At 70.0% G+C, this 57,671-nt stretch carries 44 protein-coding genes and 1 pseudogene (2 of these 45 only partly in view); 32 read left to right on the top strand and 13 right to left on the bottom strand.

The window, feature by feature from the left end; genetic code table 11:
* The 5 genes from OG819_RS02885 to OG819_RS02865 form a co-directional block, all read left to right on the top strand.
* Positions 1 to 48, top strand: the end of a protein-coding gene (locus OG819_RS02885) for a diaminobutyrate--2-oxoglutarate transaminase family protein (protein ID WP_266647858.1). Its footprint begins 1,350 nt before the window's first position; the window shows 48 of its 1,398 coding nt (coding positions 1,351–1,398); the start codon falls outside the window, past its left edge; the stop codon is at positions 46 to 48.
* Positions 49 to 353: 305 nt separating this feature from the next.
* Complete coding sequence (locus OG819_RS02880; protein WP_266629433.1) at positions 354 to 2,315, top strand: IucA/IucC family siderophore biosynthesis protein; 1,962 nt, start codon at positions 354 to 356, stop codon at positions 2,313 to 2,315.
* A gap of 86 nt (positions 2,316 to 2,401) precedes the next feature.
* The gene (locus tag OG819_RS02875) at positions 2,402 to 3,151 is read left to right on the top strand and encodes a GNAT family N-acetyltransferase (protein WP_266629435.1); all 750 of its coding nucleotides are present in this window, start codon (positions 2,402 to 2,404) and stop codon (positions 3,149 to 3,151) included.
* Between the two features lie 57 nt (positions 3,152 to 3,208).
* The gene (locus OG819_RS02870) at positions 3,209 to 5,236 is read left to right on the top strand and encodes an IucA/IucC family siderophore biosynthesis protein (RefSeq protein WP_266647857.1); all 2,028 of its coding nucleotides are present in this window, start codon (positions 3,209 to 3,211) and stop codon (positions 5,234 to 5,236) included.
* Between the two features lie 112 nt (positions 5,237 to 5,348).
* Positions 5,349 to 7,352, top strand: coding sequence for an ATP-dependent DNA helicase (locus OG819_RS02865; RefSeq protein ID WP_266629439.1), 2,004 nt, complete (start codon positions 5,349 to 5,351; stop codon positions 7,350 to 7,352).
* A 545-nt stretch (positions 7,353 to 7,897) separates the two neighbouring features.
* On the opposite strand, the gene lexA is transcribed toward OG819_RS02865, so the two are convergent.
* The gene (gene lexA / locus OG819_RS02860) at positions 7,898 to 8,674 is read right to left on the bottom strand and encodes a transcriptional repressor LexA (RefSeq protein ID WP_266430282.1); all 777 of its coding nucleotides are present in this window, start codon (positions 8,672 to 8,674) and stop codon (positions 7,898 to 7,900) included.
* A gap of 517 nt (positions 8,675 to 9,191) precedes the next feature.
* Here lexA and nrdR point away from each other — a divergent pair.
* Both nrdR and OG819_RS02850 read left to right on the top strand, forming a co-directional pair.
* Positions 9,192 to 9,776: a transcriptional regulator NrdR gene (gene nrdR / locus OG819_RS02855; protein WP_266430280.1), complete on the top strand. Its 585-nt coding sequence runs from the start codon at positions 9,192 to 9,194 to the stop codon at positions 9,774 to 9,776.
* A gap of 151 nt (positions 9,777 to 9,927) precedes the next feature.
* Positions 9,928 to 12,825 carry a vitamin B12-dependent ribonucleotide reductase gene (locus tag OG819_RS02850; RefSeq protein WP_266629442.1) on the top strand — a complete coding sequence of 966 codons (2,898 nt, stop codon included), beginning with the start codon at positions 9,928 to 9,930 and terminating at the stop codon, positions 12,823 to 12,825.
* Between the two features lie 106 nt (positions 12,826 to 12,931).
* Here the strand turns inward: OG819_RS02850 and OG819_RS02845 are convergent, their stop codons facing one another.
* A complete protein-coding gene (locus tag OG819_RS02845) occupies positions 12,932 to 13,465 on the bottom strand; it encodes a TerD family protein (RefSeq protein ID WP_266430275.1) in 534 nt (177 codons plus the stop codon).
* A gap of 156 nt (positions 13,466 to 13,621) precedes the next feature.
* On the opposite strand from OG819_RS02845, the gene OG819_RS02840 reads away from it, so the two are divergent.
* The 3 genes from OG819_RS02840 to OG819_RS02830 all read left to right on the top strand — a co-directional run bounded on the left by OG819_RS02840 (position 13,622) and on the right by OG819_RS02830 (position 15,912).
* On the top strand, positions 13,622 to 14,227 hold the full coding sequence (locus tag OG819_RS02840; RefSeq protein WP_266629444.1) for a YdbC family protein: 606 nt from the start codon (positions 13,622 to 13,624) through the stop codon (positions 14,225 to 14,227).
* Positions 14,228 to 14,333: 106 nt separating this feature from the next.
* Positions 14,334 to 15,017, top strand: a complete 684-nt coding sequence (locus OG819_RS02835; protein WP_266629446.1) for a histidine phosphatase family protein — start codon at positions 14,334 to 14,336, stop codon at positions 15,015 to 15,017.
* The gene (locus OG819_RS02830; RefSeq protein ID WP_266629448.1) at positions 15,007 to 15,912 is read left to right on the top strand and encodes an ADP-ribosylglycohydrolase family protein; all 906 of its coding nucleotides are present in this window, start codon (positions 15,007 to 15,009) and stop codon (positions 15,910 to 15,912) included. Before OG819_RS02835 ends, OG819_RS02830 begins: the two co-directional genes overlap by 11 nt.
* 556 nt (positions 15,913 to 16,468) lie before the next feature.
* On the opposite strand, the gene OG819_RS02825 is transcribed toward OG819_RS02830, so the two are convergent.
* Complete coding sequence (locus tag OG819_RS02825) at positions 16,469 to 18,016, bottom strand: MFS transporter (RefSeq protein WP_266647855.1); 1,548 nt, start codon at positions 18,014 to 18,016, stop codon at positions 16,469 to 16,471.
* A gap of 172 nt (positions 18,017 to 18,188) precedes the next feature.
* Between OG819_RS02825 and OG819_RS02820 the strand changes: the two genes are divergently transcribed.
* The 3 genes from OG819_RS02820 (at position 18,189) to OG819_RS02810 (ending at position 20,545) form a co-directional block, all read left to right on the top strand.
* Positions 18,189 to 18,833 carry a TetR/AcrR family transcriptional regulator gene (locus OG819_RS02820; RefSeq protein ID WP_266647854.1) on the top strand — a complete coding sequence of 215 codons (645 nt, stop codon included), beginning with the start codon at positions 18,189 to 18,191 and terminating at the stop codon, positions 18,831 to 18,833.
* A 315-nt stretch (positions 18,834 to 19,148) separates the two neighbouring features.
* Positions 19,149 to 19,850, top strand: a complete 702-nt coding sequence (locus OG819_RS02815) for a ribonuclease HII (protein ID WP_266629454.1) — start codon at positions 19,149 to 19,151, stop codon at positions 19,848 to 19,850.
* A gap of 68 nt (positions 19,851 to 19,918) precedes the next feature.
* Entirely contained in the window at positions 19,919 to 20,545 is a 627-nt protein-coding gene (locus tag OG819_RS02810) for a hypothetical protein (RefSeq protein WP_266629456.1), read from the top strand.
* A gap of 412 nt (positions 20,546 to 20,957) precedes the next feature.
* Here OG819_RS02810 and OG819_RS02805 read toward each other — a convergent pair whose 3' ends face one another.
* Positions 20,958 to 21,593 (bottom strand): hypothetical protein, encoded by a 636-nt coding sequence (locus OG819_RS02805; RefSeq protein WP_266629463.1) that lies wholly within the window; start codon positions 21,591 to 21,593, stop codon positions 20,958 to 20,960.
* 586 nt (positions 21,594 to 22,179) lie between these two features.
* On the opposite strand from OG819_RS02805, the gene OG819_RS02800 reads away from it, so the two are divergent.
* The 8 genes from OG819_RS02800 to OG819_RS02765 all read left to right on the top strand — a co-directional run bounded on the left by OG819_RS02800 (position 22,180) and on the right by OG819_RS02765 (position 35,706).
* Positions 22,180 to 24,339 carry a RecQ family ATP-dependent DNA helicase gene (locus tag OG819_RS02800; protein ID WP_266629465.1) on the top strand — a complete coding sequence of 720 codons (2,160 nt, stop codon included), beginning with the start codon at positions 22,180 to 22,182 and terminating at the stop codon, positions 24,337 to 24,339.
* A gap of 407 nt (positions 24,340 to 24,746) precedes the next feature.
* Entirely contained in the window at positions 24,747 to 26,273 is a 1,527-nt protein-coding gene (locus OG819_RS02795) for a DUF4192 domain-containing protein (RefSeq protein ID WP_266647853.1), read from the top strand.
* A 377-nt stretch (positions 26,274 to 26,650) separates the two neighbouring features.
* The gene (locus tag OG819_RS02790) at positions 26,651 to 28,786 is read left to right on the top strand and encodes a glycogen debranching N-terminal domain-containing protein (RefSeq protein WP_266647852.1); all 2,136 of its coding nucleotides are present in this window, start codon (positions 26,651 to 26,653) and stop codon (positions 28,784 to 28,786) included.
* A gap of 131 nt (positions 28,787 to 28,917) precedes the next feature.
* Positions 28,918 to 29,676, top strand: a complete 759-nt coding sequence (locus OG819_RS02785) for an NUDIX hydrolase (protein WP_266430237.1) — start codon at positions 28,918 to 28,920, stop codon at positions 29,674 to 29,676.
* 111 nt (positions 29,677 to 29,787) lie between these two features.
* Positions 29,788 to 31,719, top strand: coding sequence for an ABC transporter ATP-binding protein (locus OG819_RS02780; protein WP_266647850.1), 1,932 nt, complete (start codon positions 29,788 to 29,790; stop codon positions 31,717 to 31,719).
* A 162-nt stretch (positions 31,720 to 31,881) separates the two neighbouring features.
* Positions 31,882 to 32,769: a FadR/GntR family transcriptional regulator gene (locus tag OG819_RS02775; protein ID WP_266430231.1), complete on the top strand. Its 888-nt coding sequence runs from the start codon at positions 31,882 to 31,884 to the stop codon at positions 32,767 to 32,769.
* Between the two features lie 452 nt (positions 32,770 to 33,221).
* Entirely contained in the window at positions 33,222 to 34,754 is a 1,533-nt protein-coding gene (locus OG819_RS02770) for an RNA polymerase sigma factor (RefSeq protein ID WP_266586535.1), read from the top strand.
* A 133-nt stretch (positions 34,755 to 34,887) separates the two neighbouring features.
* On the top strand, positions 34,888 to 35,706 hold the full coding sequence (locus tag OG819_RS02765) for a serine protease (RefSeq protein WP_266629475.1): 819 nt from the start codon (positions 34,888 to 34,890) through the stop codon (positions 35,704 to 35,706).
* Positions 35,707 to 36,034: 328 nt separating this feature from the next.
* On the opposite strand, the gene OG819_RS02760 is transcribed toward OG819_RS02765, so the two are convergent.
* Positions 36,035 to 36,265: a hypothetical protein gene (locus OG819_RS02760; RefSeq protein WP_075030622.1), complete on the bottom strand. Its 231-nt coding sequence runs from the start codon at positions 36,263 to 36,265 to the stop codon at positions 36,035 to 36,037.
* A 440-nt stretch (positions 36,266 to 36,705) separates the two neighbouring features.
* Between OG819_RS02760 and OG819_RS02755 the strand changes: the two genes are divergently transcribed.
* From OG819_RS02755 to OG819_RS02730, 6 genes are all read left to right on the top strand, one after another.
* Positions 36,706 to 38,829 (top strand): type IIA DNA topoisomerase subunit B, encoded by a 2,124-nt coding sequence (locus tag OG819_RS02755; RefSeq protein ID WP_266629478.1) that lies wholly within the window; start codon positions 36,706 to 36,708, stop codon positions 38,827 to 38,829.
* Between the two features lie 348 nt (positions 38,830 to 39,177).
* Positions 39,178 to 39,702 (top strand): DUF1453 domain-containing protein, encoded by a 525-nt coding sequence (locus OG819_RS02750; protein ID WP_266629480.1) that lies wholly within the window; start codon positions 39,178 to 39,180, stop codon positions 39,700 to 39,702.
* Positions 39,699 to 40,850, top strand: a complete 1,152-nt coding sequence (locus OG819_RS02745) for a histidine kinase (RefSeq protein ID WP_266647847.1) — start codon at positions 39,699 to 39,701, stop codon at positions 40,848 to 40,850. The genes OG819_RS02750 and OG819_RS02745 overlap by 4 nt, the downstream gene beginning before the upstream one ends.
* Entirely contained in the window at positions 40,847 to 41,536 is a 690-nt protein-coding gene (locus OG819_RS02740; RefSeq protein WP_266629484.1) for a response regulator transcription factor, read from the top strand. Before OG819_RS02745 ends, OG819_RS02740 begins: the two co-directional genes overlap by 4 nt.
* 105 nt (positions 41,537 to 41,641) lie before the next feature.
* Positions 41,642 to 42,130 (top strand): DUF485 domain-containing protein, encoded by a 489-nt coding sequence (locus tag OG819_RS02735; protein ID WP_266586547.1) that lies wholly within the window; start codon positions 41,642 to 41,644, stop codon positions 42,128 to 42,130.
* Complete coding sequence (locus OG819_RS02730; RefSeq protein WP_266430206.1) at positions 42,127 to 43,719, top strand: cation acetate symporter; 1,593 nt, start codon at positions 42,127 to 42,129, stop codon at positions 43,717 to 43,719. The genes OG819_RS02735 and OG819_RS02730 overlap by 4 nt, the downstream gene beginning before the upstream one ends.
* A 114-nt stretch (positions 43,720 to 43,833) precedes the next feature.
* Here OG819_RS02730 and OG819_RS02725 read toward each other — a convergent pair whose 3' ends face one another.
* Positions 43,834 to 44,526, bottom strand: a complete 693-nt coding sequence (locus OG819_RS02725; RefSeq protein WP_266647845.1) for a response regulator — start codon at positions 44,524 to 44,526, stop codon at positions 43,834 to 43,836.
* Between the two features lie 161 nt (positions 44,527 to 44,687).
* Here OG819_RS02725 and OG819_RS02720 point away from each other — a divergent pair, with 161 nt between their 5' ends.
* The 3 genes from OG819_RS02720 (at position 44,688) to OG819_RS02710 (ending at position 47,591) form a co-directional block, all read left to right on the top strand.
* Positions 44,688 to 45,503, top strand: coding sequence for an ABC transporter ATP-binding protein (locus tag OG819_RS02720; protein WP_266430202.1), 816 nt, complete (start codon positions 44,688 to 44,690; stop codon positions 45,501 to 45,503).
* A complete protein-coding gene (locus OG819_RS02715) occupies positions 45,493 to 46,368 on the top strand; it encodes an ABC transporter permease (RefSeq protein WP_266629489.1) in 876 nt (291 codons plus the stop codon). Before OG819_RS02720 ends, OG819_RS02715 begins: the two co-directional genes overlap by 11 nt.
* A gap of 158 nt (positions 46,369 to 46,526) precedes the next feature.
* Complete coding sequence (locus OG819_RS02710) at positions 46,527 to 47,591, top strand: ABC transporter substrate-binding protein (protein WP_266430196.1); 1,065 nt, start codon at positions 46,527 to 46,529, stop codon at positions 47,589 to 47,591.
* A gap of 125 nt (positions 47,592 to 47,716) precedes the next feature.
* Here the strand turns inward: OG819_RS02710 and OG819_RS02705 are convergent, their stop codons facing one another.
* The 4 genes from OG819_RS02705 to OG819_RS02690 form a co-directional block, all read right to left on the bottom strand.
* On the bottom strand, positions 47,717 to 48,397 hold the full coding sequence (locus OG819_RS02705; RefSeq protein WP_266586557.1) for a response regulator: 681 nt from the start codon (positions 48,395 to 48,397) through the stop codon (positions 47,717 to 47,719).
* Positions 48,394 to 50,154, bottom strand: a complete 1,761-nt coding sequence (locus OG819_RS02700; protein WP_266629493.1) for a sensor histidine kinase — start codon at positions 50,152 to 50,154, stop codon at positions 48,394 to 48,396. The genes OG819_RS02705 and OG819_RS02700 overlap by 4 nt, the downstream gene beginning before the upstream one ends.
* 119 nt (positions 50,155 to 50,273) lie before the next feature.
* Positions 50,274 to 51,218 carry a sucrase ferredoxin gene (locus tag OG819_RS02695; RefSeq protein WP_266647842.1) on the bottom strand — a complete coding sequence of 315 codons (945 nt, stop codon included), beginning with the start codon at positions 51,216 to 51,218 and terminating at the stop codon, positions 50,274 to 50,276.
* 97 nt (positions 51,219 to 51,315) lie between these two features.
* Positions 51,316 to 52,611 carry a citrate synthase gene (locus OG819_RS02690; protein ID WP_266647836.1) on the bottom strand — a complete coding sequence of 432 codons (1,296 nt, stop codon included), beginning with the start codon at positions 52,609 to 52,611 and terminating at the stop codon, positions 51,316 to 51,318.
* Positions 52,612 to 52,709: 98 nt separating this feature from the next.
* On the opposite strand from OG819_RS02690, the gene OG819_RS02685 reads away from it, so the two are divergent.
* Complete coding sequence (locus OG819_RS02685) at positions 52,710 to 53,888, top strand: citrate synthase/methylcitrate synthase (protein ID WP_266647834.1); 1,179 nt, start codon at positions 52,710 to 52,712, stop codon at positions 53,886 to 53,888.
* A gap of 45 nt (positions 53,889 to 53,933) precedes the next feature.
* On the opposite strand, the gene OG819_RS02680 is transcribed toward OG819_RS02685, so the two are convergent.
* The 3 genes and pseudogenes from OG819_RS02680 to OG819_RS02670 form a co-directional block, all read right to left on the bottom strand.
* Complete coding sequence (locus OG819_RS02680) at positions 53,934 to 54,593, bottom strand: DUF6082 family protein (protein ID WP_266647832.1); 660 nt, start codon at positions 54,591 to 54,593, stop codon at positions 53,934 to 53,936.
* Between the two features lie 148 nt (positions 54,594 to 54,741).
* The gene (locus OG819_RS02675; RefSeq protein WP_266647830.1) at positions 54,742 to 54,978 is read right to left on the bottom strand and encodes a hypothetical protein; all 237 of its coding nucleotides are present in this window, start codon (positions 54,976 to 54,978) and stop codon (positions 54,742 to 54,744) included.
* A gap of 393 nt (positions 54,979 to 55,371) precedes the next feature.
* Positions 55,372 to 56,588: pseudogene (locus OG819_RS02670) on the bottom strand (IS110 family transposase).
* 604 nt (positions 56,589 to 57,192) lie between these two features.
* Here OG819_RS02670 and OG819_RS02665 point away from each other — a divergent pair.
* Positions 57,193 to 57,671, top strand: partial view of a GTP-binding protein gene (locus OG819_RS02665; protein ID WP_266652546.1) — the beginning only. Its footprint extends 631 nt past the window's final position; the window shows 479 of its 1,110 coding nt (coding positions 1–479); its start codon is at positions 57,193 to 57,195; its stop codon lies beyond the right edge, outside the window.

Here is a 57,671-nt window from a genome sequence, read left to right as displayed (position 1 = left end):
ACGGCCGGGAACGGTCGGGGTTCCGACTCCGGTGAGCACGCCGGATAGGGCCGGAAACCGCCGCGGGCGGGCCGTACGGAGCCCCGCCGCGACAGGTTTCAGCACCCCCGGACCAGCCCCCGCCGCGACCGGTTTCAGCACCCCCGGACCAGCCCCCGCCCCGACCGGTCCACCACGCCGGACCAGCCTCCCGCGCCGCGGCGGTGAGACGCGGACCTCACTCGGACCACCGCCACCTCGACCAGAACCACCGCCCTCACCCGGATCGACCAGGAACGCCCAAGGCCCCGCGCACGCCAGTACCGCCCCGGTTCGTCGCCGCACGAGCCTGAACGACCCCACGAGGAACTCTCTTGAACGCGACCCCCGCATCCGACGGCCGTCCCGACACCCACGAGCGAGCGGCCTGCGCCACACAGACCCCGCTCGTCGCGGGGGCCGACGCGGTCCCCCGGCAGAAGGGAGGGGCCCGGGAGACCGAGCGGCTGCGTGGCGCAACCGCCGACCTGCTGGAGCATCCCGCCGTCCACACCGCGGCCCAGGCGGCGGCGGTCGAGAACCTGCTGCGCTGCTGGGTACGGGAGAACAACCTGGCCGCCCCCACCGACGGCACCCTCCGCATCCCGCTCCCGGCCAGCGGCGTTTCCCTCCTGACGCCGGTCCACTACTGGTCCCCGACCGGCTGGCACCGCTTCGGCCTCCCGCACCTCGCCGACGCCCCCGACGGAGCGCCGCCCGCCGACGCCGTCACCGTGGCGGCGCTGCTCGCACGCCAGGCGGCGATGGGCCTCGGGACGACGAGCACGGCCGTGGTGACCTCGACGTCCGTTGCCGAGAGCGGCCCCGGCGGGGGTGCCGACCTGGTCGGCCGTGTCGCCGACTCGGTGCGGCGGACCGTCGTGTTCATCAACGACCGCAGGCAGCGGCCCGCCGACACCCCCGACCTCTTCCTCGCCGCCGAACAAGCACTTGTGCTGGGGCACCCGTGGCACCCCACCCCGAAGAGCCGGGAAGGGTTCTCCGAGGCCGAAGCACGGCTGTACTCACCCGAGTTGCGCGGCTCCTTTCCGCTGCACTGGATGGCGGTCGCCCCCTCGGTCCTGGCGGCCGAGTCGGCGTGGACGGAGCGCGGCCGGCCCGTCCCCGCGCAACTGCTCACCGCGCGGCTGGCCGGAGCCGGGCTGCCCCTGCCCGACGGTTACGCCGCCCTGCCGCTGCACCCCTGGCAGATGGCCGAGGTCCGGCACCGCCCCGAGACCGCGGCCCTGCTCGACGCCGGACTGCTCCGGGACCTCGGCCCGCACGGCTCCGCCTGGCACCCCACCTCCTCCGTCCGTACCCTCTACCGCTCCGGCGCCCCCGCGATGCTCAAGCTGTCGCTGGGCCTACGCATCACCAACTCCCGCCGGGAGAACCTCCGCAAGGAGCTCCACCGCGGGGTGGAGGTCCACCGTCTGCTGCGCGGCGGCCTGTCCAAGCAGTGGCAGTCAGCCCACCCGGGCTTCGACATCGTCCGCGATCCCGCGTGGCTCGCGGTCAACGCCCCGGACGGCACCCCACTGACCGGGCTCGACGTGATGATCCGCCACAACCCGTTCGGTCCGACGGACGACGCCGGCTGTGTCGCGGGACTCGTCTCCCCCCGGCCTCACGCCCAACCCGGCGCACGCGGCGGGTCCGAGGACCGCCCCGTCATGCGGTCCCGGCTCGCCGAGATCGTCACCCGCCTCGCCGGGCGCACGAGCAAGCCCCGTGGCGCCGTCGCCGCCGAGTGGTTCCTGCGCTACCTGGAGCAGGTCGTACGTCCCGTGCTCTGGCTGGACAGCGAGGCGGGGATCGCGCTGGAGGCACACCAGCAGAACACCCTGCTCGTACTGGACCCCGAGGGCTGGCCCGCGGGCGGCCGCTACCGGGACAACCAGGGCTACTACTTCCGAGAGTCCCGGCGCGCCGAACTGGACGCCCGCCTGCCCGGCATCGGTGAACTCAGCGACACCTTCGTCTCCGACGAGGTCACCGACGAACGCTTCGCCTACTACCTGGCGATCAACAACGTACTCGGCCTCATCGGCGCGTTCGGCTCCCAGCACCTCGCCGACGAACAACTGCTGCTCGCCGCCTTCCGACGCTTCCTCACCGAGGCGGCCTCCGGACCGGCCCGACTGCGTACACCCCTGCCGGCCCGCCTCCTCGACTCGCCCGTCCTGCGCTGCAAGGCCAACCTGCTGACCCGGCTGCACGGCCTCGACGAACTCGTCGGCCCGGTCGACACCCAGTCCGTCTATGTCGCCTTGGCCAACCCGCTCCATTCCTGAGGAAGCCGCCCTCGTCAACCCCCTCCACAACCCCCTCCATTTCCTGAGGAACATGCCCCACCCCGTCTCCTGAGAGGAGCGTCGCCGTGCCTCCCACCGATGCGAGCACCGACGCCGGTACCGCCCCCGTCACCGACCTCGGAGCCGACCCGGGCGCCGGTCCGGGCGCCGGTCCGGGCACGGACAACGAGGACACCCTCGATCTGCGCCTGCCCGACGAGCTCCTCGCGCTCTTCGGCTGCGAGGTCGAGTCGGCCGGGGGCGACGACCTGCTCGACCGCATCGGTGGCTGGGGCCCGATCGCCACTCCCGTGGGCGCCTTCCACCTGGTCCCCGTCCGTGTGGAGCGTGATCTCCCGCTCGTCACCCGCTGGATGAACGACCCCGCCGTCGCGGAGTTCTGGGAGCTGGCAGGACCGGAGTCGGTCGCCGAGGAGCATCTGTGCCGCCAACTCGACGGCGACGGCCGCAGTGTGCCCTGCCTCGGCGTGCTGGACGGCGCCCCGATGAGCTACTGGGAGATCTACCGCGCGGACCTCGATCTCCTGGCCCGGCACTATCCCGCCCGCCCGCACGACACCGGCCTTCACCTCCTCATCGGCGGTGTCGCCGACCGCGGGCGAGGCATCGGCTCCGCCCTGCTCCGAGCCGTCGCCGACCTCGTGCTGGACAAGCGCCCGTCCTGCGCCCGCGTCGTCGCGGAACCTGATCTCCGCAACACCCCCTCCGTCTCGGCCTTCTTGAGCGCGGGCTTCCGGTTCTCCGCCGAGGTCGATCTGCCCGGCAAGCGAGCAGCCCTCATGGTCCGGGACCGGAGCCTGCGCGACCTGTTGTAGCGCCCTGACCTTCACCGCACCGCTCGTCCCGATCCGGTTCCCTGTCGAGGAGTCCCCGTGCCGCATCCATCCGCCACCCCGGCCTCCAGAGCGCTGCCCGCCTTGTACGACCCGCCTGAGCTGCGCAAAGACCGATGGGACCAGGCAGGACGCCGACTGCTCGCGAAAATGATCGGTGAGTTCGCACACGAGGAGATCGTCCGACCGGAGCCGCAGCCGCAGCCACATCGGGAGTCGGTGTCGGAGTCGGATCTGGATCTGGAGGCTCAGCGGGGCGCGGAGGGAAAAGAGACCGTCCTCCGCAGCCGGCACAATCCGGCGACCGGCCTCGATTCCTCCGCCGAACCGGACACCGCGCACCCCTCACCAAACCCCGCCCCCGCCCACCAGAACCCCCCGCGCGAGGACGCCGGCCATGCCGACACCCTCCGCCCCTACACACTCCGCCTCGACGCCGGCGGCAGCCTCTCCTTCCGCGCCCGCCGTGCCTCGTACGACAGTTGGCGCGTCGACCCCGCCTCGCTCACCCTCACCGAGGAGGGCGAGGAGCCGTGTCCCTTCACCGACCCGCTGGGCTTCCTCACCCGGGCCCGCGATACGCTGGAGATCGACGGCGCGACGCTCGGCCACGTGGTCCGTGAGCTCAGCACGACGCTCGCCGCGGACACCCGCCTCGACCGCGACGCCCGTACGGCGGCCGAACTGGCCGACCTCGACTATGCCGAGCTGGAGGGCCACCAGACCGGCCACCCCTGGATCGTGCTGAACAAGGGCCGCCTCGGCTTCTCCGCGACGGACGCCGCCGACTGGGCACCGGAGGCCCGCAGGGCGACGCCGATTCCCTGGATCGCGGTGCACACCACGCTCGCCACCTACCGAGGCGTCCAGAGCCTCCACTCCGCCGAACAGCTCTACGCGCGCGAACTCGCCCCCGCCACGAGGGAGTCCTTCGACGGGGTACTACGCGCGCGTGGGCTCATCCCGGAGTCGTACCTCTATCTGCCCGTGCACCCCTGGCAGTGGGACGATGTCGTGCTGCCGCTGTTCGCGTCCTCCGTAGCCGCCGGGGCGATCGTGCCGCTGCCCTCCGACGGCGACCTGCGGCTGCCCCAGCAGTCGATCCGTACGTTCCTCAATGTCTCGCACCCGGACCGGCACACGGTGAAACTGCCGCTCTCCGTGCTCAACACCCTGGTCTGGCGCGGCCTGCCGACGGAACGCACCCTGGCGGCGCCCGCCGTCACCGCCTGGATGCACGCGTTAAGGGACGCCGACCCGTTCCTGCGGGACACCTGTGGGGTGATCCTGCTCGGCGAGGTCGCCTCGGTGACAGTGAACCACCCTGTGTACGACGCCCTCCCCGAAGTGCCCTATCAGTACAAGGAGTTGCTCGGCGCGATCTGGCGCGAGCCGGTCTCCCGCCATCTGACGCCCGGTGAACGCGCCCGTACCCTGGCGGCGCTTCTGCACACCGACCCGGACGGCCGCGCCTTCACGGCGGAGCTCGTCGCCCGCTCGGGCCTCGCCCCCAATGTCTGGCTGCGCCGTCTCTTCGCCGCGCTCCTGCCGCCGCTGCTGCACTTCCTCTACCGGTACGGCACGGTATTCAGCCCCCATGGAGAGAACGCGATCGTCGTCTTCGACGACCACGACGTCCCCGTCCGGCTCGCGGTGAAGGACTTCGTGGACGACGTCAACGTGAGCGCGGAGCCCCTGCCCGAGCACGCGTCCATGCCGGACGACGTACGGAACGTACTGCTGACCGAGCCGCCGGCCTTCCTGACCCAGTTCATCCACTCCGGACTCTTCGTGGGGGTCTTCCGCTACCTCGCACCGCTCTGTGAGGAACAACTGGGCGTTCCGGAGGCCGAGTTCTGGTCGCTCGTCCGGGCGCAGATCGTCCGTCACCAGGCGCGCTTCCCCGAGCTCAAGGAGCGCTACGAGATGTTCGACCTGCTCACTCCACGGATCGAGCGCCTGTGCCTCAACCGCAACCGACTGCATCTGGACGGCTACCGCGACAGGCCCGAGCGCCCGCACGCCGCGGTACACGGTACGGTCCCGAACCCCCTCCACCGGCCTTGATCATCCACCCGGTTCTCGTTCTCGTTCTTGTACTCGTACTCGTCTTGATCGCGTCCGTCGTCCGGGCCTTGATCGCCCGATTGTCAGTGGCGCCCCGTAGGCTGGCAACGCTATGACAGAGCCCTCACTCCCCGAACTCCTGCATGCCGCCGTCACCGCTGTCGGCGGTACGGAGCGCCCTGGCCAGGTGACCATGGCCGAAGCCGTCGCGGGTGCCATCGACGACAGCTCCCACCTGCTGGTCCAGGCGGGCACCGGCACCGGAAAGTCGCTCGGATACCTCGTGCCCGCGCTCGCCCACGGGGAGCGGGTCGTCGTGGCGACCGCCACGCTGGCGCTCCAGCGGCAGCTCGTAGAGCGTGATCTTCCGCGGACGGTCGACGCGCTGCACCCACTGCTGCGCCGCCGCCCGGAGTTCGCGATGCTCAAGGGCCGGTCGAACTATCTGTGTCTGCACCGGCTGCACGAGGGCGTGCCGCAGGATGAGGAGGACGGCCTCTTCGACCAGTTCGAGGCGGCCGCACCCACCAGCAAGCTGGGCCAGGACCTGCTGCGGCTGCGGGACTGGTCGGACGAGACCGAGACCGGAGACCGGGACGACCTCACACCTGGCGTCTCCGACCGCGCGTGGGCTCAGGTGTCCGTTTCGTCCCGCGAGTGCCTGGGTGCCAGTAAGTGCGCCTATGGAGCGGAGTGCTTCGCGGAGATGGCCCGCGAGCGGGCCAAGCTCGCCGAGGTCGTCGTCACCAACCACGCGCTGCTCGCGATCGACGCCATCGAGGGCGCGCCGGTCCTCCCGCAGCACGAGGTGCTGATCGTCGACGAGGCCCATGAGCTGGTCTCCCGGGTCACCGGTGTCGCCACCGGCGAGCTCACGCCCGGCCAGGTCAACCGCGCGGTGCGCCGCGCCGCGAAGCTCGTCAACGAGAAGGCGGCCGATCAGCTCCAGACCGCCGCCGAGGGCTTCGAGCGGCTGATGGAGCTCGCGCTTCCGGGCCGCCTTGAGGAGATCCCGGAGGATCTCGGATACGCGCTGATGGCACTGCGCGACGCCGCTCGTACGGTGATCTCGGCGATCGGCTCCACCCGCGACAAGTCCGTCCAGGACGAGGACTCCGTCCGCAAGCAGGCTCTCGCCTCGGTGGAGTCGGTGCACGATGTCGCGGAGCGGATCACCAACGGTTCCGAATGGGACGTCGTCTGGTACGAGCGCCATGACCGCTTCGGCGCCTCGCTCCGGGTCGCCCCCATGTCGGTCTCCGGCCTGCTCAGAGAGAAGCTCTTCGCGGACCGCTCCGTCGTCCTGACGTCCGCCACCCTGAAGCTCGGCGGCGACTTCAACGGAGTGGGGGCGTCGCTGGGACTCGCCCCGGAGGGCGCCGAGGGTGACGACTTCCCGCAGTGGAAGGGCGTCGACGTCGGCTCGCCCTTCGACTATCCCAAGCAGGGCATTCTGTACGTGGCCAAGCACCTGTCCCGCCCCGCGCGTGACGGCGACCGCGCGGACATGCTGGACGAGCTCACCGAGCTGATCCAGGCTGCGGGGGGTCGCACGCTGGGGCTGTTCTCCTCGATGCGGGCCGCTCAGCTCGCGGCGGAGGAGCTGCGCTCGCGCATCCCCGAGTACCCGATCCTGCTGCAGGGCGAGGAGACGCTCGGCGAGCTGATCAAGAACTTCGCGGCCGACCCCAAGACCTGCCTCTTCGGCACCCTTTCGCTCTGGCAGGGCGTCGATGTCCCAGGGCCCAGTTGCCAGCTGGTCGTCATGGACAAGATCCCCTTCCCGCGCCCCGACGACCCGCTGATGAGCGCCCGCCAGAAGGCCGTCGAGGACAACGGCGGCAATGGCTTCATGGCCGTCGCCGCGACCCACGCCGCGCTGTTGATGGCCCAGGGCGCCGGCCGCCTCGTGCGGGCCACGGGGGACCGGGGTGTGGTGGCCGTACTGGACCAGCGCTTGGCGACGGCGCGCTACGGCAGTTACCTCAAGGCCTCCCTGCCCGACTTCTGGTACACCACGGACCGAAACCAGGTACGCCGGTCCCTCACCGCGATCGACGCGGCGGCACGGAAGGCCGAGGAGACGGTGGGAGCGGGGGAGACGGAGGAGGCGTAGGTCTTCCCCGCGGAGGGCTGAGGGGCCCGCGCACTCGGCCCGAGGCGGGCCTGCCCGGGTGCCCCTACGGGCGGAGTCGCTCCGCCTCGGATGCCCCACCGGCCGAACAACACCACCCACACGGCCACACCCGGGCCCCGCGAAGACGCCCGCCCTGTGGGCGCCCCAGGTGTCGTGCGTGCTCTCAGACTCGGGATCTTCGCCCCGATCCCACCGTTGATCCCCCGCGCATGCGGTCCGGGGCCTGCGCATGTGGCCCAAGGCCCGCGTATGTCGCCCGGCGTCCGCGCATGTGATGCGGGGCCTGCGCATATCGCTCGGCGCCCGCGCCATATCCCTCGGGTCCTGTGGACGATCCTCCCGCCCCCTCGTCGAGCGAACCCCTTCAGGGGTGCGTACTCGTCGGGGCGCACCATCTCTGGACGCCGCGCATGCTGCCCCCCCGTCTGACCCCCGGAGGGCAACGCGCAGGGCCCCGGAACCGGCGCAGGTGGTCCCGGGGCCCGGTCTAGGGCGGGGCGGGGTGTCCCGCCCGGCGTGTGCTGTCACACGCGCCGCAGCACCGCCACCACCTTGCCCAGGATGGTCGCCTCGTCGCCGGGAATCGGCTGGTAGGCGGCGTTGTGCGGGAGGAGCCACACGTGGCCGTCCTCGCGCTTGAACCGCTTCACCGTGGCCTCGCCGTCGAGCATGGCGGCCACGATGTCTCCGTTCTCCGCGACCGGCTGACGGCGGACCGTCACCCAGTCCCCGTCGCAGATGGCGGCCTCGATCATCGAGTCACCGACGACCTTGAGGACGAACAGCTCGCCGTCGCCGACCAGCTGCCGGGGGAGGGGGAAGACGTCCTCCACCGACTCCTCGGCCAGGATCGGGCCACCGGCGGCGATACGGCCGACGAGCGGGACGTACGACGCGGCCGGCTTGCCCGCCGTGTCCGTGGGCTGTGCCGAGGACTGGTCGGAGCCCCGAACCTCGTACGCCCGCGGTCGGTGCGGGTCGCGGCGCAGGAAGCCCTTGCGCTCCAGTGCCATCAGCTGATGGGCGACAGAGGAGGTGCTGGAAAGGCCGACAGCCTGTCCGATCTCCCGCATCGACGGCGGGTACCCGCGCCGCTGCACGGAGTCCCTGATGACCTCGATCACCCGGCGTTGCCTGTCGGTGAGTCCCGAGCTGTCGGCGCGGATGCCTGGAGGTCGCCCTGGCAGGGAGCGCTTGGGCCCCTCAATATTCGTGGCTTCGTTCATCGCATGCACCGGCTCGAGTCGGCCCTGGGAGCGGTCCTGGGCAGTGATGGTGGCACTGTCTGCGGTGGTGGTCACGTCGGCCCCTCTCGATGGTCTCCCTGCTGGACAACGGTAGTTGCTTTCGAAAGGTTGCGCCAAACACACGTTCGAGTGAAAAATCGCGGATTGTCTGTCGTGATCATGTGTCTGGGTGTATGGCTCACGCTGCATCCGGCGGACAAAAGGGCTCATTGCTGTACTCTTCACCGCCGGGGCGCTGGCCGTGCCGACAGTTGCGGGCCGCGGCCCAGTCTGCCATCCGACGCCCCGCCGGCCGGGTACCGGCCCCCTTCGGCGCGCTGACCACGGTATCTCCGTGTGTCCGGGATCGGTATGTCCGTGCGGCACATGCCATCACGCGTGCGACACGCGCATCCTGGGCGAATTTTCGGTTCGATCCCCACATCTAGTGGTTGGATTGCTACAGCAGCCCAGAAGTTGTGGTCCCCCGGGTCTTCGAGCCTCCAGTCATCGCCTATGCTTGGGGCTGCTTCGAGGGGCCCGTGAGGTCTCACGAGGTCTATGAGTCGTGCTGTGAAGGAGGGTTGGAGCCATGCACTGCCCCTTCTGCAGGCACCCCGACAGCCGCGTCGTCGACAGTCGTACGACCGATGACGGCACGTCGATCCGCAGGCGCCGCCAGTGCCCCGACTGCTCCCGTCGTTTCACGACGGTGGAGACGTGTTCGCTGATGGTGGTCAAGCGGTCCGGCGTCACCGAACCGTTCAGTCGTACCAAGGTCATCAATGGCGTGCGCAAGGCGTGCCAGGGGCGGCCCGTCACCGAGGACGCGCTCGCCCAGCTCGGCCAGCGGGTCGAGGAGGCGGTGCGGGCCACCGGAAGCGCCGAGCTGACCACCCATGACGTGGGTCTGGCCATACTCGGCCCGTTGCAGGAGCTCGACCTTGTCGCCTATCTGCGGTTCGCGTCCGTGTACCGGGCGTTCGACTCGCTCGAGGACTTCGAGGCCGCCATCGTGGAACTCAGGGAAGAGACGGGGCGGCGCCCCGCCGCGGACGAGGAAGACGCGGGCGAGGCGGATGTGAACGTGGCAGCCGCGGACGCGCAGCGCCCGGAAAGTGATCGCGGGACCGGAGGGACTGTCCACGTCCCCGTGCCCGCCAACGCCGCCGACTGACGCAAGGGCCGACTCGCGTCGGCCCCCATCGGTGGCGACCAAAGACCTGTTGCGGGCGGCCGCGTGGCGGCGCGCGCAGCACCAGACACACACCGTGCCATGGGAAGAACGTGGCACTTCAGGGCGTTTTAGCCCGATACAGGGAGGCGGCATGACAGAGACGGCGAGCGGTCCGGCACGAGGTTCCCGCGCCAAGGGCACCAAGGCCACCAAGGGACTGCGCATCGAGCGCATCCACACCACCCCCGGCGTGCACCCGTACGACGAGGTGGAGTGGGAGCGCCGTGACGTCGTCATGACCAACTGGCGCGACGGCTCGGTCAATTTCGAGCAGCGTGGCGTCGAGTTCCCCGGCTTCTGGTCGGTGAACGCGGTCAACATCGTCACCAGCAAGTACTTCCGCGGTGCTGTGGGCACCCCGCAGCGTGAGGTGAGCCTCAGGCAGCTCATCGACCGCATCGTGAAGACGTACCGGAAGGCCGGCGAGGACTACAAGTACTTCGCCTCGCCCGCCGACGCCGAGATCTTCGAGCACGAGCTGGCGTACGCCCTCCTGCACCAGATCTTCAGCTTCAACAGCCCGGTCTGGTTCAACGTCGGGACGCCTCAGCCCCAGCAGGTCTCGGCCTGCTTCATCCTGTCCGTCGACGACTCCATGGAGTCGATCCTCGACTGGTACAAGGAAGAGGGCATGATCTTCAAGGGTGGCTCCGGCGCCGGCCTGAACCTCTCGCGTATCCGCTCCTCCAAGGAGCTCCTGTCCTCGGGCGGCAACGCCTCGGGTCCCGTCTCCTTCATGCGCGGTGCCGACGCCTCCGCGGGAACGATCAAGTCGGGCGGCGCCACGCGCCGCGCGGCCAAGATGGTCATCCTCGACGTCGACCACCCCGACATCGAGGACTTCATCGAGACCAAGGTCAAGGAGGAGGAGAAGATCCGCGCCCTCCGTGACGCGGGCTTCGACATGGACCTGGGCGGCGACGACATCACGTCCGTCCAGTACCAGAACGCCAACAACTCGGTCCGTGTGAACGACACGTTCATGAAGGCGGTCGAGGCGGGCGGCAAGTTCGGTCTCACCTCCCGTATGACCGGCGAGGTCATCGAGGAGGTCGAGGCGAAGGCGCTCTTCCGCAAGATGGCCGAGGCCGCCTGGGCCTGCGCCGACCCGGGCATCCAGTACGACGACACGATCAACCGCTGGCACACGTGCCCGGAGTCCGGCCGTATCAACGGCTCGAACCCCTGCAGCGAGTACATGCACCTGGACAACACGTCCTGCAACCTCGCCTCGCTGAACCTGATGAAGTTCCTCAAGGACGACGGCAAGGGCCACCAGTCCTTCGAGGTCGAGCGCTTCGCCAAGGTCGTCGAGCTGGTCATCACCGCGATGGACATCTCGATCTGCTTCGCGGACTTCCCGACCCAGAAGATCGGCGAGAACACCCGCGCCTTCCGTCAGCTGGGCATCGGCTACGCCAACCTGGGCGCCCTCCTGATGGCGACCGGACACGCGTACGACTCCGACGGCGGTCGCGCCCTCGCGGGTGCCATCACCTCCCTGATGACCGGCACCTCGTACAAGCGTTCCGCCGAGCTCGCCGCGGTCGTCGGCGCGTACGACGGCTACGCCCGCAACGCGCAGCCGCACCAGCGCGTCATGAAGCAGCACTCCGACGCCAACGCCGTGGCCGTCCGCATGGACGACCTGGACACGCCGATCTGGGCCGCCGCCACGGAGGCCTGGCAGGACGTGCTGCACCTCGGTGAGAAGAACGGCTTCCGCAACGCGCAGGCCTCGGTCATCGCCCCGACCGGCACCATCGGTCTCGCGATGTCCTGCGACACCACCGGCCTCGAGCCCGACCTCGCGCTGGTCAAGTTCAAGAAGCTGGTCGGCGGCGGTTCGATGCAGATCGTCAACGGCACCGTTCCGCAGGCCCTGCGCCGCCTGGGCTACCAGGAGGAGCAGATCGAGGCGATCGTCGCCCACATCGCCGAGAACGGCAATGTGATCGACGCCCCGAGCCTCAAGCACGAGCACTACGAGGTCTTCGACTGCGCCATGGGCGAGCGCTCCATCTCCGCGATGGGCCACGTCCGCATGATGGCCGCGATCCAGCCCTGGATCTCCGGTGCGCTCTCCAAGACGGTCAACCTGCCGGAGACGGCGACCGTCGAGGACGTCGAAGAGGTCTACTTCGAGGCGTGGAAGATGGGCGTCAAGGCGCTCGCGATCTACCGCGACAACTGCAAGGTCGGCCAGCCCCTCTCCGCCAAGACCAAGGAGAAGGAGAAGGTCGAGGTCACCGCCAAGGCCGAGGCGACCATCCGCGAGACGGTCGAGAAGGTCGTCGAGTACCGCCCGGTCCGCAAGCGCCTGCCCAAGGGGCGCCCCGGCATCACCACCTCCTTCACGGTGGGTGGCGCCGAGGGTTACATGACCGCCAACTCCTACCCGGACGATGGTCTCGGCGAGGTCTTCCTGAAGATGTCGAAGCAGGGCTCCACCCTCGCGGGCATGATGGACGCCTTCTCGATCGCGGTCTCCGTGGGTCTGCAGTACGGCGTGCCTCTGGAGACGTACGTCTCGAAGTTCACGAACATGCGCTTCGAGCCGGCCGGTATGACGGACGACCCGGACGTGCGGATGGCGCAGTCGATCGTCGACTACATCTTCCGTCGCCTGGCGCTGGACTTCCTGCCCTTCGAGACCCGCTCCGCGCTCGGCATCCACTCCGCCGAGGAGCGTCAGCGGCACCTGGAGACGGGCTCCTACGAGCCTTCCGACGATGTCGACATGGACGTCGAGGGCTTGGCCCAGTCCGCGCCCCGTGCGCAGGAGCTGAAGGCCGTCGCCACTCCGAAGATCGAGGTCGAGGCGGCGAAGCCCGCCCCGAGGCAGGCCCACACCAGTGCCGAACTGGTGGAGATGCAGCTGGGCATCCAGGCGGACGCCCCCCTGTGTTTCTCCTGCGGTACGAAGATGCAGCGGGCCGGCTCCTGCTACATCTGCGAGGGCTGCGGCTCGACCAGCGGTTGCAGCTGATCTGAAGCCCTGAAGGGCGGCACGACCACCGGTCGTGCCGCCCTTCGGCGTTTTCTCGCTCCTAGGGAGAAGGCTGTTTCAGGCGTCTCCTACGGAGCGGGTTGTTTCAGGCGTCGTGTCGCGTGCCCATGACACGCGGGAACGCCGCCGGGTCCGTGTCGTAGCCGTGGATCCCCGGATGGAAGGTCCACTCTCCGGAGGCGTCACGTACGAACTCGCCGACGGTCGCGGCCGTCGCCCCCAGGACGCCGCCGAAGTTGTCCTCGGCCAGCACGGTGTAGCCCTCCCGCATGCGCAGGCCCGGGTTGAGGACACCGACGAACGACTTGTGGCCGGAACGCTGCTGGATCAGCACGCCCACCACCACGCGCGTGTAGTTGCTGTTGAGCCGGTCGAGTTCCAGCGTCATGACCTCGTCCCAGCCGAAGCCCTTGCCGTCTTTGCTGTCCCGGTTGAGGTAGATGGTGCCGTCCGGGGAGCGGCTGTCGAAGTGCACCACGTAGGCGGGACTTCCGTACGGATCGGTGGCAACGTACGTCGCCGCGATGATGTCGAGGTCGGTCGCGGGCTCGCCGACGGGACTCGGGTCCCATTTCACCGCGAGCTCGACCTTGCGGATGCCCTTGTTGAGTCCGTTCATCGGATCTACCCCTCCCCGTTCCCCGTCTGCTTCCGGCCCCAACTGCTCCGCGGTCAAGGCCGGTTGTCCATCGTGCCACGCGCGCGGGGGCGCTCGCGCGGGTGCACTCTGCCGGAGCGTGACCGACGCCACGCTCCGTGGCCTTACGATGGCGCCGTGCTGGTCAAGTGGATTCGCTGCACCGTGGTGGACCGCCGCGGTTTCGAGCGGGGGCAGCGAAAGTGGGCGGGGCTGCTGGGTGAGCCGGGATTCCGGGGGCAGGGTGGCGGCTGGAGCCGGGGGCGGCCCGGGGTGGCGCACATCTTCGCCTTCTGGGAGAGCCGTGCCTTCTACGACTCCTTCATGGCCCGCTCGCACGACCGGCTGGCGGCCGCCCAGTCGGGCACCTTCAAGGACGTACAGGCCAAACTCTTCGATCACCGGTTCGATGTGAAGACCGGTTTCGAGCCGCGCTTCACGGAGGCCGACGTGTTGCGGGTGGCCCACTGCCGTATCCACGAGGAACGGGCCGAGCACTTCGCGCTGATGCAGGAGAAGGTCTGGAATCCCGCGATGGCGGGCTCGCCCGGCATGGTGCGGGGCCTGTTCGGAGAGGCGCCGGGCCATGAATTCCTGATCCTGTCCATGTGGCAGTCGGCCGCCGAGCACGGTAAATACCGGGCCGAGCGCGTGGAACGGCTCGCGCTGCGCGCCCAGACGGAGGCCGACGTCGCGGCCCTGGCCGGCGACATAGTGGCGCTGGAGCCCTCGTGGACGGTCTGACCGGAGGGTCGGCCGCGGGTGTGATCTGCGCGGAAGACGTGTGACCTACGCCGTATGCGGCCCCTAGGAGTGCTCGATCGGCCGTCAGCCGTTTTAGGGTCTTGGCATGGTTCGACCACGGCGTATCGTCCTTGTCCGGCACGGCGAGTCAGCGGGCAACGCCGATGACACCGTGTATGAACGCGAGCCCGACCACGCTCTGGCGCTCACCGAGAAGGGGTGGCAGCAGGCGGAGGAGACGGGAAAACGGTTGCGGGAGGTCTTCGGACGAGAGCGCGTAAGCGTTTACGTGTCGCCGTACCGCCGTACCCACGAGACGCTCCGCGCCTTCCACCTCGACCCCGAGCTCATACGGGTGCGCGAGGAACCGCGGCTGCGCGAGCAGGACTGGGGCAACTGGCAGGACCGTGACGACGTACGCCTCCAGAAGGCCTACCGGGACGCGTACGGGCACTTCTTCTACCGCTTCGCGCAGGGCGAGTCCGGCGCCGACGTGTACGACCGGGTCGGCGGCTTCCTGGAGAGCCTCTACCGGAGCTTCGAGGCCCCCGACCACCCGCCGAACGTGCTCCTGGTGACCCACGGTCTGGCCATGCGCCTGTTCTGCATGCGCTGGTTCCACTGGACGGTCGCGGAGTTCGAATCGCTGTCGAATCCCGGGAACGCCGAGATGCGGATGCTCGTCCTCGGCGACGACGGGAGGTACACGCTTGACCGTCCGTTCGAACGCTGGCGTGAACCCGAGTCGTACGGGGGCACAGGGATAGAGTGGCAGGGCGATGACCTCTGATTCCTCTCCTGACGGGCGCCTGGACCGCGCCCTGGCCAGCCTGCGTGGACTCGCGGTGGGGGACGCGCTGGGTTCGCAGTTCTTCATGCCCGTGAACTACCCGCTGCTCAAGCGACGCGAGCTGCCGTCCGGTCCCTGGCAGTGGACGGACGACACCGAAATGGCCTCCTCCGTAGTGGCTGTCCTGGCCCGGCACCGCCGCATCGACCAGGACGCGCTGGCCGGCTCCTTCGCCGATCACCACGACGTGGACCGGGGCTACGGCCCCGCGGTCAACCAGCTGCTCCGGCAGATCCAGGAGGGGGGCGACTGGCGGGAACTGGCGTCCGCCCTCTTCAAGGGGCAAGGTTCGTGGGGCAACGGCGCCGCGATGCGGATCGCCCCTCTGGGGGCCTGGTACGCGTATGACCCGGAGCAGGCGGTCCACCAGGCGGAGATCTCGGCCTACCCCACCCACCAGCACCGTGAGGCCGTCGTGGGCGCCATGGCCGTCGCCGCGGCCGCCGCGCTGGCGGCCGACCCGGCGGGCCCGCCGAGCGCCGAGGCGCTGCTCGACGGTGTCGTCGCGCTCGTCCCGCGCAGCGCCGTGGGCGCGGGTCTGCGGCGTGCCCGCGACATGCTCGACTACGGGGACACCGCGACGGTCGCCGCCGTACTGGGCTGTGGGCGGCGCACGACGGCGCACGACACGGTGCCGTTCGCGCTCTGGTCTGCGGCGCGGGCCCTCGGCGACTACGAAGAGGGCTTCTGGTCGACCGCCCAGGTGGGCGGCGACATGGACACGACCTGCGCCATCGTGGGCGGTGTGATCGCCGCGGGCGAGGCGGGGGCGCCGCCGGGGGAGTGGGTGGAGCGGACGGAGCGCCTGCCGGGCTGGGTGCGGGTGGGGGCGTAGGCCACCGGGCGGTCCGGTGGCGCCCCGGGAGTTCCCTTGTGGAGCGCCTGCCCCATGCGGGGGCGGGGCCGGGTCTTCGTGCTCTGTCGGCTTCGCAGGCCCGCGCAGGGCTCCGTATGTCGCGTGCGTATGGCTCGTGAAGTACGGGCAGGGCTCTCCGCAGTCGGCGACTCGTAGGGGTGTCGTGCCGTACGGGTCGGTTGTCGGCGCCGTACAGCGGCCGCGTGCTGGGCCGACTGTGATGCCGTATCCCGGCCTGACGGCCCGCCCCGCGGGGGCCGGCCCACGCGCAGGGATGCCGGCCCCCGCGCGTGGGCCGGCCCCTGGCAGGGGCGTAGGGGCCATCCCCCGGTGTCGTGCGCGTGCGCAGGGGCTGCCCCCGATGTCGTACGTCACACGACCTGCCCCTGGTGCCCGTGCGTCCGCAAGGGCCGCCTCGGTGCCGTGCAGCCGCCCGTAAGGCCCGGCCCCCCGTGTGTCGTCCCGCTGCGGATGGCCGGACCGAGGTTCTCGCCGTCTGTCCCCGGACCGGGGTCCGGGGACAGTAGCGCCCGCGTCAGCCCCCCGCGGGCCCCGCCGTGCCCGCCAGGGCCTCCAGGTCGCTCTTGCGGACCCGGATCACCAGTGCGGCGGTGGCCAGGGCCAGTACAGCCATCGCGACGGCCGGTATGAAGGCCGTCGAGATGCCGTGGGCGAGCACGTCGTGGCCCCACGGAGCGGGCAGCTGGCGGGTCTTGGCGAACTCCGCCTTCTGCTCGGGTGAGGCGTTCGCCAGGAACTTCGGCAGCTGCTTCTCCGCCTCGTTCCGGCTGGCCGTGCCGAAGACCGTGGTCAGGATGGACAGGCCGAGTGAACCGCCCACCTGCTGGGTGACGTTGAGGAGTCCGGACGCGGCGCCTGCTTCGTGCTGGGCGACGCCGGAGACCGCGGTCACGGTCAGGGTTACGAAGTTCAGGCCCATGCCGAAGGCGAAGAGCAGCATCGGGCCGAGTACCCCGCCGACGTATGTGCTGTCGGGGCTCATGAAGGTCAGCCAGCCGAGCCCGAGCGCGACGAGGCTGGAGCCGACGACCATGAACGGCTTGGGCCCGAGGACCGGCAGGAACCGCTGCGACAGCCCCGCCCCGATGCCGATCGCCGCCGTCACGGGGAGGAAGGCCAGACCGGCCTGGATCGGGCTGTACCCCAGCACGTTCTGCACGAACAGGACGATGAAGAAGAACATCCCGAACATCGCCGCGGCCAGACTGAGCATGATCACGTACGTGCCGGAGCGGTTGCGGTCGCCGAACATCCTCAGCGGGGTGATCGGTTCCTTCGCCCGGGTCTCGATGAACGCGAAGCCCAGCAACAGGATCACCGCCGCGGCGAAGGACCCGATCGTGAGGCTGTCGCGCCAGCCCTCCTCCGAGGCGCGGATGAACCCGTACACCAGGGAGGCCATACCGGCCGTCGACGTGAGCGCGCCCGCGATGTCGAAGCGTCCCGGATGGCGCTCGGACTCGTTGATGTACATCGGGGCGAGCACGGTGATCAGCACACCGATGGGCACGTTGACGAAGAGCACCCAGCGCCAGTCGAGCCACTCGGTGAGCATGCCGCCCGCAAGGAGCCCGATGGCGCCGCCGCCCGCGGAGACCGCGGCGAAGACGGCGAAGGCCCGGTTCCGTTCCGGGCCCTCGGGGAAGGTGGTGGTGATGAGTGCCAGCGCGGTGGGCGACGCTATCGCGCCACCCACGCCCTGGAGGGCTCGCGCGGCCAGCAACTGCCAGGGTTCCTGGGCGAGTCCACCGAGCAGCGAGGCGAGCGTGAACAGCATGATGCCGGTCATGAAGACCCGGCGCCGACCGAGGATGTCACCCGCACGGCCGCCGAGAAGGAGCAGGCCACCGAAGGTGAGGGTGTACGCGCTGATCACCCAGGTCAGGTCGGTCGTGCTGAATTCGAGCGCGTCTTGAATGTGCGGGAGGGCGATGTTCACAATCGTCGAGTCGAGTACCACCATGAGTTGGCAGGCCGCGATGACGGCGAGTGCGATGCCGGGATGCCCCTCCCGGCGGGCCGCTCCTGGTTTTGAGTCCTGGATCAACTGAGAGGTTGTCACTATGGGTCCCCCACAAGTGCGTTAGTGAACGCTCGCGTTCACTGTTGCGTCAACGGTAGTGAGTCCCCGACAGTGAACGCAAGCGTTCACTGAAGTCGCCGCCGGTTGTCGCCACTTGGCTGCTCGCTCTCCCCGAACTCCCCGCTCCCCCATGCACAACGGAGACACTCAGATGGTTACTTCGCATTGGACGGCCGCTCCCGCTCAAGCGGCCTCCCTGCGCCGACGCGGTGCCGTGCTCGAACGCGCGATCCTCGAGGCCGCGCTCGAGCAGCTCAGTACGGTCGGCTGGAACGGCCTCACGATGGAGGGCGTCGCCGCCCGGGCTCAGACCGGCAAGGCCGCGGTCTACCGCCGCTGGCCGTCCAAGGAGGACCTCGTGGCGGACGCGCTGAAGGCCGGGCTGCCGAGCCTGACGGTGGCGCCCGACCTCGGAAGCGTCCGGGAGGACCTGCTGGAACTGTGCCGACAGGTACGTGAGGCGATGTACTCGCAGTCCGGCTTCGCACTGCGCTCAGTACTTCACGAATGCGACGTGGCGCAGGCGGAACGCTTTCAGAGCCTGATCATCGGAGGTGTCGTCGAGCCGACCAAGCATCTGCTCCGAGACATCGTTCACCGCGGAATCGAGCGGGAAGAGGTCCGACCGGACGCCGCGAACTCCTACGTCTTCGATGCTATTCCGGCGATGATGATGTATCGCTCGAAGGTGTGCGCGAGCGAATGGGGTGAGCGGGACCTGGAGGAGATGATCGACCAGCTGATGGTCCCGCTGCTGCGGCGGACGGGGGACGGCCCACGGGCGGCCGGGGCCTGAATCCGGGGATCGTCGGGCCGCTGGTTCGTCGGTGGTTCGTCGCTGGTTCGTGGGTGGTCGGACGGCTGACGTGGGGACGGTCGGACGGTGGGTTCGAGGATGGGCGGATGGCTGGTTCGCGGGACGGGCGGATGGCTGGTTCGGGGGACGGCCGGGTGGCTGGTTCGGGGGACGGCCGGGTGGTTGGTTCGGCGGCGGGCGGGTGTCCGGTGAGTGGATCTTCGGTTGACTGATCCATGCCGGCTGCGGGGCGGTGGTCGCTCAGGGAAACCTGGGTGTCGCGAGGCGCTCCGGGCGGCGTAGGCTGAGGGCGCCATGCCGTACGAACCACCCACTCACACCGTCGAGCGCTCCCTCCGCGCCACGACCGGAGCGAAGATCATTGCCGGTGTCGACGAGGTGGGCCGTGGTGCGTGGGCCGGCCCGGTCACCGTCTGCGCCGCCGTCACGGGACTGCGCCGTCCGCCCGAAGGCCTCACCGACTCCAAACTCCTCACCGTCAAGCGCCGTACCGTGCTGGCCGTGGAGTTGGAGAAATGGGTGACGTCCTACGCCCTGGGGCATGCCTCTCCTGAGGAGATCGACGACCTGGGGATGACGGCCGCACTGCGCCTGGCCGCGGTGCGGGCTCTGGAGGCCTTGCCCGTCCGCCCCGACGCGGTCATCCTCGATGGGAAGCACGACTACCTCGGGTCGCCGTGGCGGGTTCGCACGGTGATCAAGGGTGACCAGTCCTGCGTGGCCGTCGCGGCGGCCTCGGTGATCGCCAAGGTTCAGCGCGACAAAATGATGGCCGAACTGGGTGTCGACCATGCAGACTTCGGTTTTGCGGCCAACGCCGGGTATCCCTCTCCGGTGCACAAGGCCGCACTGGAGGAACAGGGCCCCACTCCGTACCACCGGCTGTCATGGGCGTATCTTGATGCGCTGCCCCAGTGGCGGCACCTCAAGAAGGTCCGCAGTTGGGCGGACGGAAGCGGTCCGGAGATCGAAGGTCAGCTCGGCTTCGATTTCTGACGGTTCCGCTCGCACTCATGTGCCACCCGCCGACGCGAGTCGCACCGGTGTTTGATAAAAATCAGCTCATGCCTCTCATTCCCGAGGAGCCTCAGATTCACGAGAGTGCCCAGGGTCCCCGCGCTACTCCGGCCAGTGGCCGCACCGCGCCGACCCCCCGTCCCGTACCCGGTCCCCGTCCCGCGGCCCCGCCGCGTCCCGGACGTCCGGGACCTGTCCGGCCGACGCCGGCCCAACGCACCCCGCGCGAGCCGGTCGCGGCCACGCCGGGGTCGTCCGCCCCGGCGGCCGCGCCCGCTGCCGCCACCCCACAGGTCCAGCTGATCCCGGCCTCGGCCGAGGGTGCGCTGGACGCCGCCGAAGAAGCGGTCGACCTGCTGTTGGAGTCGGGCCGAGCCCCTGGTGAGGTGCTGGTGATCACCACCGGCGAACCGCACCCGTGGGCCGCGCACGAGCTCTCCTTCGGCGAAGCCGCCTACTGGGCGCAGCACGACGCGGGCGACGACGTCTTCTACGCCGACGCCTCCGTCGCGGGCCGGGCTGTTTCCCGTCCCGTGGTCGTGGTCGCCATCAATGGCGGTCCCGACGCTGCCGCCGCCACCGCCCTGCCCCTGGCCCTCGGCCGGGCCGGCGCCCTGCTGATCGTCTGCGGTGACCCGCAGCAGATCAACTTGGTGCTGGGCGCCGGGGTCTGAACGAATCCCGGACACCTGTCCGGGATTCGCTCGGGGTGATGCCTCAGGTGTGACGGTGGTGCCGCCGCGGCATCACCTGTACGGCGGTCGTTCTGGCGTGCTCGGAGCGTGCGTGGAGCGTTGCCCGGAGTGTGCGCGGGGTGTCTCGCGCGGGGTGTCTCTACGAGATGCGCCACCGTCGTACGTCCCGGTGGACCGTCCGTGTGCTCCGGAGACGCGCGTACGCCTCTGGAGCGGGCGCAAGCGCTACGGCGCTGCCCCGCCCCCCCGCCAGGTCGCGTGCGCCGTGGTGGCCGCCACGGCCCGGGCGGACGTGCCTGGGTCACAGGGGCGAGTACCCGTCGGGGCCCTTCAGAGGCCTTGAGGGCGGTCCGACGCCTGGGGCGGGCGCGAGGCTTTGCGGGCGGCCGGTTCAGCGGGCGGCCGCCCGGCGCAGCACCTCCGACGCGACGCCTCCGGTTCGCGGAAGCGGCGGCGGTGCCTCGGCCAGGGCGAAGGACTCCGGCGGGGAGTCCGTGTTCGGACGGCGTCCGCCACGGCCCTCGCCGAGTACCTGCCAGCCGTCGTGCGTCAGCGTGATGTACGCCCCGCAGCGCAGTCCGTGGAGGGTGCAGGCGTCCCGCAGCCCCCACATCCACGCCCCGTCCTCCTCGGTCCAACGCGCGTCGCCCTCACGGCAGTAGAGCAGCACGGCGGTGCGCACCGGGGTGCGACGCCGCAGGTCGTGCGGGATCACCCGGCGCAGCTGCGCGAGCAGGGCGTTGCGGAACATCCAGCCGTCGGCCGGAGCCGACCGCCGGGTGAACGAGGCGCTCGCCCGCAGCCGCTCGTCCGCGTCGAGGACGGCCACGACGGCGGTCGTGGGTCTCGGCCGGTGCCGTGCGTGCAACCCGCTGACGACCTCCCGGGGATTGCGCAGCAGCGGAATCCCCGCGGCGGCCCATTCGGCGGGTTCGAGCATGCGGGTCAGTGGGTTGGCGGAAGCGGCGGACAGATCGGCAGACGTCGACATGGATGCCGCCGAGGACGGAGCGAATCCGAAGGTCACGGTCCTCCCTTCGGCTACGCGCCCACACAGCGGGCGGGGTCGGACTTGGGGGAGCGCACGCCGCAGCAGAGCCCTACCGGATCACGGGCGAGCCGTGCGGGGAGCGGACCTCAATTCTTCCTGTCGAACTTGGTTGCGGCAACGAGCAATTGGGGCCACCGACCGTTTTCCGACTATACGTCGTGTATATCCCTGCCCACTGTTCTCGATGGCGACACATGGGCCACGGTTGTACGGCCAGGACCAGCGGTAACACCCCCCGCGCTCCGATCGTCGCAGCATGCGCGCGGCGACCGCGAGCATCCGTCCCGTCTCGATGGCGTCCTCCACGAGCAGCACGGGATCGCCTGCTTCCTTGAGGACGTCGGGGTTGTCGAGCCGCTCCGGGCCACCGAACTGGGGCGGCATTCGCATTCCGGGCGGGAATGGCGCCTTGACCTGCGTAAACGCGTTGATCGAGAGGGTTGTGGCCGGGCGCTCCATGCCGGCCATTCTCGATCGACGCATGGTCGGTGGACCGACTGCGAGTCGGGTGTCACGCTGGGTGAATTGGCCGAGTGTCAGTGCCATCGGGTTGCATGGGGGCATGGACAACCAGGAGCTCCGCACCGAAGCCGACGCCATCCTCGCTGAGCTCGTCGGTGACCCGGGGGGCTCGGCGCGGCTGCGGGAGGATCAGTGGCAGGCGGTCGCGGCTCTGGTGGAGGAGCGCCGGCGTGCGCTCGTGGTGCAGCGCACCGGCTGGGGCAAGTCGGCGGTGTACTTCGTCGCCACCGCGCTGCTGCGCCGGCGTGGCTCCGGCCCCACGGTGATCATCTCGCCGCTGCTGGCGCTGATGCGTAACCAGGTCGAGTCGGCGGCGCGCGCCGGGATCCAGGCCCGCACGATCAACTCGGCCAACCCGGAGGAATGGGACGCCATCCACGCGGAGGTCGAGCGTGGTGAGACCGACGTTCTCCTCGTAAGTCCGGAACGTCTCAATTCTGTAGATTTCCGCGAGCAGATGCTGCCCAAGCTCGCGGCCACGACCGGTCTGCTGGTGGTTGACGAGGCGCACTGTATTTCGGACTGGGGCCATGACTTCCGTCCGGACTACCGTCGGCTGCGGGCGATGCTGGCCGAGCTTGCCCCGGGTGTGCCGGTGCTGGCCACCACCGCGACCGCCAACGCGCGGGTGACGGCGGATGTGGCCGAGCAGTTGGGTACCGGCGTCGGGGAGGCCCTGGTGCTGCGCGGCCCGCTGGAGAGGGAGAGTCTGCGGCTGGGTGTGGTGCAGCTGCCCGATGCCGCGCATCGCCTGGCGTGGCTGGCCGAGCACCTGGACGAGTTGCCGGGCTCCGGGATCATCTACACGCTGACGGTGGCCGCGGCCGAGGAGGCGACCGCCTTCCTGCGGCAGCGCGGCTTCACGGTCGCGTCGTACACGGGCAAGACGGAGAACGCCGACCGGCTGCAGGCCGAGGTCGACCTGCAGGAGAACCGGGTCAAGGCGTTGGTCGCGACGTCGGCCCTCGGCATGGGCTTCGACAAACCGGACCTGGGTTTCGTGGTCCATCTCGGCTCGCCGTCCTCCCCGATCGCCTACTACCAGCAGGTGGGTCGTGCGGGGCGCGGCGTGGAGCACGCGGAGGTGCTGCTGCTGCCGGGCAAGGAGGACGAAGCGATCTGGCGCTATTTCGCCGATACCGCCTTCCCGCCCGAGGCGCAGGTCCGCCAGACTCTCTCGGCGCTCGCCGGTGCGGGACGGCCACTGTCCGTGCCGGCCCTGGAGGCGGTGGTGGAGCTGCGGCGTACCCGCCTGGAGACCATGCTCAAGGTGCTCGACGTGGACGGGGCGGTCAAGCGGGTGAAGGGCGGCTGGATCTCCACCGGAGAGCCGTGGGTCTACGACTCCGAGCGGTACGCCTGGGTCGCTCGACAGCGCGCGGCCGAGCAGCAGGCGATGCGCGATTACGTGAGCGCGTCCCAATGCCGGATGGAGTTCCTGCGCCGACAGTTGGACGACGAGGGGGCCATCCCGTGCGGCCGTTGCGACAACTGCGCGGGGGCATGGGTCGATTCCGCTGTCTCGTCGGAGGCGTTGACGGGTGCGGCGAAGGAACTGGACCGCCCGGGAGTGGAGGTCGAGCCGCGTCGGATGTGGCCGACGGGGATGCCCGCACTGGGCATTGACCTCAAGGGCCGCATCCCGGTCAAGGAGCAGTGCTCCACCGGGCGTGCCCTGGGGCGGCTCTCGGACATCGGCTGGGGCAACCGGCTGCGCCCGCTGCTGGCCGAGAACGCGCCTGATGGGCCGGTGCCCGACGATGTCCTGAAGGCCGCGGTGGCCGTCCTCGCCGACTGGGCGCGCTCTGCGGGAGGTTGGGCGACGAATGCCCCGGACGCCTCTGCCCGGCCGGTCGGAGTCGTCGCTGTGCCGTCCCTGGCTCGCCCGCAGCTGGTCGCCTCCCTCGCCCAGGGAATCGCGACCATCGGTCGCCTCCCCCTGCTGGGCACCCTGGCGTACACCGGGCCGAGCGGCGCGCACGCGGCACGCCGCAGCAACTCCGCCCAACGCCTCAGGGTGTTGTCCGGCACTTTCACCGTTCCTGAGGACCTGGCTGCCGCCCTGGCGCGCACTCCCGGCCCCGTCCTGCTCGTGGACGATCACACCGACTCCGGCTGGACCCTCGCGGTCGCTGCCCGCCTCCTCCGCCAGTCAGGCAGCGATCAGGTTCTCCCATTGGTCCTCGCCGCGGCAGGCTGAGCCTCTTCACTCCGTGAGTGCGACGCCTCTGAGTGTGATCGGACGCGTCGCCTTCGCCGTGGTGAGCACGCCCCGCCTCCGCCGGCAGGGCGCGAGCTCGCGGCTGACAGCATGAAGGCACGGCGAACGCCCGCGGATCAGGTCGGACGCCCCACGGTGCTCGCCCGCCCCTTCCCCGACGCGGCGGCGGCCCCGTACCTGACGTACCCGGCGGCGGACCGGCTCTCGCGTAGGTGCTCGACTGGACGGTCGCACGCTGAACGCCAGGGGCGAAGGCTTTATGCAACCCGATGGGGTGGCCATCGCGCGAACGAGGTCGCCGGGTTGTGGACAAGTCGTGTCGTGGCCATGCCCATGGTTATCCACAGGCCGAAGCGGAATTTCGAGATCCGCGGGATGGTCACGGCATGACGAATCACAGCGAAGCGGCCGGCACGTCCGGCGACAGTGACATCAGCGGGCGCGGTCGGCACGGGGAAGGCAGCGTGGGCCGTGCGCCGAGTGGGCGCGGGGGACGGGGTGAGCACGCAGGGCACGACCTGCCCGGGGAACACCAGGTGACCCTGCGTACACCGGCCGAACTGGCCGACGCGCTTCCGTACCTGCTCGGATACCGGCCCGAGGACAGCATCGTGCTGGTCGCCCTGCATGACGGGGAGAGGCGAGGTCGCTTCGGCGGGCGGGCTCGGCTCGGCATCCCCGCCCACGCGGACGACTGGCCGTCCGTGGCCGATCAGCTGGCGCAAGGACTGGTGAAGGGAAGCGAGCGCAGGGGGGCCCGGCCCGAGAGCATGGTCGCCTACCTCTGCCAGGAGCCGGGGCCCACAGAGTCGGGACGGGACGTCATGGAACGTCTGCGGCCCCTCGCGCAGTTGCTGCGCACGGCCTGCGGTCGCCTCGACGTCCCCGTCGTCGAAGCCCTGTGCATCTCCGACGGCCGTTTCTGGTCGTACTGCTGCCCCGGGCAGGGGTGCTGTTCGTCCGAGGGGCAGTCGATGGGACTGCCCGGTACGTCCGTCCTTGCCGCCGCAGCGACCTACGCCGGACTCCACGTGCGCGGATCGCTGCGGGAATTCACCGCTCGGTTCATTCCCTGGGAAGGCGCGGCCGGACGAGAGCAGCAGGCCGCGCTCGACACGGCGAGCATGGCCCTGGTTCCCAGGATCCTCGACGCCGAGGGCCGCGCTGAGGTGGCCGAGGAGACCCTCGGACTGGCCCGGCAGATCAGGAAGCGGTTCGCCGACGCCCCACCCGTGTCCGGTACACGCCCGGCCGACCTCCGCGACGACGGTCTCCTGGAACACGACGAGGCTGCCGACCTGATCCTCGGACTTCAGGACCGCACGACGCGTGACCGCGCCGCCGAGTGGATGGAGGGCGACGAGGCCGGCCCGGCCCTGCGCCTCTGGCGGGCACTGGCCCGCCGCTGCGTCGGCCCCTACGGCGAGCACGCGGCGGCACCCCTCACCCTCGCCGGGTGGGTCGCCTGGTCGACCGGTGACGAACTGGAGGCCCGCGAAGCCCTGGCCATGGCACTCGGCGCCGATCCCGACTACCTCTTCGCCCGCCTTCTGCACCAGGCGTGCAACGAGGGCCTCAACCCGGAGTCGATCCGCCGCTGTCTGCGCGCGGAGCGCACCGGCCGGACGGGAGCGGAAGCGGAACAGCCATCGGTTCCTGATAGCTCGGCGCCGCGCGATGCCGCCGAGCCGGAGGGCACCCCGAACCGTCGCCGTCGCAGGGCACGCACGGCGGGCATCGGGGGATCGCGCGGAAGTGGGCGTCACCCCGGGGCGGCTCGTCTCTCCCGGCGTCGACCCACCGATGAGGCCGCGCCCGGCGGGGAGGGACCGGGCCGCGCGCCCGAGGCGGCGAGCGAACGGGCACGGGTCCGCCGCAAGGGTGGTCGGCGGGTCGCGGGGGAGGAGACGTGAGCGTGCGAGGCGGGGCGGATCGACGAGGATCGGGTCGGGTGACACATGGCATGCCCTGGGCACCGGATGTCACTCCACTCGACGCGGCGCCACGCGCCCGCCCGCGCGGCATGGGCGGACGCCAGGCACGCGCGATCCCCAAGGCCGACCCCTCGGCACCCACCGAACAGGTACCAGCCGTCCGTGGCATGCCCTACCGACCGTCCCACCGCCATTCGGTCGGCATGCGCGGCCCAGGGCGTGACCCCGGACGGGGCCGTTCCGTTCGCCTGTGTGGCGGTACCCGTGGCCGGGCCGCGCCGCCGAACGCCCTCGCCCCTCCGGAGCCCCCAACCCGGCGCCGAGCGCGCCCCAGGCGCACTGACCGAGGAAGCCGCATGCCCCTGTCCATCCCGCCCTCCGATCCCGACGGCACCCTCCCGCCGGTGCGCGGGCCCGCGCAGTCCTTCCCGCGTCGCGCCGGTCCCCGGGCCCCGTTCGCAGGTGTCGAGAGCGCCTTGAGCCCCTTCGCGGGGCCGGCCGGTCCGGCGGCGCGTCAAGCGCCGCTTCCCGGGCCGCGCCGGACCACGGACCTGCCACCTGTGCACACCGCGCTGATCTGCGTCGCCCTGCCAGGACTGACGATCTCCACGGACCAGGGGCAGCTGACCGGCCGCGGGCTGGAGGGGGTCTACCGCGCGGGCCGCCGGATGCTGTCCCGCTGCCAGGTGCGGGTGGCGGGTCGCGAACCCCTCGCCGTACAGGCCCGGATGGTCACCGCCGACCGAGCCCACTTCGTGGGGACGGTGCGTTCCTCCGCCGACGGTGGCCCGGATCCGGACGTGGTCGTGGAACGGACGCGTGACGCGGACGGCACGGAGCTGATCACCCTGCGCAGTGCGTCCCCCCGTGCCCTGCGCCTGCCCGTGGAGGTCGCGCTGGGCACGGATCTCGCGGAGCTCGGCTCTGTCGCCTCGGGCCGAGCCGGGCCCGAACTGCCCGCCAGCGTCCACGACTCGGGCCTGCGATGGTCCTGTGCCACCGGGAGCTCGATCGTCACCGCCGACCCACATCCCGCCGACGCCCTGGCCTCCGCGGGACTGCTCCGCTGGGAGCTCGAACTGCCACCCGGCGGTACCCGAAGTGTGGAGCTGAGGGTACGACCGGGCGGTGCGGGACCGTCCAGATCCGTGGGCCGCGCCGCCACGAGCCCGCTCTCCCCCGCGCGGGCCACGGGCGACGACCCCAGGGTCCAGGCGCTCCTGAACACCTGCGTCGAGGATCTCCAGGCGCTGCTGCTGCGCGATGCCGCCCACCCGGCGGACACGCACCTCGCGGCCGGGGCGCCGTGGCGCTGTGGCCTGGCGCCGGCCGAGGCACTGGCCGCGGCCCGGATGACGCTGCCGCTCGGCACCCGGCTCGCCGCGGGCACGCTGCGGACCCTCGCCCGCACCCAAATCTCAGGCCCGGGAGCCCAGTCCGGGCTGATCCCGGGCCCGCGCCGAGACGCGGGCCCGCACCTGCCTCCGGGATGCACGGGTACCGAAGCGACCCTGCTGTTCCCCGTACTGCTCGCGGAGGCCCGGCGCTGGGGTCTTTCGGAGCAGGAGACCGAACAACTGCTGCCCGCGGCCGAGCGGTGCCTCGCATGGCTGCGGACCACCGTCGGCGACGGCACCTATCTGCCCGATCCGTACCCCGGCGGCCCGTTCCGCTGCGAGACGCAGGCCCATGCCCACCGGGCGGCGCTGCTGGGCGCCGAGCTGCTCGACGCGTACGGACGGCCGGGTGGCGAGGGACTACTGCAGTGGGCCCAGGAGCTGCGGACCGCGTTCCGCGGGGACTTCTGGGCCGAGGACCGGGGAGGCGGTAGACCGGCGGCCGCCCGAGCCCCGGACGGGCGCCTCGTACCGCACCTCGGCGCGAGCACCGTTCACCTCCTCGACACCGGACTGCTGGGTTTTGGTGCGTTGGCCCCCGGCCTGCTCGACAAGGTGCAGACCGAGCAGCTGGCGCGGCTGCTCGGCGGCCCGGCCATGGACTCGGGCTGGGGGCTGCGCAGCCTGGGTGCCAAGGAGGCGGCGTACAACCCCTTCGGCCACCGGGGCGGCGCCGTACGCGTCCACGAGACCGCGATCGCCGTCACCGGTCTGGTCGCCGCCGGCCACGAGAAGGAGGCGAGCGCTCTGCTACGGGGGCTGCTGGCAGCGGCCGAGACCTTCGGGTACCGGCTGCCCGAGATGTACGCGGGCGAGCGGCGTACGGAAGGCGGCGCCCCGCTCCCACATCCCGCCGCGTGTCGGCCGGCGGCCACGGCGGCGGCCGCCGGGGTGCTGCTCCTGACCTCCCTCGCGGGCATCCGCCCCGACGCCCCGGCCCGGACGGTGACGCTGCGTCCGGTCGGCAGCGCGCCGCTGGGCGAGATCGGACTGACGGGACTGCGGATCGCGGGGGCCCCCTTCTCCGTACGTGTCAGCAGGCTCGGTCTCGCCATGGTGGAGGAGGCGGCCGACGGGCTGCAGTTGGGAGTGTGACCTTGCGCGACGCGTCCTTGGACGGCGACCGGAAGCGGCCGGTGGGACCTGAACAGGACGTAAGTGGATCATCAGTGGAAGCGACTGACGAAGGGCGTGTTTATCGTCAGGCAGACGACTATGATCGCGGCATGCCCTACGACCCGTCGGCCTTTCCGCCTTTTGCCGTGACCGTGGACCTGGTCGTGCTGACCGTGCGTCGCCATGCGCTGTGTGCGCTGGCGGTACGGAGGGGTGAACAGCCTTTCCAGGGACGATGGGCACTCCCGGGCGGCTTCGTACGGCCCGACGAGGATTTGGCGCAGGCGGCTGCCCGCGAGCTCGTCGAGGAGACCGGGCTGCGCGCCCATGACCCGTCGGCCCCGGCGCAGGACAACGGCGCGCACCTGGAACAGCTGGCGACCTATGGCGACCCCAAGCGCGACCCGCGGATGAGGGTGGTCAGCGTCGCCCATCTCGCGCTGGCCCCCGATCTGCCGGCTCCCAGGGCCGGAGGCGACGCCAACAGCGCGCGCTGGGCGCCCGTGGAGGAGTTGCTGCAGCAGGGCGGTTACGGCCGCGACGGCGAGCAGGCGGCGCCCCTCGCCTTCGACCACGCCCAGATCCTCTCGGACGGGGTGGAACGCGCCCGCTCCAAGATCGAGTACTCGTCGTTGGCCACCGCCTTCTGCCCGACCGAGTTCACCGTCGGCGAGCTGCGCCGTGTGTACGAGGCCGTGTGGGGAGTGGCGCTCGACCCGCGCAACTTCCATCGCAAGGTGACGGGCACACCGGGCTTCCTCGTGCCCACGGGCGGCACGACGACGCGCCAGGGCGGGCGACCCGCACAGCTGTTCCGCGCCGGCGGTGCCACGCTGCTCAATCCGCCCATGCTGCGCCCCGAGGTCTGACGGGGGCGGGTCGACCCACGGGGCGCGTCGCCCCGGAAGAGGGGTGGGAGCCGACTCGAACAATCCGCAAGATGCCCGAAAAATCGTGAATGTCACGCTATCTTGCTGTGAGTGATCCAGGCCATCGGATTGACCAGCAACCCCCGCAAGGAGCTTCCCCCCGCCGTCGACGACGTGTCCTTCGAGGCGCGCTCGGGCCGCGTCACAGCGCTCCTCGGAGCCCCGGGCGCGGGCAAGACGACGGCGCTGAGGCTCATGCTCGAACTCCAGGGGGGCCGTGGAATCACCTACTTCAGCGGTCGTCCGCTGCACCGGATCGCGCATCCCTCGCGTGAGGTCGGTGTGCTCCTGGGACAGGTGCCGGGCCATCCCGCGCGTACGGTCCGCGGTCAGCTCGGCATGTTGTGCGCCGCCGTCGGTGTGCCGCTTCGGCGCGTCGACGAAGTGATCGAAGCCGTCGGCCTCGTGAGCCTGCGCGACGAACGTCTGGGCACCCTGTCGCACAGCATGGACCGCCGTCTCGGCCTGGCCTGTGCGCTGCTGTCCGATCCGCGCACCCTCGTCCTCGACGGTCCCGCCGACGGCCTCTCCCTCGGCGAAGGCCGCCGGTTGCACGGGATTCTGCGCGCGCACGCGGCCCACGGAGGCACGGTGTTGTTCAGCACGGACGACCCCAAGGAGGCCGCTCGGACGGCCGACCGGGTCATCACGCTGGACGGAGGCCGACTCGTCGCCGATCAGGAGGCCGCGGACTTCGCCCGCACCCGGCTCCGCCCCCGGGTCGCCGTCCGCAGTCCGCACGCCGTCCGCCTCGGCGCCCTGCTGGCCAAGGAGGCCCGTGCCGCACAGCGTTCCGTCGAGGTCGTGCGCGAGGAAGGCAACCGGCTCTCGGTGTACGGCAGCACCTGCGCCGACATCGGCGAGACAGCCTTCCGGCACGGCATCCTCGTACACCAACTCGCCGACGAGACAGGTGACATGGGGCCACAGGCGGCGCTCCTTGCCGAGGGCCTCGCTCCCGAGACCGTCGTCCCCATGACCTCCGCCCCCACAGTCGCCGCCTCCACGACTGACGCCTCCGCGGCCGACGAGTCGGCGACCGACGGGTCCGCGATCGACGAATCGGCGACCGACGAAACTGCCGGTGCCGTGCCCGCGACCGGTGCGCACGCGGCCGACGAGCCGGGCCCGGCCGGGTCGTGGACCGGCCCGGTCACTTCGCTGGGCGCGCGGGACGTGCCCCAGCTCCCGCCCCTCATCGCCGTACGCCAGGCGCCGAGCCCGCTGCGTCCGCTGCGCTACGAACTGCGGCGCGCCACCGGTGTGGGCACCGGCTACCTCACCGCGGTCCTCGTGCTGGTCGCCTCTGCCCTGCTGTCCGTACTCCTGGCCAGAATCGGTCACACACCCCAACCGCGGCTCCTGGCCGCCTGGCCGCGGGAATGCCCCCTGCCGCCCGCCGCGCTCGGGGCGGGACTGCTTGGGGCGCTCGCCTCCGGCGAGGAGTTCCGCCACCCCGCCCTGGCCGCGGACCGTGGCACTGTCCCCCGCCGCCTGGGACTGCTCGCCGCCAAACTCCTCGTCGCTTCCGTCACCGCGCTGGTGCTGGCCGTCCTCACGGTGGGCTGCGACCTAGAAATGCTCTATCTCGTCTACGGACGGGAGCTCGCGGTGATTCCCGCGGAGTGGCTGTCGCTGAGTGCGAGTTGGATCGGCCTCACGGTGGGCTGCGCCTGGGCGGGGGTGCTGGCAGCGGGCATCTTCCGGTCCACCACCGCCGGGCTCGCGGCTGTTCTCGCCGTTCCGATCGTGGTCGTACCGCTCGTACAAAAGACCTTGGCGGGACCGTCCGTGCGGACGGCGGCCGGGTTTCCCGATCGGCTGCGCGAGCTCTTGCTGATGCAGTGGCCGTTCGGGGGAGAGCGCTATCTCGCGGCCGGGGCGCGCCTTGTGGCCCAACCCGTGGGCGGTGCACTGACGTTGTCGCTGACCGCTCTGCTCTGCGCATATCTGCTCACGACCCTGCGCAGCAGGGTGCGATGACGACCGTCCTTAATCTTCCGGTTCCACCGTGCGCACAACTCCCCGGAGAACGCTCATTTCTTTCCGATAAGGCGTCAATTGCGACGCGGTGAGCGATCACCCTTTCGTGTGCTTTTCACCAAAGACCTCAAGGGAGTTGGAGACAGCGCCGACAAATGATCCGTGAGTACCCTTGCGCACACCATGATGACCGCCGCCCGCTCCTCAGACTCCGGCCTGGCCGGCCCGGGCGGACTCGACCGCTACCCCTACGCCGAGGGCCCTGGTGCCGAACGCGTCGGCGCCTCCGCGTGGGAGGGCGCGGACCAAGAACTCGGTCGCGTCGGCCGGCGCGCGGCGGGCAGCCGCGGACGCGGACTGCACGGCCAACTCGTTCAACAGCTGGGTCAGATGATCGTCTCCGGCGACCTGGGCGCGGACCGTCCGCTCGTCCCCGAGGAGATCGGGCAGCGGTTCGAGGTCTCCCGTACCGTCGTCCGTGAGTCGCTCCGCGTCCTGGAGGCGAAGGGGCTGGTCAGTGCCCGCCCCAACGTCGGCACGCGCGTGCGCCCCGTCAGTGACTGGAATCTCCTCGACCCGGACATCATCGAATGGCGGGCGTTCGGGCCGCAGCGCGACGACCAGCGGCGCGAGCTGAGCGAGCTGCGCTGGACGATCGAGCCGCTCGCCGCGCGTCTGGCCGCCGGGCATGGACGTGAGGAGGTCCAGCAGCGTCTCGGCGACATGGTCGAGATCATGGGCCATGCCATGGCGCAGGGTGACTCGCTCACCTTCTCGCGGGCTGACGCGGAGTTCCACTCGCTGCTCATCCAGGTCGCGGGCAATCGCATGCTGGAGCACCTTTCCGGGATCGTCTCGGCCGCGCTCCAGGTCTCCGGTGGCCCTGTTACCGGCTGCGACCGGCCGAACGAGACCTCCCTGACGCACCACGGCCGGATCGTCGACGCCCTGGCCGCGGCCGACGGCGCGGCCGCCGAGGCGGCCATGCGGCAGTTGCTCGCCGTGCACCCCGAGGTGGAGCGCGTGGTGCCCGCGCCGCGCGAGCACTGATCGCGCCCCGAGGGCGGCGCGGTCGGGGGGCGTGTGCCCTCTCGTGGCATCGCTTGGTCTGTGAACCATCTCCCGCCGAACCCCGTCGGATCCTTCCGGGGTCCGGCGGGATCCGGCGATGCGATGAAGGTGATCAAGCCATCGGTTGAGGTGATGAACCCATCGGTTTGAGGTGATGAGTCCATCGACTGACCTTATTTGACCGTGTCTGGCCGCTTTTGGGCGCTTACGGGGTGTGACTCGGGCCACGCAGATTGGGCGTAACGCTCTTCGGAACTGCGCGATGACCTAAGAGGTGACAGCCGAGGAGGGAATACGGACGCCGTTTACGGCGCTGTGCATCTTCCCGGCCCCCACCCGCGCCGTCGACCCATCCCCAGTCGGCGGTCGTCGGCTCCTGTCCGCAGTGGACGGGGCCGGAAGCCGTTTTCCAACGTTCCGAGAGGTTGTTCGTGTCGGCCAGCACATCCCGTACGCTCCCGCCGGAGATCGCCGAGTCCGTCTCTGTCATGGCGCTCATCGAGCGGGGAAAGGCTGAGGGGCAGATCGCCGGCGATGACGTGCGTCGGGCCTTCGAAGCTGACCAGATTCCGGCCACTCAGTGGAAGAACGTACTGCGCAGCCTCAACCAGATCCTCGAGGAAGAGGGTGTGACGCTGATGGTCAGTGCCGCGGAGCCCAAGCGCACCCGAAAGAGCGTCGCAGCGAAGAGTCCGGCCAAGCGCACCGCCACCAAGACGGTCGCGGCAAAGACGGTGACCACCAAGAAGGCCACCGCCGCCGCCCCGGCAGTGCCTATGGCCGACGACCCGGCTGAGGACGCGTCCGCCAGGAAGGTCGCTGCCAAGAAGACGGTCGCCAAGAAGGCCGTCGCGAAGAAGACGGTCGCCAAGAAGACGGCGGCCAAGAAGACCACCGCCAAGAAGGACGACGTCGAGCTGATCGACGACGAGGCGGTCGAGGAGACGCCGGGCAAGCCCGGTGCCGAGGAGCCCGCCGAGGACGGCGCCCAGGGCTTCGTGCTGTCCGACGAGGACGAGGACGACGCGCCCGCGCAGCAGGTCGCCGCGGCCGGCGCCACCGCCGACCCGGTCAAGGACTACCTCAAGCAGATCGGCAAGGTCCCCCTGCTCAACGCCGAGCAGGAGGTCGAGCTCGCCAAGCGCATCGAGGCGGGCCTCTTCGCCGAGGACAAGCTGGCCAACGCCGACAAGCTTGCCCCGAAGCTCAAGCGTGAGCTGGAGATCATCGCCGAGGACGGCCGCCGCGCCAAGAACCACCTCCTGGAGGCCAACCTCCGTCTGGTGGTCTCCCTGGCCAAGCGCTACACCGGCCGCGGCATGCTCTTCCTGGACCTCATCCAGGAGGGCAACCTCGGTCTGATCCGCGCGGTGGAGAAGTTCGACTACACCAAGGGCTACAAGTTCTCCACGTACGCCACCTGGTGGATCCGTCAGGCGATCACCCGCGCCATGGCCGACCAGGCCCGCACCATCCGTATCCCGGTGCACATGGTCGAGGTCATCAACAAGCTCGCGCGCGTGCAGCGCCAGATGCTCCAGGACCTGGGCCGCGAGCCCACCCCGGAGGAGCTGGCCAAGGAACTCGACATGACCCCGGAGAAGGTCATCGAGGTCCAGAAGTACGGCCGCGAGCCCATCTCGCTGCACACCCCGCTGGGCGAGGACGGTGACAGCGAGTTCGGTGACCTCATCGAAGACTCCGAGGCCGTCGTCCCGGCCGACGCGGTCAGCTTCACGCTCCTCCAGGAGCAGCTGCACTCCGTCCTCGACACCCTGTCCGAGCGCGAAGCGGGCGTCGTCTCCATGCGTTTCGGTCTCACCGACGGTCAGCCGAAGACCCTCGACGAGATCGGCAAGGTGTACGGCGTCACGCGTGAGCGGATCCGTCAGATCGAGTCCAAGACGATGTCGAAGCTGCGTCACCCGTCGCGCTCGCAGGTGCTGCGCGACTACCTCGACTAGGTCTCGGTCGTACCGTCACCGAGGGCCCGACTCCCGATGGGGAGCCGGGCCCTCGGCGCTTGCATGGCGTGCGCGTCGCCGCCTGCTGGATCACTCTGGGTGTTCCATAGCCGTCTCAGAGTGAGGAGCGCGCATGCGCCGCCCTTTCGCCCCAGTACTGGCCCTAGCGGCCGCCGCGGCCCTCATACCGCTGGCGTCCCCCGCCCCGGCCGCGACCGACGACATCATCATCGGGGGCCATCCGGTCGACATCGCTCAGAGTCCGTGGACGGTGGCACTGTCCAGTCGTGACCGGTTCGGGGGTACGCGAGCCGGGCAGTTCTGCGGCGGCGTGGTGATCGGCCCGTCGCGCGTACTGACCGCGGCCCACTGTCTGAGTCCGGTCGTGCTGGGTGCGCCGCCGCAGCAGATCCGCGACTTGAAGATCATCGCGGACCGTACCGACCTGCTGTCCGGCAAGGGCAAGGAGATCCTGGTCCGCGACACCTGGGTCAATCCGCAGTACGACGCCGTAGCGAACGCCGGGGATTTCGCCGTGCTCACCCTCGCCTCCCCGCTGCCCCAGAGTTCGGTCATCCGTATGGCCCCCTCGGGGGATCCCGCGTACACGCCCGGTACGACCGCCGAGATCTACGGTTGGGGCGATACGACCGGCACCGGCAATTACATGCTGAGTCTGCGGTCAGCGAGCGTGAAAGTGCTGCCCGACTCTGACTGCGAGCGGGCGTACCCGGGGAGCGAGGACGGAACGTATCGAGCGGCTTCCATGGTGTGCGCCGGGGAGGTCGCGGGAGGGCGGGATGCCTGCCAGGGGGACAGCGGTGGCCCGCTCGTCGCCCAGGGGCGGCTGATCGGCCTTGTGTCGTGGGGTAGCGGCTGCGGGCAGGCGGGAAGCCCCGGGGTCTACACGCGGGTCTCTGAGGTCGTCAGGAGGCTCGGCTCGAACCGCTGAGGGCACCCGGGCGGAAGCGTTACGGAACGCAGCGGACCGAGGGGCGCCGGGGAGTGGTGTGAACCGGTGGCGCGTGGGGGGTGCGCGCGGAGCGGCACGAGCCGACGGCGCGTGGACTTCCGCGCCAACGGTACGAACCGGTAGCGCATGGAACTGCACGGAGCGACGCGATTCGCAACCGCACGGGGCCGTGTGCATGCGTTCTGGACGGTGGTGCACCGCACCGCCGGAAAGCGTTACGCATACGGGCGGCCACCCCAAGTAGCAGGGGTGGCCGCCCGTACACCGGCCTGTGCCGGAGCTGGCTCGTCGTCGTTGACGCGAAGTGTCAGCGCTCTTCGTCGTTGGACGTTGCCGGGACCGACGTGAGTCGCTCGGTCTCGTCCTGTATCTCAGCGGCGATCTTCTTGAGTTCCGGCTCGAACTTACGCCCGTGGTGGGCGCAGAAGAGCAGCTCACCGCCGCTGAGGAGGACGACGCGCAGATATGCCTGGGCGCCGCAACGGTCGCAGCGGTCAGCGGCCGTCAGGGGGCTCGCGGGGGTCAGAACAGTAGTCACGTCGCCTCTTCTCTAGCTCGACGAGCTGTCGTACCAGGGTCAACATCCAACCAGGCCGAAAACGTTCCCGCTCGTGGCCTTTCCTCGAAAAATTCTTCCGGGGCGGCTGTCTGCTGCCGGGTGGCGGCGAATGGGCCGTATTACGTGTCTTTGTGTCTTACGGGTTCGCGCTGTCTGTCAGGGTCGGTCCTCCCCGGCTGGCTTGCCGGTTGTTCATGAGGACGTGCCCGGAGCCTAAATGGTTCATGCCTGGAAGGGAACGTGATATGTACTTCACTCAATCGAGGGATCGAACACTCATGCGAGCCTGGACTAGTCTGAGTTCATGCGAGGGTGGCGTTACAACGGCTCTACCAGGCCTCGGTACCCTCTGAGCGGCGACCGAAGCCGGCCCCTTACCCAAAAGGGTCCCATCTGAAATTCAGCGAGGAGCGAACCGCGTGACCGCCGACACGTCCGTGCCGTCCACAGCGTTGCTGACCGGAGCAGACCGGGACGGTTCCAACTACACCGCGCGGCACCTGCTCGTCCTCGAGGGGCTCGAGGCCGTGCGCAAGCGCCCCGGCATGTACATCGGCTCGACCGACAGCCGCGGTCTGATGCACTGCCTGTGGGAGATCATCGACAACTCCGTGGACGAGGCCCTCGGGGGCTACTGTGACCACATCGAGGTGATCCTGCACGACGACGCCTCGGTGGAGGTGCGGGACAACGGCCGCGGCATCCCGGTCGACGTGGAGCCCAAGACCGGCCTGTCCGGCGTCGAGGTCGTGATGACCAAGCTGCACGCCGGCGGCAAGTTCGGAGGCGGCTCGTACGCGGCCTCCGGCGGTCTGCACGGCGTGGGCGCCTCCGTGGTCAACGCGCTCTCCGCCCGTCTGGACGTCGAGGTGGACCGTGGTGGTCACACCCATGAGGTGAGCTTCCGGCGCGGCACCCCCGGAGCGTTCAAGGCGGACGGCCCCGACGCCGCCTTCGACGCGACGAGCGGGCTGCGCAAGCTGAAGCGGATCCCCAAGACCCGAACCGGAACGCGCGTGCGCTACTGGGCCGACCGCCAGATCTTCCTCAAGGACGCCAAGCTCTCCCTGGAGCACCTGCACCAGCGCGCCCGTCAGACGGCCTTCCTGGTGCCCGGCCTGACCATCGTCGTCCGTGACGAGTACGGGCTGGGCGAGGGCGGCAGCAAGGGCGAGGAGTCCTTCCGCTTCGACGGCGGCATCAGCGAGTTCTGTGAGTACCTGGCCGCCGACAAGCCCGTCTGTGACGTCCTGCGCTTTTCCGGGCAGGGCACCTTCAAGGAGACCGTCCCGGTGCTCGACGAGCACGGACAGATGACGCCCACCGAGGTCACCCGTGAGCTCGGTGTCGACGTGGCGCTGCGTTGGGGCACCGGCTACGACACGAACCTCAAGTCGTTCGTGAACATCATCGCCACGCCCAAGGGCGGCACCCACGTCGCCGGCTTCGAGCAGGCCGTCGCCAAGACGATGAACGAAGTACTGCGGGCCAAGAAGCTGCTGCGGGTCGCCGAGGACGACATCGTCAAGGACGACGCCCTGGAAGGCCTGACCGCCGTCGTCACCGTGCGCCTCGCGGAGCCGCAGTTCGAGGGCCAGACGAAGGAGGTCCTCGGCACCTCGGCGGCGCGCCGGATCGTGACGAACGTGGTCTCCAACGAACTCAAGGCGTTCCTGACCACCACGAAGCGGGACGCGGCCGCCCAGGCCCGGGTCGTGATGGAGAAGGCCGTCGCCGCCGCGCGTACGCGGATCGCGGCCCGCCAGCACAAGGACGCGCAGCGTCGGAAGACTGCCCTCGAGTCCTCCTCACTGCCCGCCAAGCTCGCGGACTGCCGCAGCGACGACGTCGAGCGCAGCGAGCTCTTCATCGTCGAGGGAGACTCCGCGCTCGGTACCGCCAAGCTGGCCCGGAACTCCGAGTTCCAAGCGCTGCTGCCGATCCGCGGCAAGATCCTCAACGTCCAGAAGGCGTCCGTCACGGACATGCTCAAGAACGCCGAGTGCGGCGCGATCATCCAGGTCATAGGGGCCGGGTCCGGGCGGACGTTCGAGATCGACGCGGCGCGGTACGGGAAGATCATCCTGCTCGTCGACGCCGACGTCGACGGCGCGCACATCCGGATTCTGCTGCTGACGCTGTTCCAGCGGTACATGCGGCCGATGGTCGAGGCGGGGCGGGTGTTCGCCGCGGTGCCGCCGCTGCACCGTATCGAGCTGAGCCAGCCCAAGAAGGGCCAGGACAAGTACGTCTACACGTACTCGGACCGTGAGCTGCGCGAGACGCTGCTGGAGCTGCAGCGCAAGAACGTGCGCTACAAGGACTCGATCCAGCGTTACAAGGGTCTCGGCGAGATGGATGCCGATCAGCTGGCCGAGACGACGATGGACCCGCGGTACCGGACGCTGCGGCGGATCAACATCTCCGACCTGGAGGCGTCCGAGCAGGTTTTTGATCTGCTGATGGGGAACGATGTGGCTCCTCGCAAGGAGTTCATCTCCAGCTCTGCGGCGACGCTGGATCGGTCGCGCATCGACGCGTAGGCGCTGCGCTGGCGGGTCGCCGGTGCCTGCGCCGGGTGCCGGCCGGTGGTGGGTGAGGACGAGGCCGTTCAGGCCGATGTGGGGGTCTGGGGGCGGCAGCCCCCAGTGGGGTCGAAGGGGCGGAGCCCCTGGGGATGGGACGGGTAGGGGCGGCGGGGGCGAGAAACGCGGTCGGTGGGGGAGCGGGCCGCGAGGGGGCTCCACCCGTGGGTGGAGGGGTGGGGTGGGTGCGGATCCACCCACGATCCACCCGGGCTCCGATCTGGTGGGCTGCCGATTTCCGTAGCGTCGAAGGCGTCGACAGCGCTCGCTGCCGGAACCCGCTCTTCCTCGCCCACGGAGGTCGTGATGTCCGGGCTTGTCAATGCCTTGGTGATCCTCGCCGTTGTTGTCCTGGTCGTCGCGCGCCAGTTCCGTACGCGCAGGATCACCACAGACAGGCGCTGGTGGATCGTGCCGGCCATCCTGGCCGTGATGGCCCTGCGGGAGCCCGGCCTGATCGACACCCACCATCGGGCCGAGGCGATGATGCTGCTGGGGGCAGAGCTGTTCATCGGGCTGGCCACCGGAGCCGCGTGGGGATGGACGACACGGATATGGGCGGAGCCAGACGGCTCGCTGTGGAGCAAGAGCACCAAGGCCAGCGCGGCCGTCTGGGGCCTGGGCATAGCCCTGCGGCTGGGACTGTTCGGCATCGGCATCCTGCTGGGCGTCCACCAGGACAGCTCCGCCCTGCTGCTCGCCCTGGCGGCCACTTTGCTGGTCCGCTCCGGGATCCTGGCCTGGCGCTCGCAGTCTCTGCCCCCGGCCGTCGCGCAGGCGACGGCGTACGGTGACGACGTGCCCCGGGGCTCATGGAAGGAGCGCGTGTGACGGAGAACGCCTGGAAGCGCTGGCCCTCCCGCGAGGCGCTGTCCCGAACGGGAGTGGCCAAGCCCAGGCGCGCGCTCGCCTGGGCCTCGCGCCTCTTCGCCCTGGGCCTGCTTCTGTGGACGACCTTCATGAGCAGCCATCTGGGTGCCTGGCGGATCGTGGCGGACGTCTTGGGGATTCTTGTCTGCGGGCTGGCGGCATGGGCCTTCTGGCGGACCACGCTCGAACACCGTCTGCTGCCCTCACTGGCGCTGCTCGCCCTGCTGCTCGCCATCGCGACGGTGGGAGTGGGCACGGGCTTCCGGGTGCCGGCCATCGTCCTGTGGTGCGGGTGTGCCATCAGCGCCCTGGAGAGGCTGCCTCTCGCGGCGGCACTGCCTGCCACCTCCGTCGCGCTGAGCGCGTTCGCGGCGGTGAACAACGACGTCTGGCTGACCACGGCGGCCACCGCCGTCGGGCTCGCCCTGGCCGGATACGTGCTGCGCCTCGATGCGGAGGCACGGGGCAGTGCCCAGCGGTTGCTCGCTCAGGAGCGGGCGGCTCGGGTGGCCGAGGCAGAGTCCGCGGCGCTCGCGGAGCGGGCCAGGATCGCGAGGGAGATCCATGACGTCCTGGCGCACAGTCTCTCGGCGCAGATGGTGCATCTGGAGGCGGCCCGGCTGCTGATCGAGCGGGGCGCCGAGCGGGAGCAGATCCTCGAACGGGTCGTGGCGGCACGTGGGATGGCCCGTGAGGGGCTCGCCGAGACCCGGCAGGCGCTCTCCGCCCTTCGGGGTGAGATGTCCCCGGTGGAGGACTTCCTGAGCGAGCTGGTCGCCACGGCGGACGGCGCCGACGTCACCGTGGAGGGTGAACGGAAGCCGCTGCGCGCCGAGGCCTCGCAGGCGGTGCGCAGGGTGGCGCAGGAAGCCCTGACGAACGTCCGCAAGCATGCGCCGGGCGCCAAGGTCCACATTCGGCTCGAGTACGGCGAGCAAGAAGTGACGCTGGATGTACGGGACTCGGGAGGGCCGCCGGGCGAACTCAGCGGCGCGGGGGCCGGGTACGGTCTGCTGGGCATGCGGGAGCGTGCCGAGCTGCTGGGCGGCTCGTTGGAGGCCGGGCCGGACAAGGAGGGGTTCGTGGTGACGCTGAGGGTGCCCGTATGACGGAGGAGGAGACCAGGAAGCCGGCTCGGGTCGTGGTGGCGGACGACCAGACCGTGGTGCGCGAAGGCATCGTGATGCTGCTGGGTCTGCTGCCGGGCATCGAGGTCGTGGGTGCGGCCGGGGACGGCTACGAGGCCGTGGCACTTGTGGCCGAGCTCGCCCCGGACGTCGTGCTGATGGACCTGCGCATGCCGCGATGTGGCGGCGTGGAGGCGACCCGGCGCATTCGCGCCGAGCATCCGGGGACACAGGTCGTCGTGCTCACCACGTACGCGGACGACGAATCGCTGTTTCCCGCGCTCAGAGCGGGGGCCCGCGGCTATCTCACCAAGGACGCGGGCGGCGACGAGATCGTGCGCGCGGTGGAGAGTGTGCTGTCCGGGGACGCGGGACTCTCGCCGAGCATCCAACGGCGACTGCTGGAGCGGCTGTCGGAGCCGGCGGCGGCTCCGGCGCCCGATGCGCTCGTGGAGCCGCCCGATGGGCTGACCACACGGGAGACCGAGGTGCTGCTGCTGATCGCCGAGGGCCTCACCAATCAGGAGATCGCCCGCAAGCTGCATGTCTCCACCGCGACAGTGAAGACCCACATCAACAACCTCTTCGCCAAGACGGGCCTCAAGGACCGTGCTCAGGCGGTGCGTTACGCCTTCGGAAAGGGTCTCGTACGGCCGCCGACAGGATGAGTCACCTGATGGGGTGAAGAGCGCGGAGAGAAGAGTCCGGGATCTTCCCGATCTGTCCATCCTTGGGCACGCGGCCGAAAAAGGGTCGCGGACAAGGAGAGTTCGGTGGAGAAGCACGACGGTCGCGATACCGGAGAGGCCCGGTTCGATGACCCTTGGTACGACGCGCTCGCCTCCGGCTGGGGTGAGTTGGACGGCACGGGCGCGCCGGCTCCCGCAGTGCCGTCCGCGCGCCTGGAGCGCGAAGGCCGCACGGGCGGGACGGCCGACGTCTATCTGGAGGTGCAGCGCAGCGCGGCCTTCCAGGAGGTGCGCAGCCGGTATCGGAGGTTCGTGGTGCCGGGCGTCGCGGTGTTCTTCACCTGGTACGTGGGCTATGTGGTGACCGCGACGACGGCGCCCGGGTTCATGGCCCGGCCCGTCGCCGGCGCGGTCAACGTGGCGATGGTGGCGGGGCTCGGGCAGTTCCTCACCACGTTTCTGTTCACGTGGGCGTACGCGCGGCATGCGCGGCTGCGCAGGGACCGGGCGGCGCTCGATCTGCGCTGGGACACCCAGGAGCTGACGAGGAGCGTCAGAGGTGGTGAGCGGTGACCGGCACCCATCAGACGCTGGCGCTGCTGCTGTTCAGCGCGTTCGTGGCGGTGACGCTGGGGATCACGACGTGGGTGAGTCGCAACCGGCACGGGTCGGCCGAGGAGTTCTATGCCGGCGGGCGGCTGTTCTCGCCCATGGAAAATGGTTTTGCCATCTCGGGCGACTACATGTCGGCGGCGTCCTTCCTGGGCGTCACGGGGCTCATCGCGCTCTACGGCTACGACGGGCTGCTGTATGTCGTCGGGTTTCTCGTCGCGTGGCTCGTCGTCCTGTTCCTCGTCGCCGAACTGGTGCGCAACTGCGGGCGGTTCACGCTCGCCGATGTTGTCGCGGCCCGGATGAGTGAGCGGCCGGTGCGGATCGCGGCGGGAACCTCTTCGGTGACCGTGTCCGTTCTGTATCTGGTGGCGCAGATGGTGGGGGCGGGCAGCCTGGTAGCGCTGCTGCTGGGAGGTTCGAGCGAGGCGGCGCGGAACTGGACGGTGATCGGCGTCGGCGCGCTCATGGTGATCTATGTGTCGCTGGGAGGGATGCGGGCCACCACGTGGATTCAGATCGTCAAAGCGGTCCTGTTGCTGAGCGGTTCCATTGTGTTGACCGTGCTTGTCTTCATGCGGTTCCACGGGGACGTCAATGAGTTGCTGCGTTCGGCGGCGGAGCGCAGCGGGCACGGTGACGCGTTTCTCGCACCCGGGTTGAAGTACGGCGGGGACTGGACGGCGCGCTTCGACTTCATCAGCCTGGGCCTCGCGCTGGTGCTCGGTACGGCCGGTCTGCCGCACATCCTGTCGCGTTTCTACACCGTGCCGACCGCGCGGGCCGCGCGGCGCTCGGTGGTCTGGTCGATCGGGCTCATCGGGGGCTTCTACCTGATGACGATCGTGCTGGGCTTCGGCGCGGCGGCGATCGTCGGTCCGGAGGCGGTGCGGGGGTCGAACGCGGCGGGCAACACGGCGGTTCCGTTGCTCGCGCTTGATCTGGGCGGCGGTGCGAACTCTGCGGGAGGAACGGTTCTCTTTGCCGTCGTCGCGGCCATCGCCTTCGCAACGATCCTCGCGGTCGTCGCCGGGATCACCCTGGCGTCCTCGGCGTCCGTGGCCCACGACCTCTACGCCTCGCTGCGCCGTCGGCATGCGAAGCCCCGCAGCGAGGTCACCGTGGCGCGCACCGCGGCGGTGGGTATCGGGGTGGTCGCGATCGCGCTCGGGCTGCTGGCCCGCGACCTCAATGTGGCCTTCCTGGTGGGCCTTGCCTTCGCGGTCGCCGCGTCCGCGAACCTCCCGGTGCTGTTGTACTCGCTGTTCTGGCGGAGTTTCACGACCCGCGGCGCCGTGTGGGCCGTATACGGAGGCCTGGTGCCTGCGCTGCTGCTCGTCCTGCTGTCGCCGGTGGTGTCGGGGAGTCCAGACTCGCTGTTCCCGGGTGTGGACTTCCAGTACTTCCCGCTGCAGAACCCCGGCCTGGTGTCGATTCCGCTCGGTTTCCTGTCGGGCTGGCTGGGCACGGTCACGTCGGCGGAGCCGCCGGACGAGGCCAAGCACGCGGAGACCGAGGTGCGGTCGCTGACGGGTGCCGGGGCGGTCTGAGGGCGCCCCCTGCGAGTGTCCGGGACGCCTCCAGCGGGCGGGGGCGCTTCCGGCGACGTACAGCCCGGCGACGCACGCCACGTGCCGGGTGGGTGTGACGGCTTTGGCGCGGGCTCAGGGTGCCACCCAGGCATAGCGGTGTTCCGGGCGGCCCGTGTCGCCGTACTTGAGCGAGAGGCGCAGCCGTCCCGCCTGCTCCAGGTGGCGCAGATAGCGCTGGGCGGTGGAGCGGCTGAGCCCGGTCTCGGCCGCGACCTCGTGGGCCGACAGCGGCTGGTCCGCGCGGTGAAGGACACCGCAGATCAGGTCCGTGGTGGGTTCCGAGTGGCCGCTGGGCAGTCCCGGCGACGACGGGACGGACGTGGTGCGCAGGGCGCTGAAGATCCGGTCGACCTGCTCCTGGCCCGCCACGCCGCGCCCGCCGACCCGGTCGACGGTGCGCCGCAGGGCCGCGTACGAGTCGAGCCGGGTGCGCAGCGCGGCGAAGGTGAACGGCTTGACCAGATAGTGCAGGGCACCCAGGCGCATCGCGGCCTGCACGGTCGTCACATCGCTGGCCGCGGTGATCATGATGACGTCGGTGCCGTGGCCGCGTTCGCGCATGCGGTGCACCAGTTCGAGGCCCGTCTGGTCGGGCAGATAGTGGTCGAGCAGGACCAGGTCGACGGGCGCGCGCTCTACGGCGGCCAGGGCCTGGGCAGCGCTGTGCGCGCGGGCGGCCACCCGGAATCCGGGAACCTTCCCCACGTACTTCGCGTTGATCTCAGCGACGCGGAAGTCGTCGTCCACGACCAGGACGTCAATCATCGGGCCTCTTTCTCTCAAGGCCTGGCGAGCGTTAAGCCCGTGTTTCGGCTCCGCTGTTGTAGCGCGAGCAAAATGAGCACAACAGACTCTTGCAAGCAGAAGAAGGCCTTGCGCCCAGAAGACTGATGCTGTGGCCCGCGCCACATCTACGGTCCCGGGCCATGAGCGCAGACACCAGCCCCGCCATTGAGCTGCGGGGCGCGAGCAAGATCTTCAAGACCCCGTCAGGGGGTCTGCACACGGCGGTCAGGGAGCTCGATCTGACCATCGGCCGTGGCGAGTTCGTGGCTGTCGTCGGCCCCACCGGCTGCGGGAAGTCCACGACTCTGACCCTGGTGAGCGGTCTGGAGGAGCCCACCGAGGGCGAGGTGCTGGTGGCCGGTGAGCCGGTCGCGGGCGTCGGCGACAAGGTCGGCTTCGTCTTCCAGCAGGACGCCACCTTCCCTTGGCGCACGGTCCTGTCCAACGTCATGGCGGGCCCGCGTTTTCGCGGTGTTCCGAAGGCGGAGGCCAAGCAGCGGGCCCGCGAATGGCTGGCCAGGGTCGGACTGTCGGCCTTCGAGGACCGCTACCCGCACCAGCTCTCCGGTGGTCAGCGCAAGCGCGTCGCCCTCGCCGCGACCTTCGTCAACGACCCCGAGATCCTGCTGATGGACGAGCCCTTCTCGGCGCTCGACGTGCAGACCAGGGCCCTGATGTCGGACGAGCTGCTGGAGCTGTGGGAGGGCACGGGCGCCTCGGTCGTCTTCGTCACCCACGACCTGGAGGAGTCCATCGCGCTCGCCGACAAGGTCGTCGTGATGACCGCGGGCCCCGCCACCGTGAAGCAGGTCTTCGACATCGATCTGCCGAGGCCGCGCAAGGTCGAATCGGTGCGCCTGGAGCCGCGGTTCATCGAGATCTACCGCGAGATCTGGGAGTCCCTCGGTGAAGAGGTCCGCATCACCCGAGAGAGGGGCGCCGCGAATGTCGCCTGACGTCATGCCCGAGGCCGTCGTCGCGGCGACCGTCACCGAGCCCGCCAAGCCGGGACGCGCCCACTCCCGTGCCCGTGCCGCCCGCAGACGCAGGGTGATCGTCGCCGCCGCCCGTGCGGTGCTGCTGATCGCCGTGCTCGGCCTCTGGGAGGTGTTCGCGCGCGCCAAGATCATCGACCCGTTCAACTTCTCCATGCCGTCGAAGATCTGGGACCAGGTCTACACCTGGGTGACCCATGGGACCGCGCTCGGCTCACTCGGCGAGCAGATCTGGTACACGCTCCACGAGGCGCTGCTCGGCTGGGTCATCGGGGTCGTGACCGGCGTGGTCTTCGGTATCGCGCTGGGACGCATCGCCTTCCTCGCCGATGTCCTTGGTCCATACATCAAGGTGCTCAACTCCATACCCAGGATCGTCCTCGCACCGATCTTCGTGATCTGGTTCGGGCTCGGGCCGGCCTCCAAGGTCGCCTCGGCCGTGGTCCTGGTCTTCTTCCCGGTCTTCTTCAACGCGTTCCAGGGTGCCCGCGAGGTCGACCGAAACCTCGTCGCCAACGCCCGGATCCTCGGGGCGAGCGACCGCCGGGTGACGCTTCAGGTCGTCATCCCCTCCGCCACCTCGTGGATCTTCACCAGCCTCCATGTCAGCTTCGGCTTCGCCCTCATCGGTGCGATCGTCGGTGAGTACATCGGCGCCACCAAGGGTATCGGCCTGCTCGTCGCCCAGTCCCAGGGCACCTTCAACGCGGCGGGTGTGTACGCCGCGATGGTCATCCTCGCCGTCGTCGCCCTGCTGGCCGAAGGGCTGCTCACCTTCGCCGAGCGCCGCATCTTCCGCTGGAAGCCGTCGGACTCCGAGAGCTGATCGGCAGACAACACCCCCCGGGGCGCTCGATTTCCTCTCAGGGCCCTCCAAGGTGCCCGACTTCCTCTCAACGCTTTCCAGGGTGCTCCCCTTTCCGCTCAACGCTCCCCAGGGCACCCCTTTTCCCGCACTGCCCTCTCACAAGGACGTGACCCATCATGCGTAAGACCGCCAGATACTCCGCGCTGGCAGCCGCCGGTCTGCTCGCCCTCTCCTCGCTCACCGCCTGCGCCAACGACGCGGCCTCCACCACCGCCGACTCCGGCAGCAACGGGGGCGGCGGCAAGGGGGAGCACGTCAAGATCATGGTCGGTGGCCTGGACAAGGTCATCTACATGCCGGCGATGCTCACGCAGCGGCTCGGCTACTTCAACGACGAGGGTTTGAATGTCGAACTCCTGAGTGAGCCGGCCGGTGTGCAGGCGGAGACCGCACTCGTGTCCGGACAGGTCCAGGGAGCCGTCGGCTTCTACGACCACACGCTCGACCTGCAGACCAAGGGCAAGGCCGTGGAGTCCGTCGTGCAGTTCTCGCACGCGCCCGGCGAGGTGGAGATCGTCTCCAAGAAGCGAGCGGACGATATCACCTCGCCCAAGGACTTCAAGGGCAAGAAGCTCGGCGTCACCGGGCTCGGTTCCTCCACCGACTTCCTCACCAAGTACCTCGCGGTCAAGAACGGTGTGAAGGTCAGCGAGTTCGCACCGGTCGCCGTCGGCGCGGGTCCGACCTTCGTCTCGGCACTCCAGAAGGGGGCGATCGACGGCGGCATGACGACGGACCCGACCGTCGCCACGGTCCTGCAGAAGGGCCTCGGCAAGGTGCTCATCGACATGCGTACGCCGAGTGGCTCGCAGGAGGCGCTCGGCGGACCGTATCCCTCGTCCAGCCTCTACATGCAGACGGACTGGGTGAACGGCCACAAGGAGACGGTCCAGAAGCTGGCCAACGCCTTCGTGAAGACCCTCAAGTGGATGTCCACGCACAGCGCCTCCGAGATCGCAGCCAAGATGCCCGCCGACTACTCCCAGGGCAACAAGACGCTCTACGCGACCGCCATCCAGAGCACGCTGCCGATGTTCACCAAGGACGGCGTGATGCCCGAGGACGGCCCCGAGACCGTCGAGAAGGTGCTCAAGGCGTTCAACCCCAACATCAAGAACGCCAAGGTGGACCTGAGCAAGACCTACACCACGGAGTTCGTGAAGAAGGCCGCCACCGGCTGAGGAAGAAGGCCGGCACCGGCGGAGTAAAGAAGGCCACCACTGGCCCCGGGGCGGGGCGCGCGAGGCCTCTTCCCCCGCCCCCCGTGGCCGCGCCTTCATCAGGATCCCCCTTTACGGCCGTGCCCTCAGGCGCGGGTCGCCCAGACGTAGCGATGCTCCGGGCGGCCCGCGTCGCCGTATCTGAGGGTCAGCCTGGCCCGTCCCGTGCGCTCCAGGAGCTTCAGATAGCGCTGGGCGGTCTGCCGGCTCAGTCCGGTCTCCTCGGCGATCTCCTGGGCCGACAGCGGCCCCTCGGCGGTCACCAGCGCCCGTCGGACGAGTTCCGCGGTCGTGGGGGAGTGCCCCTTGGGCAGGTTCGGCTCCGCACTCGCCGACAGGGCGCCGAAAATCCGGTCCACCTGGGCCTGCTCGGCCTCGCCGCCGCCGTCGAGCGTGCGGCGCAGAGCCGCGTACGCCTCGAGCTTGGCGCGCAGGCCCGCGAAGGCGAACGGCTTGACCAGGTACTGGAGGGCGCCCTGCCGCATGGCCGCCTGGACGGTCGAGATGTCGCGGGCCGCGGTCACCATGATGACGTCGGTCTGGTGCCCGCGCCGACGCATCTCCTGGACGACCGCGAGGCCCGTCTCGTCGGGCAGGTAGTGGTCCATCAGGACCAGGTCCAGGTGGGGCAGCGTCTCCATCCGGTGGAGCGCCTCGGCAGCGCTGTGCGCCTCGCCCGCGGCATGGAAGCCGGGCACCTTGTCGACGTACGCGGCGTTCACCCGCGCGACCCGGGTGTCGTCGTCCACGACCAGGACCTCGATCATCGCGACTCCTCCTCGGCGGGCGTGGTGGCGGTGGCATCGGTGGTGTTCCGGGAGAACGTGTCGGGCTGTCGTACGAGTTCCGGTGCGGGCCCGCGGACGGGTTCGCCCTCCGGGCCCGGCACACGGCGTTCGGCCGCCCCGAGGCCGGCGTCCGTGAGGGCCTCCGGCAGCACGACCGTGAACTCCGCGCCCCCTCCGTCGGCCTCCGCCACCTCCGCGCTGCCTCCTTGCCGCTCGGCGAGACGACGTACCAGGGAGAGACCGAGTCCGCGTTTACCGTGCGCCGGTGGCTTCTTGGTGGACCACCCGTCCGTGAAGATCAGCTCCCGCCGCTCCGCCGGAATTCCGGGCCCGGTGTCCCGTACGCGCAGCACGGCCGTTCGTCCCTTGGCGCGCAATTCGACCTCCACGCGCGCGTGCGGTGTGCCCGCGACGGCGTCGAGTGCGTTGTCGACCAGATTGCCCACGACGGTGACCAGCCCCCGAGGGTCGACCAGCCGGTCGGGCAGCCGGGTCCCGTCCGCGATCCAGAGAGCCACCCCGCGCTCGGCCGCCACCGTGGCCTTGCCGACCAGCAGGGCGGCCAGCAGCGGATCGTGGATCTTCTCGGTGACCTGTTCCGCGGTGACCCTGTGGTCGCCGACCACCTCGCCGACGAACTCCACGGCGTCGTCGTACATCTCCAGCTCGAGCAGCCCCAGGACCGTGTGCATCCGGTTGGCGTGCTCGTGGTCCTGTGCGCGCAGGGCGTCGATCAGACCGTGGGTCGAATCGAGCTCACGGCCCAGCTGTTCCAGCTCCGTGCGGTCACGGAGCGTGGCCACGGCGCCGCCGTCGTCCGTGGGCATGCGGTTGGCGACCAGGACGCGCTGGCCGCGCACGGTCAGCAGATCCGTGCCGGTGACCCGTCCGGCCAGTACGTCGGTCGTGCGGCCCGGCCCGAGCAGGTCGTCGAGCGGCTGCCCGATGGCCTCGGCGTCGAGCCCGAGCAGGCGCTGCGCCTCGTCGTTCAGGAGCCTCACGCGGCCGACGCGGTCCAGGGCGATGACCCCCTCCCGAATACCGTGCAGCATCGCCTCGCGTTCCGCGAGCAGCGCCGAGATGTCGGAGAAGGCCAGGTCACGGGTCTGCCGTTGGACTCGTCGGGAGAGCAGATACGCGGCGAACGCACCGACGGCCAGGGCTCCGCCCGCGTAGGCGAAGAGTCCGGGGATCGCGTGGATCAGCCGGGCGCGCACACTGTCGTACTCGATGCCCACCGAGACCGCGCCGATGATGCGCCCGTGGGCGTCGCGCAGGGGTACCTTGCCGCGGGCCGAGCGCCCCAGTGTGCCGCTGTCTATGTCCATGACGTCCCGGCCGGCCAGGGCCTGGCTGGGGTCGGTCGAGACGACCCCGCCGATCTGCGTGGTGTCCTTGTGTGACCAGCGCACCCAGTGTGTGTTCATCACCACGACGTACTCGGCCCCGCTGGCCTTGCGGATCCGCTCCGCGGCGACCTGTACGGGGCCGTTCACGGACGGTATGGACGTCTGCAGGTCTCTGGCGATCTGCGGCTGGGCGGCCGTTGTCTGCGCGATCGCGAGCGCCTGGCGCTTGGCCTGGTCGTCGAGCTGGGCGCTGAGCGGGGCGAGGAACAGCCCGGTCGCGAGGATGGCGACCCCGGCGGCTATCGCCACCTGCATCAGCAGCACCTGCGAGAACACCCGCCGCGGCAGACCGAGGCGCAGTCGTCGTGCGGGGGGAGTGGGGCTCATAGCCATGACGGTACGGGGGAGCGTGCGCCGGGCCGAAGGGAGTGTGGCGTGGATCTCTTGATCGGCGCGTGGGGAAGCCGAGGTCGGCGGGTACGGGACGGCCCGCGCAAGAGCTTTGGTCAGCAGGCCACGGGGATCGCCGCGCGGGGCATCTCCCGTACGGCCACCACGTCCATCCGGGCCGGGGAACCCAGCGCCGAGCCGCAGCTTTCCGGGCGGGGCGGCAATGAGGTGCCCTGCGCCACGATGACGCGCCACAGGCGCCCGTCGGTGTGGGCGACGGTCACGTCCCAGCGCGGCGCCGCGCCGTCCATGCGGACGATGCTGAGGGCTTCCGCGGCATGCTCCCCGGAGGCCCTGCGCACGGCCAGCTCAGCGGCCTGCCCGGGCCGCTCCCACGCGGAGTTGCCACGGCAGCCCTCCGTGACGACGCGGCCCTCCCGCACGTCCTGGAGGATCTCCTTGACGGCGTGGGCCTCGGCCCGCCCGTAGGCGTACCCGTACGGCAGGACGAGCAGCGTAGGCGAGAAGCGGTGACCGCCGAGGTGGGTGACCTCCCACGCGCCCGCCACTCCCGAGGCGGCGAGCTCCGCCGCGAGGGGCCGGCCCAGGAGGGCGCAGCAGCGGTCCCGCTTGCCGTTGGTGCAGACGAGCGCGAGCGGCTCGCCCGTGTGGTGCCGACCCTGGAGCGCCGCGTCGAAGGTGCGCGGGTCTCCCTCGCCGAGCGCGGTGAAGTCCAGGTCGAGCAACCGCTCAGGAGCGCGGGTCGTGGCGGCGTGCAGCCACACGTTGCCCGGGGTGGTGTGAGCCGCGAACACCTGGCGCTCCGCGGATGTACCGCAGTCGGCGTGCCGTCCGGGGCGGCGGATGAGCGCGATCCGCACTCCGGTGTCCCGGGCCGCGGCTTCGAGCGCGCGGCCGAGCTTCGGGTCCAGGTGGCTCGACGTGAGCGCCTTGGCACCCCAGGGGCCCGGCTGTTCGAGGAGCAGCCATGTCCTCGCGGTCGCCGCGGTCCCCGCGAGGGGCTCGTCGAGGTCCCGGGACGCGGTCGTGCACGTACTCACAGAGGTGAGCCTAACCTGACTTCGTCCGGGGTGACTTCCGGCGGTGCGTATGGGGCGCACTTTGGGCGCATTCGGAGCGCTGTGGAGCGCTAGGGGCTCACTTGGGGAGTGGCTGTGGCGGGCGCGCCCCTACGTAGTGGCCGCTCGGGCGCATGCGCAGCGGGCGTTCCTCGTACTCCTCCAGGGTGTGGGCGATCCATCCCGCCGTTCGGGCGACGGCGAAAACCGTCTCTCCCGCGGAGGCGGACATGCCAGAGGAGACCGTGAGCACGGCCAGCGCCAGGTCGACATTGGCGTGCAGGGGGGTGTGCCGGGCGGTGGTGGTCACGATGTCCTGGGCCGCCGCGAGGGCGGGCGCCGCGCCCGGCACCTTCTCCAGGAGGGCGAACAGGGCACGCGCGCGTGGGTCCTCGCCTGGGTAGAGCCGGTGGCCGAGCCCGGGGACACGGCGCCCGGCGCGCAGTTCGTCGGCGACCACGGGGGCCGCGGTGCCCTGGTCGAGGACGTCGAGGAGCAGCCGGTGGGCGAGGCCGCTGGCCGCGCCGTGCAGGGGGCCTTCGAGCACGCCGAGGCCCGCCGAGACGGCGGCGTACGGGTGTGCCCGTGCCGAGGCGGCGACCCGCACCGCGAGCGTCGAGGCGGCCAGGTCGTGGTCGACGAGCAGGCCGAGTGCCGTGTCCAGCACACGCAGTGACGCCTCGTCGGGAGTTCGGCCGGTGAGGCGCCCCCACAGCCGGTGGGCCAGTGGGCCCGCGTCGCGGTGGTCGTGGCGCAGGGGTGGGAGGGCGGCGACGAGGGTGGGGATGAGGGTGCGCGCGGTGCCGAGGACGGCGCTCTGCGAGAGGTCGAAGCGCAGCGGATCGGCGGCCGAGGCGGCGATCGCGGCGACCCGGAGCCGGTCGGTGGGTCCACTGTGCTCGGGCAGCGCGTCGACGGCGCGGCGGGCGGCGGTGACGGACGCCTCCGGGGCGGTGAACGTGACGCCCGGGCGCAGCTCTCCGGTCCACAGCCATTCGGCGATCTCTTCGTAGGAGTGACGCGCGGCCAGTTCGGTCGCGTCGACGCCTCGGTAGTAGTACCGGTCCTTGTCGATGAGGGTGATGCGGGTACGGACGGACAGCTCGCCGCCGGTGCTCGAACTCCCGCCGGAATCACGCTTGTTGCGCCGAGCCAGTGCCTCCACCTCCTTGGCGTCGAAGGTGCTGCCGCGGCCGCCGGGGTCGCGCCGGCTGGTGAGCTGGCCGCGACTCACATACGCGTACACGGTCTCGGGCTTCACACCGAGGAGCTCGGCGGTCTCCCTGGTGCTGAGCCGCCGACCTTCGTGGCCTCCACGGGCTCCATGGCCTTCGCGGCCTTCGTGCGTTGACCCTGCCGGTTCTTGATCCCTCATGGACGCCACCGTATCTGTGTATCGCCATATTGACGCAATCAATATTGACACGGATTGAGTCAAGCATGGATAGTCAAATCAAGTTCAGGGAGGAAATCATGCCGAACAACCGGGCCGTGACCGCACCGTCCATCACCCCTGTCGACGTACCGAGAGGACTCTCGGGCGTCGTAGTCACCGACACCGCGCTCGGTGACGTCAGGGGGCGGGAGGGCTTCTACCACTACCGTCAGTACTCGGCCGTCGAACTCGCTCAGACCCGCGGGTTCGAGGACGTCTGGCATCTGCTGGTCCACGGTGAACTGCCGGACGCGGCGCGCGGTGCGGCCTTCGCCGCACGCACCGCGGCGCTGCGTGGGCTGCCGGACGAGGTGCGCGCGGCGCTGCCCGCGATCGCCGCGGCGACGGGACCGTCCGGACCGCTCGCGGGACTGCGGACCGCGTTGTCACTGCTCGGTGCGTCGTTGGGCTTCCGGCCGGTGTACGACATCGACGTCGTCCGGCGGCGCGCGGACACGCTCGCGGCGTGCGCGGCCGTACCGACGTTGCTCACGGCGCTGTATCGCCTGGGGCAGGGCCTGGAACCGGTCGAACCGCGCGAGGATCTGCCGTACGCCGCGAACTACCTCTACATGCTGACGGGCTCGGAGCCGGACCCGGCGCGGGCCCGGGCGGTCGAGCAGTACTTGATATCAACCATTGATCATGGATTCAATGCGTCAACCTTCACCGCGCGGGTGATCACGTCGACGGGAGCGGACGTGGCCGCGTGTCTGGTGGGTGCGGTCGGGGCGCTGTCCGGGCCACTGCACGGCGGTGCGCCGAGCCGGGCCCTGGACACTCTTGACGCGATCGGCACCTCCGCCCGCATCGACCCCTGGATCCGCGAACGGGTCCTCGCGGGCGATCGCATCATGGGTTTCGGACACGCGGTCTACCGCACCGAGGACCCCCGCTCCCGAATGCTCCACGGCATCGCCCAGCAGTTCGGCGGCCCTCTGGTCGATTTCGCCGTCGAGGTCGAACACCAGGTGGAGGCGATCCTGGCCGAGCTGAAGCCCGGCCGCGAACTCCACACCAACGTGGAGTTCTACGCGGGTGTGGTCATGGAACTCTGTGGTCTCCCGCGGGAGATGTTCACCCCCACCTTCGCCGCGGGCCGCGTCGTCGGCTGGAGCGCCAACATCCTCGAGCAGGCGGAGGACCCGAAGATCATCCGTCCGGCGGCACGGTATGTGGGGAAGCCGGCACCGGCACCGGTTCCCGTCGCCTCTTGACGAGCCATCGGATAACTCATCCCGGGGCGGATCCGCGGCTTGGACTCACTGGCTTGCGGGAGTGCTCGGGGGCTCGAAGTAGTCGCGGGTGAGGAGAGGCGGACCTGTGGCGACAGCAGCCGTGTAAGCCTTCTCCGCGAGGTTGACGAATCGCCGCTGCCGACCATCACGGCCCTCGTTGAGGTAGGCATGCCACGACGGTCCGCTGTTGTGCCAATAGGCGCGGCCGATCTCGCCGCGGAAGTAGTCGCTGAGTATGGCGAGCATGGTGCGGTCGTCCATGAGCCCCAGCTTGTAGTCGCTGCTCCACATGCTGACGATCAAGTTGGCGACGAGGAGCTGTCGCCACCGTTCTTCCGTCATGCGTGTGTTGGGGGGCTCCCAGCACACTTGGTAGGCGGGATCGCTCAGGGTGAGAAGAACCAACTCCCGGTGTGCCGAACGATGGGCTTCCTCGTTTTGTATGTGGGTCTGCCGTGCCTGATAGACGAGGGAAAGTGCCACGCCGATCAGGGCTGCCGCGGAGACGAAGACGGAGACGGCGCCGTACGTCTGGCTGATGTTGCTCAGCAGCCCCCAGTCCAGATCTTTGGGGGCCAGGAAGTCCAACGCGAACGGGGTCGCCAGGATGAGGGCCACGACGGCAATACCGAGGCTGCCCCATTGGAGCCCGTACTGCCTGACGGCTCTGCGGTTGCTTGGCATCCGTCCCCCTGGTGCTGTGGAGCCTCACTGCGCGACGGAGCACCATCTTCGCGGGTCTTCATCATCGCGACAAGCAGGGATCCCGCTGGACAACGGCCTGTCACTATTGCAGTGGCAGACCGTTGTCCGAGCCAGGGGTCCGTCTCACTCACGCGGCCGGAATGTCGGCCTTCGCGCGGACGAGAGTTTCCCGGGTGATGATGACGATGCGCTCGTAGTCTGCACGCGCGGAGTCGGGCGGTAGTTCGCTCTCGAGATCGGCTGTGGCTTCCGTACCGATGACGGCGAAGTTTCCGTCGCTCAGTTCGAAGATGTCAGGGCAGGTTTGCCCAGTGGCGCAGTTGCGCTCCCGAGGGGAGTCTCCGAGTCGACGCACGATCTTCAACGGCGGGTCCTGGTTCAGTCGGGGGGATGGGCCGTGAGGGTGCGCTGGACGCGGCCAGGGCTGATGGCCTTGTTCTCGTGTCCAGCGGGGCGCTCATGAGTGGGCTGCCCTTGTGGGGACGCCGCCTTGCTCAGAGAAGTGCCGCGCTGGTCCATGTGCCTGTTCCGGAGCGGACTGCGGGCAGGCTACCCGGGTGTTAAGCCGGGTGTCCGCAAAGTGCGGCAGGTGCGGATCGCCTGGATGTATCAATTTATCGACAGGTGGTAGGTCATCCGTCACTTGGCCAGCCTGGTTCCCTCCGGCGATCTGGGCGGGCCCTCGCGGGGGGGGGTGCCTCTATGTCCTTCGTCAAGGCACCCCTGTCGGGTTTGGGATGGTTCGGTCTTGCTGGGGTCATGCGGCGAGCTCGACGTCCGCGGGCGTGCGGGATTCGTAGAAGGTGCCGTCGCGGAGCATGGCGAACAGGACGCTGATGCGTTGGCGGGCGAGGCGGAGGAGGGCCTGGGTGTGGGTTTTGCCGCGGGCTCGCTGGCGGTCGTAGTAGGTGCGGGAGGCGGGATCGGCGTTCATGCAGGCGAAGGCGGAGAGGAACATGGCGCGCTTGAGCTGGCGGTTTCCGCCTCGGGGTGCGTGTTCGCCGTGGATCGAGGTTCCCGACGACTTCGTGGTCGGGGCGAGTCCGGCGTAGGAGGCCAGGTGGGCGGCGCTCGGGAAGCTGGTGCCGTCGCCGACGGTGACGAGCAGGACTGCGGCGGTCCTGACGCCGACGCCAGGCATCGACGTCAGGACGGGGGAAGAGGGTGGGCCTCCAGCAGGGCGTTGATCTGGGCTTCCAGGGCCCGGCGCTGTTCGTGGACGGCGGCCAGGGAGTGGGCCAGGGACGGGATCACGATGTCGAGGGTGCCGGTCCCGGGCACGACCACGGTCTGCTCGTCGAGGGCGTCGAAGACCTCGTCGATCAGCCGCGCGGCCATGCGCGGGGCCTTGGGCCGGATGACCTCGACGAGTCTGCGGCGGCCGGCCTTGCGCAGTGCGGCGGGGGAACCGTAGCGCTCCAGCAGCCAGGTGACGGCCTGGTGGTCGAGGCGAGGGCCCAGGACGCGCTCCAGGCTGGGGTGGAACTGGGTGAGCAGGCCGCGTATCCGGTTGGACGTGCGGGTGGCCTCGGCCGCGAGGTCCTGGTCGAAGCCGACGAGGACCGTGAGTTCGGCGGTGATCGCGTCGGTGAGTTCCAGCGAGCGCAGGGTGTGCGGCATGGTGCGGGCCGCATCCGCGATGACCGCAGCGTCCTTCGCATCGGTCTTGGCCTCGCCCGGATACAGGTCGGCGATCCGCCGCATTGCGAGTCCGGGCAGGTAGGCAACCTTGCAGCCCGCGTCCCGGGCGACCGTGAGCGGGAGGGCTCCGATGGATGCGGGCTGGTCCACGATCACCAGTACGGTGCCGAACTTCGCGGCCAGTTTGTCGAACACGGCCCGCAGTTTCGGCTCGCTGTTGGGCAGCTGCTTGTCGAAGACCTTCTTGCCGGCCGGAGTCAGCCCGTGCCCGTGATGAGAGCTCTTTCCGACGTCCAGGCCGAGGAACACGCCCACGTCTTCGGTGTCGAACATCGCGCCCTTCCAGGAGAGTTGAACGTGCCGGCCTCGGCGGTGGTGTCGTACGCGCGCATCCACGTTATGCAGACCTGCCGCCCGCGAGCTGTCCGGCATTGCGCCGGACCGGGTGGTGGCCGGACCTCTCATCAGCGTCTCCGACGGCACCTCCCGGGCCCGGTGACACCACCCCCCAGGTCATGCCTTCGACAGGGGGACACAGTCATGCCGGGCCCGGAGGCCAGCGGCCCTCTTGCAGGACCGCGGAAAACATAACGGGGGGAATCGATACTTCGTGGTGCTTGGCATTTCCTGATGTCACCGAGCGGCTCTGATCGGCGGAGAGGAGGCGCACGGAGGGAAGTGCGGGTCGCGTTTCCCGGCGCCATGCCCAACGTGTGCCCCGCGAGCGCCGCTAACAATCGTTCACTTCGCGCGGATTCCTCCCGCTCGTATCCTTGGTCGGCAGTCATTCCCCGTACGAGCGCCGGTCTACGAGCCGTCCTCGCCCAAGAGCCGGTTCATGAGCCGGTGCACGCGTCGGTGTGAAAGAGGTCGCCCGTTGAGCCAGCCAAGCCCGCAGCAGGTCCCCACCGACCAGAGCACCCGTGACCAGGTCTCCATCGAGGTGACTTCCGCCACGCAGATCCCGGTCATCGTCCTCGCCGGCTTCCTCGGCTCAGGAAAGACCACCCTGCTCAACCACCTCCTGCACCGCGGCGGAGGCAGCCGTATCGGCGCCGTCGTCAACGACTTCGGGGCGATCGAGATCGACGCGATGGCCGTGGCCGGGGCGCTCGGCGACTCGACCGTCTCGCTGGGAAACGGATGCCTGTGCTGCGCAGTTGACGCGAGCGAGCTCGACGAGTATCTCGAGCGGCTGACCCGGCCCTCGGCCCGTATCGACGTCATCGTCATCGAGGCGAGCGGCCTCGCCGAGCCCCAGGAGCTCGTGCGGATGGTGCTGGCCAGTGAGCATCCCCGGATCGTCTACGGCGGGCTCGTCGAGGTGGTCGACGCGGCCGAGTTCGACGGTACGCGCGAGAAGCATCCTGAGATCGACCGGCATCTCGCCCTCGCCGACCTCGTCGTCGTCAACAA

Source organism: Streptomyces sp. NBC_01549 (assembly GCF_026339955.1).
Classification (GTDB): domain Bacteria; phylum Actinomycetota; class Actinomycetes; order Streptomycetales; family Streptomycetaceae; genus Streptomyces.
This window is presented reverse-complemented; position numbering and strand designations above follow the sequence as displayed.

Coding starts and splice junctions, on each gene's coding strand:
- OG819_RS02710 (WP_266430196.1), top strand. CDS start 46,527: ATGCGTAAGACCGCCAGATACTCCGCGCTGGCAGCCGCCGGTCTGCTC.
- OG819_RS02700 (WP_266629493.1), bottom strand. CDS start 50,154: ATGAGCCCCACTCCCCCCGCACGACGACTGCGCCTCGGTCTGCCGCGG.
- OG819_RS02865 (WP_266629439.1), top strand. CDS start 5,349: ATGACAGAGCCCTCACTCCCCGAACTCCTGCATGCCGCCGTCACCGCT.
- OG819_RS02720 (WP_266430202.1), top strand. CDS start 44,688: ATGAGCGCAGACACCAGCCCCGCCATTGAGCTGCGGGGCGCGAGCAAG.
- OG819_RS02765 (WP_266629475.1), top strand. CDS start 34,888: ATGCGCCGCCCTTTCGCCCCAGTACTGGCCCTAGCGGCCGCCGCGGCC.
- OG819_RS02810 (WP_266629456.1), top strand. CDS start 19,919: ATGCCTCTCATTCCCGAGGAGCCTCAGATTCACGAGAGTGCCCAGGGT.
- OG819_RS02815 (WP_266629454.1), top strand. CDS start 19,149: ATGCCGTACGAACCACCCACTCACACCGTCGAGCGCTCCCTCCGCGCC.
- OG819_RS02835 (WP_266629446.1), top strand. CDS start 14,334: ATGGTTCGACCACGGCGTATCGTCCTTGTCCGGCACGGCGAGTCAGCG.
- OG819_RS02820 (WP_266647854.1), top strand. CDS start 18,189: ATGGTTACTTCGCATTGGACGGCCGCTCCCGCTCAAGCGGCCTCCCTG.
- OG819_RS02690 (WP_266647836.1), bottom strand. CDS start 52,611: ATGAGGGATCAAGAACCGGCAGGGTCAACGCACGAAGGCCGCGAAGGC.
- OG819_RS02830 (WP_266629448.1), top strand. CDS start 15,007: ATGACCTCTGATTCCTCTCCTGACGGGCGCCTGGACCGCGCCCTGGCC.
- OG819_RS02715 (WP_266629489.1), top strand. CDS start 45,493: ATGTCGCCTGACGTCATGCCCGAGGCCGTCGTCGCGGCGACCGTCACC.
- OG819_RS02785 (WP_266430237.1), top strand. CDS start 28,918: ATGCCCTACGACCCGTCGGCCTTTCCGCCTTTTGCCGTGACCGTGGAC.
- OG819_RS02790 (WP_266647852.1), top strand. CDS start 26,651: ATGCCCCTGTCCATCCCGCCCTCCGATCCCGACGGCACCCTCCCGCCG.
- OG819_RS02795 (WP_266647853.1), top strand. CDS start 24,747: ATGACGAATCACAGCGAAGCGGCCGGCACGTCCGGCGACAGTGACATC.
- OG819_RS02705 (WP_266586557.1), bottom strand. CDS start 48,397: ATGATCGAGGTCCTGGTCGTGGACGACGACACCCGGGTCGCGCGGGTG.
- OG819_RS02740 (WP_266629484.1), top strand. CDS start 40,847: ATGACGGAGGAGGAGACCAGGAAGCCGGCTCGGGTCGTGGTGGCGGAC.
- OG819_RS02750 (WP_266629480.1), top strand. CDS start 39,178: ATGTCCGGGCTTGTCAATGCCTTGGTGATCCTCGCCGTTGTTGTCCTG.
- OG819_RS02845 (WP_266430275.1), bottom strand. CDS start 13,465: ATGAACGGACTCAACAAGGGCATCCGCAAGGTCGAGCTCGCGGTGAAA.
- OG819_RS02800 (WP_266629465.1), top strand. CDS start 22,180: ATGGACAACCAGGAGCTCCGCACCGAAGCCGACGCCATCCTCGCTGAG.
- OG819_RS02850 (WP_266629442.1), top strand. CDS start 9,928: ATGACAGAGACGGCGAGCGGTCCGGCACGAGGTTCCCGCGCCAAGGGC.
- OG819_RS02725 (WP_266647845.1), bottom strand. CDS start 44,526: ATGATTGACGTCCTGGTCGTGGACGACGACTTCCGCGTCGCTGAGATC.
- OG819_RS02680 (WP_266647832.1), bottom strand. CDS start 54,593: ATGCCAAGCAACCGCAGAGCCGTCAGGCAGTACGGGCTCCAATGGGGC.
- OG819_RS02685 (WP_266647834.1), top strand. CDS start 52,710: ATGCCGAACAACCGGGCCGTGACCGCACCGTCCATCACCCCTGTCGAC.
- nrdR (WP_266430280.1), top strand. CDS start 9,192: ATGCACTGCCCCTTCTGCAGGCACCCCGACAGCCGCGTCGTCGACAGT.